The following is a 57,671-nucleotide window of genomic DNA, read 5'->3' as shown; positions in this document are numbered from 1 at the left end:
CAACTTTACGATTCTATTTGCCGGCATCTCGCCTCCCCTTCATTTCCCAATCAATCCCTGGTCCTCAAACGCCTCGCTGGCTATGTTTGTTATCAATTGTCTTACTCTTTTCTAATTTGCCCCGAAAAATACAGGACTATCATTGATCGTATAACCAAGCTGTCGAAGCGCTTCCTGCAGCTTCGTTACAACCTCACCTCGTGAATTGATCTTCAACTTTACGACTCTATTTACCGGCATCACGCCCCCCGTTCATTCCCCAATCAATCCATGATCGTCAAGCGCCTCTCTGGCTATGTTCTATTTATCTCTTCAAATAATACTCTCACCTGTCATTTATTGAAAAAGGGTAGCGTCCCCTTTTTACAATTTATCAATTACACAAATTTTCTAGATAATTCCGAGTCAATGGGATCTCTGACTCCTTTCACTCTCTTCTGCACAATTCAAGACCTGACCCCTTGTGATATTAAAGCATCAACGTAAAACCCGAACTTGCCAATTTTAGTAATGACATTCCTCACAAGGGAGTGGGTGACTAGATAAGTCCCTATACTTCGTTAATAAATCACTACTCTCTACTTGCTCCCATGAAAATCGCAACGCACTTTTTTCAAGGTTCGTGTAGTGACTGTAATAACCCATAATGTCGCCCTTATACCAATCATGTAGCGAACCAAATATTAGGCGAGGGGTTTCAAAAAAACGAATGGGGAGATACGGCATCTCACCAAGGATTGCACCATCTAGACGATTATATAGCGCCCAGGGGTGATACAACCCAAGAAGGTGTCCTAGTTCATGAGCCGGCACATTTGATATTCCATGAGCATCTAATACATACCCATCATTATATTCAACTAAATTGAATAATCCGATATGACCTAAAGCCGCCACATTATTTGATCCGTGTCCTCCACTATCATCGGTGATGGTAAACACATACTCACCAGATATCTCCTTAGCAAAATTAATATCATCCACTCCCTCCTCTCTTGTTTCGAGCCTTAAATCCACAAAAGTGTTCCAAGTAATAGTATGACCATCATTCATTGTTTCATGTGATGACATAGACTGTTCAAGTACACGTTGGACTGCGTCTCTTACAGCATTTCCATCTATTGTTTGTCTAGCCTCGAAGTATGCGTGCTTTTTATCTTGGTCACTTCCCTCCGAAACTTTCAAATAACCGGGAATCATATCATTCTTAATCATTTGGACATCATCATCACTCACAAAAATCACTGCTCTAATATAAAAAATAATCTGTCGATTTCCTGCCTCATCTGTATAATCATAAATCACTTCTCCACTAAGACCAGATGGATCAACCTTGATAACAGGATTACAGTCCACGTAGGAAAAGAGATTAACTCCGTCAATTACTCCTTTTGGATCTGATCGTATCCAGCGACCGATCCACCTGCACAAATACCTGGCCGTATGGTAAGAAAATCCAGTCTCTTCATCTTTTTCCATTCCTGTGTATCGATACCGCTTCTGACCAACTTCAATTTCGCTTCTCCCCGATCGATAGGCAGAAGTACCATAGGGGTGATATTCCTCATAGGTTATGATTTGTGATGATTCATCCAGTTCAAGCGATGCGGAACCGAGATGATTGCCAAACTGATAGCGTATAGCAGGTTCCTGTATCTGGCCTTCTCCTGCAGTTTGCGTTTCGATCAATGCAATGCGCTGCTTGTCATCCATCACATGCAGAGTTTCGCGCTCATGCGTCAGCGCACCATTCTTACGTTCACGATAGACCTCCCAGCCACCGAGATAAATACGCTCCTTGATTAGTATCCCCTCGGTTTGCACAACCTTGCGCACCCGCTGGCCTGATGTGTCATAAACATAGTGGGCAGTGCCGCCGCCACCTAAGTCGACTTCACAGAGTTGCTCCTGGAAATCCCACTGCATCTGAGGCAGATGCGGCATGGAGGTCATGCTGCCGTGGATATTGTAGGTGTAGATATCCCCATAGATTGGTTCATCAGCATATGCCTGCTGTTCAGTCTCTCCAGGCCTACTGGTACTGAGCAGGCGATTACTGTCATTGGCATATTGGTACTGCCGAACCCACTTATTTTCACCTGCACTATGATTCATCGTTAGGATATTGCCTACCCCATCATACTTATAGATCTGCGTATATTCGACCAGAGCATGATCACCCGGCAGTGAAAGATCTTTGAAAAATGCATCATCGTTAGGGCCTGACATAGCAAGTCCCTTCAGTTCTCTGCCTTTGGCTGAAGTCAGACGATATAAGGCATCGTATTCGTATTTCGTGTGAGGCTCGATCTTGCAGTTATTGAAGAAGATAACCTGCTGAGCTTCGTCTCTGATTTCGGTGATGTTGCCGGTCGGATCGTAGGTGTAGTTCAAGTCCTGCAACCGCTTCGAATCGGAGTGGCGTGTGGTCAACAGTTGTGTCAGACGGAAGGTTTCAGGGTCGTAGCTGTATTTGGTGGTTGCACCGTTGCCATACCAGATATTCTGGCGTTGCCCCTTGGCATCGTAACAAATATCCTTTACATAGAGGTCACCACTTAACTGCACGTTATCGATCTCAGCTTCACTCAACGACAATGCACCAGCTTTTAGCGACACACGCACACGCTTGAGTGCACCACGCTCGCTGTAGTCGTGCGCGGTGATACTACCATCGGGTGATACAGCCCAGCGAGGGCGGTTCAGGGCATCGAAAGCAGAACGACTCTCAAACACCTCATCTTCAAGCAGCAGCTCAAAATCTGCAGCACTCCAGTCAACTGTTCCCTTATACTCTCTCGCTAGCCTTCGGCTGCCATGCAACAGATTTCCTTTGAAGTCGATGAGGTGACTTTCAACCATGCCAGCCTGATCAAATACCTGTTTCACTTGCCCGTTCAGATTCCTGACCAGATCTTCATCTGTATTCTCGCCATAGATCGTTTTACCGATCAGCAGCTCTGGATTAGTGTCTTCCTGCATCCATCTCTCGACAGGACGATGCAGCTCGTCGAAGACGCTGCGGAAGGTATGATTTCGGCTATCCCAGCTGCGAACCGGATTACCGAGGATATTGATCAGCCCCCACTTTTCGCCTGCATCCATGCTGAGTTCATACAGCGCTGGTGTACCCTCATCTTTGCCGCCCGGAAGCATCGAGTAACGATACTGCATCACGGCATTGCCGCGATCATCAATAATGGAGAGCGGATTGCCCTCGATATCCTGAATGGTGCGGGTGACGTACTTGCCTGCATCACCATTATCAGCAATGGCATAAAAAGCTCGACCCAAAGAATCGATATGGGTGATAGCAGGTGTGTTGGCATGTTTCGCAGCCAAGCTTGCTGCCCTCTTCTCTGCTGCAGAAGCAGTCGAGGAGGCATTTCGCTCTCCATACCACCGGCTCTCGAGCACCGTATCGTTCACATCCCAACTCACCTGCTTCCACGGGTCGAATTCCACCTTCGTAAACGTACCGTTGGGCAGATCGGTGCGAATCTGACGATCCAGTGAGTCGTAGCGGATGATCGGGGTAACCCCGGTTTCAACTACTTCTGCCTCATCCTCATAGAGGTGCGTATCACTGAAGAAGGGTTCGTACTGCTTGATCGGTTTGCCTTTGTTATTGAGCACAGTGCGCCCGTTGCCGATCCAACGCGGAACTCTTTCAGACTCAGGTTTGGTGTGATCGGGTTCGGCCTGCATCTTGGCCATAACGACATTGCCGAAGCCATCTGAATATTCATATTTATGCTGCCACGGCGTATCAGCATCACCATGCCGCTCGCGGGCCATGCTGTGAACATAGTTCGGCTTGCCGGTTTTGATCCAGTTATCCAGATCATAATCCATGCGCGCACTCGGATCTTCGAGCGTATCGCCCTCGCCCGCTTTACCCATAACGGCAGACTTGGTGACAAAACCCAACGCATCAGTTTCTACTGCTGTTTGATTCAGATTGGCATCGGTCATCAGCACAGGCTGCAGGGTGCGATAATCGTTTTCGGCACTTACCTGATTGTCGATGGCATCGATCACTGTCTCGGTCAGGAAGTCGTAATCATCCAATGAAACTATGGTTTCGCTGCCAAAAGGATCGCGCACCCCGATGGGGATATAGAAATGTGACCTGGCATCCGGAGGGTAGATCGCCCTGCCTGATGGCACCCACCAACCTTCATAGCCATCCAGCTGTAAATAGCCGCCCTCGGTCAGCATCACTGCATCCACTTTTGTATCGTAGATATGACCCAGCAGCGCATCGGTAAAAGCCAGCTGATACGCCTCGAATGAGAGTCCCAGTCTGCCCTGCTCACCAGCAGGCAGTGGCCCGGAGAAATCATCCTGCATCAACAGTGACAGCGACTGCTTTAACAGCCTTTTTTGCAGGCTGCCATCGGCAACTTCTTCGTAGGCAATGTCATCTGCCTCGTTTACTGCAAGTAGAAGTTCGTCCCGGGAAAAGAAATCACCATCTGCAGGTTGTGAACCGGTCAGCTCATAGCTGCGTTGCTGCCATCCCACCCGCAGGCGATAGCAATCGCTTTCATCGATATCATGCGTGTAGTCGGCTTCGGCAATGACGATATGCAGTTTTCCCTGTTCAGCCTGCACTTCTGCGGGCAGCGAAACATCCACTTCCCGACGGGGATAAACTATCTCAGCACTCTTGAGCGGGTTGCCATACTCATCGCTCTCCAGCACCAGTGAATGGGAGATGCGTGGGTCGGCAGGGTTGCGTTCGTAGTGATACGAAATTGATTCCGATCCGGTGACCATGAACGAGCCGTAACGGTTTTCACCTTTCGCTTGTACCTGCGTAATCAGACTGGTGCTCTGCGAAGTGACATAGGGTAGCTGCTCTTTCTCCGAACCATCCAGCGCATAGGTCTCGGAGCGCAGTGTCTGCCCCTTGAACGCCCTGAGTGCCTCGCGCCACTCGGCAGTCGTTAAATCATCCGGCAATGCCGGCTCGGACAATGCATGCTCTGTTAACAGCTCGTTCTGGTAATACTCATGGGCAAACTGGTTGAGAATACGATCACGACCAAGATAAGCACCGGTATGGAACCATGTTTTCGTTATAACCGGAGGCTGATGCAGATCCTCTTCGACGATATTGGCTGCTTCGGAACGAACAAAGTGTTCGAAGCTTTCGCAATCCTTCTGATCCACCCGTCCAAAGCCACGGAACTCGCGTTCGGCATGATCATAATAGCCGTGGTGATAGCTGTATTCAGATGCGAAGCGCAGGCCGGTGATATGGTCCCGCTTCTCCACACTGGCAACCACCTGTACAGGGAAAGGCAGTTTCGTGACCCATGGGGTGCCGTTCCTCTTGTCTTCCAGATAGAAATGGGTGGAACTCTTGTAGTGCCAGAGCGTTTCAGCCCCCATCCCGTTTTCATAACGTTTGAGCACATGCGGTTTTTTGCCCTGCATCAGATCGATATAGCGCAGTGCCTTGCCCTGATGTGCAGGCAATGGCGATGACCAGACTATACAGGCTGTACCTGTACCAAGCAGATCAACCAGATCGACCCGGCTCTGACTATCCACCGTCGGAAACGGATCAATGATAAAAGGATCTGCTGCAAATTGATTGCCACTATCATTGAGCCAGCAGCGGTAAGAGTCCTTGCCCAGATAAACGATGTCGGTGGTACCGGAACCATCGATATCACCCAGCCTCAGATATTGCGGATTGAACATGTCGGGGGCATCGAACAGCGGTGCCTTCCCCATCGTTACCTTCGCCCCGAATCGGCCATAACCGAGATTGGGCCAGTAGCAGACCTCGGCATTACGGATACGCACAATATCCTGCATGCCGCTACCCGACATACTGGCCAGATAGATCGACTGCGTCGCATCAGCAAATAGAATGGCAGGGCCCTGCTCTTCATCCATCTCTTTTAATACCGTACGCGATGCGGCAAAACCCTCTTTACCCTTCGATGGATACCAGCGAAAGACATTCTCTTCGGAAATCAGCAGATCAGCCTTGCCGTCACCATCCACATCCAGCCATTTCAGATTGGGATTGGAGAAGTTGATATTGGGCAGCGTTTTGAATGCCTTGAACGGTTGCCACTGTTCATCATCGGATAGACCAAAGAAGCCCCTGACATCCCCCTGAAAGACTGCCAGCTGTTTCTCACCACGCGATTCCAAATCAACCAACTGCAGAGCCCCTGACGCAATACCTGTAAAGGATGGTTTGGGTGAAATCAGTTTGGCCTGAGCAAATGAACCTGAACCCAGATTATGTTTGTAATAAAGACTTCCTGCCTGCTCGGTGAGAATGCCTGAAACACCTTCACTGAAAAGATCAGTCCACTGATAACCACCGGACAGTCCTACCGGGGCATGCTGCATGGCAGATGTTTCAAGCTCTTGTATATCGCTATTCCATGCATGCGACTGGTATTCAAACGAGACAGGTGGCATGGATTTGCTGTTGTAGAAGCCATCATCCTTGCGGATATGGCCGGATACCTCTACAGCGTCCAGAAAGCTGAAGCCCGGCTGACTCGTATATTGAAAGCAAACTGATTTCACCAGACAAGGTGTTTCGCCTAACTCTTGAAAGGCATGGAACATCAGCACACGCTGGCAACGGCGATAAGTGCGAACCTCGAATCCGGAACGGTATTGAGAGAACGGATCATGACGCACCGCCCATGCCTGTGACACAGCAAGCTCAGGCTTGTCCTGATCATGCTCACCATAATCCATCAACAGATGGAAATGGTACTGATCATCAGAGGGGCGTTGATCGCCACTATAAAATGGCATATGACTGCAATAACTCACCCGTTTCAAATAACGGTTGGTGACTGGAGCCAGTCTATTCAGCCGATTCTTTTCCCAGACATCGTCAGGCTTTACACCTTCAAGATTTTCAGCCTTGTACTCAAAGCCAGCACAACTGCCTTTATCATTGTATGTAAACTCAATAAGCCATTGGAAGATACGGGATGGATCGGCCGGATCGGCAATGCGGGATTGTTCATCTTTACCGTAAATTGAAGTTACATTATCACCGCTAATTGAGCGCCAATGGATATCACCATCCGATATCCGACTCCACTGCTCGATACGGGCAAATAGTCCCTCTATTCGAGGCCTGTATCGCTTAACTCGATAATCAATACCATCTTCACTTCGAAACTCTTCATACACCTTGGTTGTGTCTTTGCGAAAGGATGGGACCATATCTTCGGCACCAGCGAGCAGAAACTCATCACTTTCATCATCATCCTGATAGGTAGGTAACCCCTTTTCAGTCTTTCTTACGATGGATGGTATTGAGATGCTCCAGCCAAGACCAAAAGGGCCATTACCTGAACCAGAGTTGTAGCTAAGTGAAAGAGAAGGTGCGAAGCCATTGCGTGCAGGAGAGATTGGTAAAGGAATCTGAAATGAGGCGCTGCCGTTGACAGCATTGACTTCAAACTTTTCGGCAACGCCTTTAATCGCACCTCCACCTTTCGGTAAAGTGATTTCTGGTGCTTCAAGCAGATGTTGGTTTTCTTGCTCCATCCCCATTGATACGATCCCTCGTCCCTACAGGTCTTAGTAAAGACGAAAAATTTAAAAGTGCCAACCACAATTTATTCCCTTCCTCCAAGCGACCTTTCACCTCAAGAAAATAACTTCACCTATTTATCAACAACTCCATATTTATGGGACAAAAGTGGGACGCTTTGCCTGTCATGAGCTGCTCTGACTTGCCCAGAATTGGGCTAATAACCCGAAGGTCGTCAGCTATTCGCAGCAAGCTGCTCACCCTTCGGGCCATCTTGCTACCGCAAGCACGTTCATGCTGACGCTTGTCAAACCTGGCTCCGCAACCAAACATAAGCCCGTAAGCAGATCCTCTGATCGCTTGCGGGCTTTTTCATTTACAATACGTAAGAATATCTCCCCCTCTATATCTCAATTGCCAATGTTCAGGCAGACCTCCCATACCCACCTCGTTATAGATAATAAACATCAAAACATCTCATCATCGCTATATGCTGATATTGGCTTTGGAAAAAAGGGGCGTTCGGTGTACCTTTCGCGAGCTAAAATTTGACTACAGCCCAACATTCGGAGTTCTCCATGCAGGTTTCACCTCTTACCGCCCTATCGCCACTGGATGGTCGCTATGCCAGCAAAACCGCTGAGCTGCGTCCCATTTTCAGTGAATATGGCCTGATCAAAGCACGTGTTACGGTTGAAGTGCGCTGGTTACAGATGTTGGCAGCCAACAAAGATATCACAGAAGTTGCGAACTTCTCTGCTGATGCCAATGCATTTCTCGATAGCATTGTCTCCGATTTCTGTGAAGCCGATGCGCTACGTGTAAAAGCGATTGAAGCCACCACCAACCACGATGTGAAAGCCGTGGAATACCTGCTCAAAGAAAAGGTTGCCGACCACAACGAATTGGCTGCTGTATCCGAGTTTTTCCATTTCGCCTGCACTTCAGAGGATATCAATAATCTCTCTTATGCACTGATGTTAAAAGAAGCACGCGACACAGTATTGCTACCATCACTCAATGGCATTGTAGAAAGCCTCGCGGATGGCGCTAAAGAGTATGCGGCACAGCCGCTCCTGGCACGCACCCACGGGCAGACAGCCAGCCCGACTACCATGGGTAAAGAGTGGGCCAATGTCGCTTACCGCATGCAGCGCACCGTAAATCAAATTGCGGCAACACCGATTTTAGGCAAAATCAATGGTGCAGTCGGCAACTACAATGCACATCTGGCGGCCTACCCTGAACTTGATTGGGCTGCCATTGCACAGGGCTTCGTCGAATCACTTGGCATCACCTGGAACCCGTACACCATTCAAATTGAACCGCATGATTATATTGCCGAGCTCAACGATGCATTAGCACGATTCAACACCATCCTGATTGATTTCTGCCGTGATATCTGGAGCTATGTATCACTTGGCTACTTCAAACAGAGAGTGATCGCCGGTGAAGTCGGTTCATCCACCATGCCGCATAAAGTGAACCCTATCGATTTTGAAAATGCTGAAGGCAACCTCGGTTTAGCCAATGCAGTATTGTCTCATCTGGCTCAGAAACTGCCCATTTCCCGCTGGCAGCGTGACCTGACCGACTCCACTGTGTTGCGTAATCTAGGTGTCGGTTTTGGTTATTCGATACTGGCTTATAGCTCTGCTCAAAAAGGCATCAGCAAACTGGAAATCAATGCTGATCGCATCAATGCCGATCTTGATGCCAGTTGGGAAGTGCTTGGTGAAGCCGTACAAACCGTGATGCGTCGTTATGGTTTGGAAAATCCTTATGAGCAAATGAAAGCACTAACGCGTGGCACCGGCATCACCCCTGAACGCCTGCGCGATTTTATTGGCACACTCGATATTCCCGCAGATGCCAAACAGGGCTTGTTAGAGATGACACCCGCCAGTTATATCGGCAATGCCGCAGAGCAAGCGACAAATATTGATCGCTTCCTAAAATCATAAAGAGAGAGCGATAATATGGGCAGAGCATATCAAAACAAAAAAGAATCTATGGCCAAAACCGCCGGTGCTAAAACCAAGGTTTATTCCAAATATGGCAGAGAAATTTATGTAATCGCCAAAAGTGGCGGCACGGACCCCAATGGCAATCTATCGCTGCGCCGCATCATTGATAATGCCAAGAAAGATCAGGTGCCCGCTCATGTGATTAAAAATGCCCTGGATAAGGCTGAAGGTGGTGCTGGTGAAGATTTTGCCAGCGCTCGCTATGAAGGTTTCGGCCCTGCCGGCATCATGATGATCGTGGATTGTCTGACCGATAATAACAACCGTACCTACAATGATGTACGTCAATGTTTCAACAAAAACGGCGGTAAACTGGGTGGCCCCGGGGCTGTTGCACACATGTTTGATCATCAGGCCGTTTTCGTGTTCAAAGGTGATGATGAAGAGGCTGTGCTGGAAACACTGATGATGGCCGATATTGATGTCAGCGATATTGAATTGGAAGAGGGTATGATCACAGTATTAGCACCGCATACTGAGTTCTTTAAAGTCAAAACAGCATTAACAGAAAGCACACCCGACATTACATTTGAGGTTGAAGATATTTCTCAGGAACCGCAAACCATCACCAATATCAGCGGTGAAGATGCAGAGGTCTTTGAAGCATTGCTTGATGCTCTCAATGACTGTGATGATGTGCAAAAAGTGTATCACAATGCCGAAACTGACGACTAGCTAACCGCTATAATGAGCGGGAATACAACTTCTCCCGCTTTTCATGTCGCTCAAATAACTTCCAGTTCAAAATAGGAATATGCTTAATGATATCAATCGGAATCCGGTAAATTTCTGATCGTTCTGCCGTGCGAATTTCAGGGTAGCGAATGTCATTAAAAAAGATGGATGCTTCACCAAAGAAGCCCCATTCTTCTATCGTTTCGAGTACTGGCTCTGCTCCTACATGAACCTTGCCACTTTTCACCAGGTAGAGCTGCTTATCTTGTAGATCAAAGCAATGATCGGCCGGATAAACATCCAGTTTAATCTGATCGACGATTTGATTTAAGGTAATATAAGAGATTGCTTCATCAAACAAAGGTAAATTTTCCAAAAAGTGCCAACTCTCACCCAAGCGCTCAATATCATCATAGAGGGCATTTAATCGCACAAAGTCAGCATAGAGTTGACTTGAAATCTTAAGCGCCTGTACAAAACTCTCACTACGATAGGTATGCGAAGCAGGGCAGCGCTGCAAGGCTGACAATTCAGCCAATAACGAACCTGCATATAACTTCACCTTTGTATGATGTTTGGAGTCAATCATTTCAACTGAACCTGATAACACCAGGTAGAGATAATCATTCACGACACCATCTTTTATCATGATCGTACCTGGTAAAATAGTAACCATTTCACTATTTAACAGGCTGCGCAATTGATGTTTGGGTGCAGATGGGAAATCATCAGATAAGAATGTATATGCCCGTTGCATGGCAAAATTCTGATGCGTAGGAATCAACACATCGACAGAGGCAAAAGGCAAATCCGAACCGATCTCTTTTTGTTCATCGGTCAGCGCCAATGCCGTATGGGCAAGAATAATTTTATTCGACTCATCATCCTTAAAATCACAAGCATTGCCGTGAATCAAACCACCACCAATATCAATTTTCTTAATATCAACCGGCGTTAAATAATCCTCTCTCACTTTATCATAAAAGGATTGAGATATGCCATCCTCGGCCCCTTCTTTTGATAGCATCGACTGCATCACGCAAAAGGACGATATATCAGCAAAATGGCCGTAACTACGGTATCCATTTTCCCACAGTGCGCGGAATATAAATATATTTGTTTCAACCGGATGCGGAGAGAAAATGGGTTTTACTTCCAGGCCATCCACATCATTCCAGCGATCAAAGTCCAGATCATGTATCTCAAAATAATCTGCGAAACGACTTTCATCCATACTGAGCAACGCACTCATTTTCTTCGTTACGGAGGTACGCACCAATTTAGTGGCGAAATATTTCAAACGTCGATCCGTACGAATCAAGGCCGGCAGTCCTGCAAAATGGTCATCATGTGAGTGAGTATGAAAGACCCCCTCAATTTCGTTCATTCCAATACCAAGTGCTGTCAGCGTCTCGGGCAGATTGGGGCCGGCATCAATCAAATAAATCTTTCCATGGAACATAATAATGGAAGACATCGAAGGGCGGTGCACATCCCAACCATCACCCTCACCAGAATGGATCACTGAAAAATATTCTCTTTTAATGTTATGAAAACCGAGCGAAAACGTTGATGTGTATTGTTCATCGGGTGTTAAATTAAGGTCAATGGTGACCGCTTCATCCTCATAATAAAATTCAAACCGGTTGAAACCAATGCGCTTGACCGCCAGGCCATTGCGTATTTCCACGCGTTCACTTTCGATGATGCAGGTATCCAGAATCTCTTCCGATTCACGAATAGCGCCAAAGGCAAAGGCCTTCTTCATGTGAATCATCTCTTCCGCATCATGCTCGCTTACACCGGCATCCATCAGCTCTTCGATTGAAACTAAGCCATAGTTGCCTCTATAAATATATTTCATTTGAGCATGAATCTGCTCTTTTTCCCCCATCAGAATTGGTTTAATACCAGTATTGTTCGGATGGTTCGGCAATAACATGCCCTGGTTATATAACATTTGCAGGACAGGGAATTCGGACATGTTTGCAAAGTTACCTTTTTGCAACATGCTATCAGATAGGAGTATGGCATTCGGGCCGGTTTCATAGGTGATACCATGATCCTCTTCCGAAATAATCAGCCCCGAATGGATGAGATGTTTGACACTATCAGCCGGGCATCCGCATAAAACACGAAGATCAGCACCGGGCACATCAATCCAGAATATGCCAGCGGATACGCAGATTTTATTGATCTTTTTTATCACATCATGTCCTCTCACCAATGAAGCCACCTGCTCTCCAGATAGAGTTCTACCACTTCAGCGGCAGATATTCACGTTTCAATACCATAAAGTGCAGTATAGATGATTTTAATCAACATGGTGTGCGGTAGATCATAGTTCATACGAATAACGATCATCGTCAAAGATCATGCTTAGCATCACAGCTAAATATGTTGGAATCACTTCCTATTAATATTACCCGCTTCAGAGATTCATCGCGTTTTAAAAGCAAAAAAAAGCCTGCGACATCTTGCGCAGGCTTTTTCAATCATTAATTTACAGAGATCAGTCTAAGCGTGTACGCTCTTCCTGTTCTTGTGCTGTTTTGCACTCGATACATAAGGTTGTAACTGGGCGCGCCTGCAAACGCTTCACACTGATGTTACCACCGCATGAATCACATTCACCAAAATCACCATCCTGCAAACGTTCGATGGTCTGATTAATTTTCTTGATTAATTTACGCTCGCGATCTTTGATACGTAGATCAAAGTTGCGATCAGTTTCCATGCTTGCCTGATCAGTTGGGTCAGGGAATGATGTCTGATCCTGCTCTGTCATTGCATGCACGTTTTCACTTTGACCGAGTTCCAACTCATTTTTCCAGTCAGTCAACTGCTTCTCAAAAGCTTCTAATTGTGTCTTGGTTAAGGCCATTGCCATCCTCCTGAAAACAGGGATATCCAATCAACGAATCGCCAAAAGGGCGCGAACCATAGCGATTCTTATGAATAGTGTAAATAAAGCCTGTTCATGCATAAGATACTGCCATGCGTAAAACAATTCATTGTACCAACACTTTGATCATAGGCCAAGGTTTAGCTGGCTCACTGCTTGCCTGGCAACTCATGCAGCAAGGTCAACAGATCAGTATTGTGTGTGATGAGGCTGCTCCTTGCGCATCTCGTGTGGCCGCAGGCCTGTTCAACCCCGTCACTGGTCAGCGCCTGGTATTGCAAGAACAAGCTGCACATATCATTCCAAGCGCACGCCGCTGTTACCAGACATTAGAGACACAATTTGATGAAGCATTCTTTCACGACATCCCCATGTTGCGCATCCTCAACAATGACAATGAACGTCAATCGCTCTACAAACGCTGTCAGGACAAGGCTTACACGCCTTATATGGGTCAACACATCGACACTGTAGATTCAATACGTGCGCCTCACGGCGTGTGCGAACAGCAACAAACCGGATATCTGGATACGAATGCACTACTGGATCGCTTACGCACCTTTTTCATACAACAGGAGAGCTACTTCGCAGATCATTTTGATTTCGCTGACTTAGAAATAACTTCCAACGGTGTGATATGGAAACACATTCATGCCAAGCGCATCATTTTTTGCCAGGGATTCATGGATCAAACAAACCCGTGGTTCAAATGGTTACCCTTTCAACCGGCTAAAGGTGAGATCCTGACACTCACCTCGGATAGCGCATTACCAACACAGATTATCAATGGAGGTAAATGGCTATTACCTTTACACAATGGTCAATACAAAACAGGCGCAACCTACAGTCATAACCTATCCACGATCGAAGCCACGCCAGCAGCAAAAACAGAATTACTCAACGGACTGCAAAAACTATTTCTTACACCCGTAAATATTGATGTTATCCGGCAACAGGCTGGGGTACGCCCCAACACACGGGACAAACACCCCTTCATTGGCCTGCATCCAGAAAAACCACAGATCGGTATTTTCAATGGTTTTGGCTCCAAAGGCTCCATGCTTATCCCGCATTATGCGCAAGCGTTTACGGATCATCTCACCCATGGCACGCCGATACCCCATGAAGCTGACATTATAAGAATATCGGACAGCAACAAAAAATCCCGCACCAAAGCACAGGCACGACTTTCATTAACAGAACGTGTGCATCAAAATCTGCTTCCCCACATTCAAGCCGCATGCAGCACACCACAAAAGCCTGACAACGACAGACAGCATAATTATATCGCTATTGATGCCACCGCAGGCAACGGCCATGACACTCTCTTCCTTGCACGTCATATTCAGAATCATGGGCAGGTATTCGCATTCGATATCCAAAAACAAGCCATCGACAACACATTCAAACGATTAAAAGAAGCCGAACTCAGTGATTACACAACACTATGCTGTTGCGGCCATGAAGAGATGCTCGAACACATTCCGCATGCTTTTGTTGGCAATGTGAATCTGATCATGTTCAATTTAGGGTATCTGCCACAGGCCGACAAAACAGTGATCACGCAAACAAACTCCACCATTCAAGCGCTCAATGCATCGATACAACTCATCGCACCCAATGGACACATCTCTATTCTGGCCTACCCCGGCCATGCCGGCGGCGCGCGTGAAACTGATGCTGTAATCTCATGGTTAGAAACACTTCCAGCATCATTTTCCATGATCAAACACAAGTCTCTGCACGACAATCCACACTCACCACGTTGGTTTGAAGTTATTCGCCATAACGCGCCAACAGAGACTCATCCTAAAAAATTCATCGCCGATAAGTAACAAATCCAAATTTCAAAGCGTTCACCGCAATCCCCCAGGGGAGTCTCTCTTGCACAAGCGTTGTCACCTTCAGGCCGCTCTTGCGCATCCATGCGCTCGCGGCATTTGGGCATCCTGCCCGGCAACGCTGAGGACCCAGAAAAAGGCATTACTGGTAGAAAATTTGCGATGCTCCACGGCTGTCAGTGATTCCAGAAAAGTAGAGTCCCAATGAACTTCACATGTAAAGATTTGCTTCTACTTTGCGTTACTTTGCGCCCTGCGGTGAATGCTTTTAAGTAGTTTAATTCGATTGCGCTGCTAACAAATCACTAAAACTTTGCATCCATATTGCTGCCAATTCAGGCAGCGGTAATGGATCAACGAAACGAGACATGCTGACAATACCCGACTGCAAACCGCAGGGATTAATGGCTGCAAACCATGCCGGATCAACATCCACATTCAGCGCCATGCCGTGATAAGCCACACCATGCGTAACGCGCACGCCCAAGGCCGCAACCTTGCCCTGTGCTGTCCATACACCGGGGAAACCACAACGACGCGCGGCCTCGATCCCCTGTGATTGCAATACATTGATACAGGATTGCTCCAGCAGATGCACATAAGCCTTCACACCGATATGACGTTGCCGTAAATGAATAATGGGATAGAGCATAAGCTGGCCCGGGCCATGAAACGTCATCTCTCCACCACGATCTGAATGCACAACAGGAGCAGGCAACAGCTCTCCCAGGCGATTATCCACGCCACGCCGACCAGTGGTATATACCGGTTCATGTTCACAGCTGAAGATGATCTCTGAAGCATCCCCCTCGGCCACCGTATCAGCACGTGCCTGTAGTAACAGCCAGGCAGATTCATATGGTTGCCGTGCTAACCACTGGTTCTCGATCAAAGGTGTTTCATTCATAGGGTCTAAGCAGAACCGCCCGACCAGGTTTTGTCCACCGCTTAATCCAGAGCGCCCAAGGTAATCGCATTAAAACAGTTAAAAACGTTCACCGCAATCCCCCAGGGGAGCCTCTCATGTGTAAACACACTCACCTTCAGGACGCAGAGTTTCGCAGAGAAAGTCAAAAGCATTGTATTTCAGAACTCAATAAAAATGTAATGGAGCAAAAGAACAGTCATTGAAACATGAGAGAGCACCAAAATCACACATATTGTTTGTTTTTACTTTGCGTAACTTTGCGGTAAAAAAATGCTGAGTAATAATAAAATCAAGATATTTTAATGCTATTACCCTGCCAAAGATCCCCTCTTTAGATCAATATCCTATGCATCCGGAAAATGACCATCCAACGATTCTTGATCCTCGGGTTTGGCATACATAGCCTCAATGATATCGGCATAACGCTCATGAATATTACGGCGTTTCAGTTTTAAGGTTGGTGTTAACAAACCATTCGCTTGCGTCCACTCTTCATCAAGCATACGGAATTGTTTCACCTGCATATAACTGGAAAGATCATGCTCATCATTATGAATACGCTGCATGAACCACGTTGAGGCAAGCGCACCATCTCGCCAGTCTTCGGGCAATGGCTGAGGGTGATCCAGCATCCATGCGACCTTGATAGCCTCCTCATCAGGCACAATAAGTGCTGTTACATAAGCTCTTTTATCAGCAATGATCATGCTTTGCAGAAAACATGGGTCCTGATTAAGATGTTGTTCAATCACTGCCGGAGCTACATTTTCACCATTGGATAAGACCATGATCTCCTTTTTGCGATCTACTATCGTAATATACCCATCATCATCCATCTCAACCTTGTCACCGGTATAAAGCCAGCCATCGGCATCCATGGCTTTGGCCGTTGCTTCAGGTTGCTTCCAGTAGCCCTGCATCACCATCGGCCCTTTGACCAATAACTCTCCATCATCGGCAAGTTTCAACATTACCCCCGGCAAAGCAGGGCCAACCGTTGCCGGTTTGATAAGCGACTGCACATTTACACTCAGTACAGGCGATGTTTCAGTCAGACCATATCCGGGCAGTACGGTGATATCTGCAGCCAGCAAAAAACGGGCAATATCAGGATGCAGCGCTGCACCACCGGAAATAAATGCACGAATATGCCCCCCCATTTTTTCTCGCAACTTGGCATTCACGACTTTATCAAGCACGCCCCACAACAACGCCTTGGGCCCGGACAGCTCCTTGCCCTGCATGCTTAATTCAAAACGTTCCAAACCGAGCTTTTGCGCCAAAGAGAATAGCCTCCGTTTAATCGCTGGCCCCGCCGCCAGTTTGGATTGCACACCCGCATAAATTTTTTCATACAAACGCGGCACCGATACCATCACCGTTGGTTGCACTTCCGGCATATCCCGCAGCAAGGTGGTTACATCCTCCGCATACGCGATCTCAGCCCCACTGGCCGTTGGTAAAAAATGGCCAACCGTTCGTTCAAATGCATGTGAGGTTGGCAAAAAGGAGAGAAACAGATCATCAGGAAAGACTTCTACACCGCCAAGTCCAGCAGCCACATCCGACAACAGGTTATGATGTGTCAACATCACCCCTTTAGGGTGACCTGTGGTACCCGAGGTGTAAATCAATGTAGCCAGATCATCGCGTTTTGGACATGGCGCTTGTAAACGATGATCCCAGCTTTCATCATCAATAATCGTACGGATACTATCGATACCGTGAAAGGCTCTATGCTTCACCATCATACCATCGAGCTTGTCTAACTGATCACCCTCTTCAACCAGTACCAATGATACTTCGGCATCATCAAATACATATTGCACCGCTTCAGAGGGATCCGTGAAATAGGCAGGCACAGTCACTGCCCCCAATCGTAAAATAGCAAAATCGGCAATAAACCATTCGGCACAGTTATGACCCAACAGCCCTACCCGATCTCCCGGTTGAATACCTTCAGACTCCAACCACGCCGCTAATCGTAATACCGATTGCTGCACGCGAATACGTGAGCATGATACCCATTTACCATTCTTATGGCGGCTTCGCAGTAGCGGTTTATCCAGCCATTCCGGTGGTGATGATAATAAGAGGTCAGGCAAACAGTTCGCTCGCTCAGCCTGCATCAGACCCGGGCAATCAGACTTATGCGCGGAAGGCATCCAACACATCCATATTATCAGGCAAATTCAAACCAGCAGCTGATATTTTATCGGACAATTGTAAGCGTTCAAACGTGGCAAAATAATGTAACAGACCGCCTCTAAAGGGTGGAAAACCAATGCCATACACAAAGGCAGCATCCAAGTGTTGCGGATCATCCACTACGTTTTCATGTAAACAGTGTAGTGCTTCCACCAACATCGGAATCAGACAGGCATCGGATATAGCAGTTACCGACATAACATCTGCCTCCATTTTCATATCTGCATCAAACGCATGCTCCAGTTTCTTCGCTGATGGCAAATATTTAACCAAAGACGGATTCAAGCTGCCTTGCTTACCTTTATCATATACAAAGAAACCCTTGCCTGACTTTTCGCCCAGCAGACCATCGGCAAGCATTTTTTCAAAGAAGTCAGGCATGGCTGGGACCGAATCAAAGGCTTCAGAGAGATGCTCGCCAACGTGATGACAAATATCCAAGCCCACCCGATCTGCCAATTCAAAGGCCCCCATCGGCATACCAAAATGTTTGAGAGCCCCATCAATATGTTCCGGGTGCTGCCCTGCCTCTGCCAGCCTCAGAGCTGCAATCATAAACGGCATCAAACAACGATTAATCAAAAAGCCGGGGCGATCCGCCACGATGATCGGGAACTTGCCCCATGACGTTGCCAGGGCACAGGTTTTATCCAGCGTTTCCTCTGTTGTTTTCTCTCCTGCGATGACTTCAACCAACGGCATCTTTGGAGCAGGGTTAAAAAAGTGCAGGCCCGCAATGCGACCAGCATTTGCACGCCTAAGCTGCATCTCTGTAATAGACAGCGATGAGGTATTGGAGAGTAGCAGTGTCTCTTTTGAGACCGATTTCCCCACTTCAAGCCATAGTTTCCGCTTCACGTTTATATCTTCCAGCACCGCCTCAATGACCACATCGGCACCATTCAGGCCACTGGCATCCAATACCGGGCGAATGCGATTCAAACGCTGTTTACTATTGCTACCACCATGACTGGCTAAATCGCTAAGCCCCTTCATGCCACGGCTCAAGAACTCTGCTGAAAGTTCATGCAAATCAACATTCATGGTCTTCGTTGCCACCCAGGCAATTCCACCACCCATAACGCCAGCACCATACACCGCTGTTTTACTAAACCCTGCCACAGACTCGCGCCCGCGCCTGACAGCATCCTGTTTCTTCAATGTTTCACCCAGATGAAATACGCGAATCAGATTCTTGCATGTAGGCGTCACAGCCAACTGCCCCAGTGAGTGCGCTTCGCGCTGCAGTGCCTGCCTGTCTGGCAAACCAATAGTTTCTTTCAACAAATGAATCACGGCCGGAATAGCCGGATATGCTGTAGGCATATGTAAAGCCTTAAAGCGTGCATAGGCTTTTTTTTCCACCTGCTGAAAAAACAACGCCCGCACCGGCCAGATCTTCAACCACCATGGTTGAAATGTGCGTAACCTCACCTTTCCTCTGGCCGCTAGCAATCCAATCGCAGCTTCAAACTGCTCCGGCTGAACACATAAGGCTGCCAAGCCGATACGTTCGGCCCGTTTGGCATCGACTGACTGCCCTGTTAAAATCATTTCAACAGCCTTCACCCAGCCCACCCGCTTGGGCAAGCGCACACAGCCACCAAATCCAGGGTGAATACCTATTTTAATTTCAGGCAGAGCCAACTGTGTTTTTTTATCTTCAATCGCCACGATATAATCACAAGCCAGCGCCAGCTCTAAACCGCCACCCATACAAGCACCTTGCACCATGGCAATGGTAATCGATGGCAATACCTCAACACGTCGGCACAAGGCCTGCCCGCGTTCAGCCAGTTTTGTTGCTTCACTGGCATCCTGCACAGCAGCAATTAAATCCAGATCTGCACCGGCCACAAAACAGCCCCGCATGCCACTTTCCAAAATCAACACCTTGGGTGGATCAAGCTCCAGCGCATCCAGGCAAGCCTCTAATTGTTCCATCGATGTTTTATCCAGCACATTGACCGATTTATCTGTACGCTCAAATTTTAATCGTGCCTGAGATGCCACACCCGCAACAGCCGGCTCATTGATGAGAAGTACGGTCTTCATGATGCTAACCCAGCGGCTTCACTGGAGAGCAGCACTGCCCCCCCCTGACCACCACCAATACATAAACTCGCCAGTCCCAAGCCACCATCGCATTCTCCTCTCAACTGCCTTAACAGGGTAAGGATCAACCGTGCCCCTGTCATACCGACCGGATGCCCCATCGCAATAGCACCACCATGCACATTCAGTTTATCCATATCCGGGGCTCCCATCGATGTTAACCAGCCTTGTTGTTCAGCAAAGGCAGTTGACTCCATCGCTTTCAAGTTGGCCAGCACCTGCACAGCAAAAGCTTCATTGATCTCCACCCGATCCACATCCGACATACGCAAATCCGCTGCTTGTAACACCGCATGCATAGCAAATACCGGCCCTAAACCCATACGTTTCGGATCGCAACCCGAATAGGCCCAATCATGCAGGCAGCCCAAGACAGGCCAACCTTCTGCTTCAGCCTTTTCTCGACGGGCTAAAACAAGCATTGCCGCTCCATCGGTAATTTGCGAGCTATTACCTGCTGTTACCGTACCCAGTGGCCTATCAAATGCCGGTTTTAATTTTTTTAATGCTTGCATGGATTGACTGGCGCGAATGCCTTCGTCGCGATGCACATCTTTAAACGATGGTGCTGCAAACACATGCATCACCTCATCATCATAAAAGCCAGCATCCCAGGCCGCAGCCGCACGTTGGTGGCTTTGCAGAGCAAACGTATCCTGCTCTTCACGCGTAATGTTAAACTCGCGTGCCAACACTTCAGCAGTTTGCCCCATGCCCATTCCAATCGTGGGATCTGTTAATCCTTCCAAGAGGGAAATACGCGGTTTCCATGGTGCTTTGGCAATCTCTGTCAGAACCGGAATCTTTTGTTGCAGGGTTCGTGCTCTCGGCAGCTTGGCCATCGCCGCACGAAAACGATCATGAAAAAGCAGTGGGGCATGGGTCATCGATTCCACGCCACCAGCAATAATCACATCACTGCGACCAAGCTGAATTTTTTCCGCCGCATCAGTAATCGCTTGCATACCCGAAGCACAATTACGATGCACTGTATGCGCGGGAATAGCATGTGAAAGGCCCGCCGTTAAACTAATAACCCTCGCAATATTGGTTGCTTCAGCAGGCTGAATCACATTACCAATAATAACCTGATCTATGTCATCGCTATGAACAGGCGAACGAGCTAGCAGTTCACGTATGGCCAGCACACCTAAATCAACCGCACTCAATGCATCAAAAGCACCTGAACTTTTAGTCAGCGGTGTTCGCATTCCAGCCACGATCACGACATCGGTTGGTCTCTTCTTTATTACTTTTCGTTTCGCCATACGAACTCCTTCGCCCGGTCAAAAACAGATTACGCTTGTTGAATCTACTACAGCGGATCCTGAAAGTCAGTTATTTGCTCTCATTGTCGTTAGCTTTGTCGTTACTTCTTCATCATTCTTAATATGCGATGAGAACAGGATAATGAAAGCGCAGGCCTTTCGGTTGTTCTTTTATCCTGCATGTCGAAGCCAGTGATAGCGTTCGATTGCCATACTTTTGGTTAATCTCATTTACGGCCAACATCAATGTTGTCTGACGCCTGTCTTCAACCATAAATCCAAACAGATCATCCGTTGCAGTCTGCTCTAGGGTGATATGTGTAGCCGTTAGTCCGCAGGCACGATAAGTTTCGCCCTGTCGAAAAACCTGTAAAAAACCCTGTTTTATAGCATCCATCATGCGCTTTAGGCTGTTGGTTGGGAAATCCAAACGCAATTGAACCTCACGCTTATCAAAATTGGCCATGGTCAGAAATAGATGCATACGCTGTGTCAGCAGTTGTTTGGCCACCAACTCAGAAACCAGGCGCATACAATGATAACTCAGATGCGCAGCTACCAGATGACGGTCTGCGATTAACTTACCCATCGAAGCTGTTCGAGACAGACTTTTTGGCAGCACCGGCTTCAATTCCAACGGCATGACAGAACGCCCCGACAACTCCTGTTTTAATAACATGCCATGCCTACCCAACAAACGATGCATCAAGCCATCTTCAAGACGAGAAAACTGCAAAGCGGTTCGGATATCAAATTTATATAACAGTGCGGCACGATTACGGCCAATACCGGGAATATCTCCAACCGGCAGATCAGATAAAAAGGCTTCAATATGTTTACCGGGTAAAACCATTGAACCATTCGGCTTGTTCGACTCGGAAGCAAGTTTCGCCAAAGTACGCGTATTGGCGATGCCTACCGACACTGTAATACCCACCTCACGCTGAATCACCGCTCTGATCTCATCAGCCAATTGTTGAAATGATTTTCCCCATAAGAGGCGAATACCGTTCATATCCATAAACCCCTCATCAATCGAATAGATCTCAATATCAGGACTATAGCGCCGCAGAACAGAAAAAAACTTGCCCGATAACTGCCCGTAATAACGAAAATCAGCCGCAAAAAACACAGCCTCAGGCGCTATCTTTTTCGCCTCCCAAACAGGCATACCTGTGCTAATCCCCATCGCTTTTGCATCGTAGCTTTTGGCCACCACAATCGCATTTTGACTCGACAACACACACACCGGCCGCCCCTTCAACTCCGGATGGCGCACCATCTCACAAGAGACATAAAACGCATCACAATCAACATGTGCAATGGCATTAGACCAATTGCTCACCACCATCATAAAACCTCAAAGACACAAGCGTTGTTCATACACGAGAAAGTAGCGTCTTCAGATTGAAGCTGCTTGTTTCGAGGACAAGGCAAACACGCGCAGCCTACTTGTGTAGGCGAGCATGTTTAACGCAGTGCCCCAGGGCAGCTTCTCTTGCTCCGCAATTCACCTTCTCATCGGGACAAGCAGAGGTGAACTGAAGGCGCTACTTAGAATTTACGGAACTGGCCGACAACTTCACCATAGATATCTAAAGAACTTTCCGGATAAATATTGGGATATTCCGCATTGGCAGGCTCCAAAAACAGCCCTTTCTGGTCAGAACGTAAATATTTAATGGTAAAATCACCATCCACAATCGCCACTACAATTTTGCCGATATTCGGATTGGTGTTGCGCTCCACAATGAGAAAATCGCTATGATGAATACCTGCATCAATCATCGAGTCGCCGCGCACCTCAACCAGCACAGTGCTGGATGGGTTCTCGACCAGATAATCATCAATCGTAATCGCATCACCCAGCGCTTCGGTCGCGGGGCTGGCAAAACCAGCGGGTGCCACACCGACATGCGGACGCGCAAAAAACATATTGGCCGGCGACAGGCGGCCGCCCGGCCCTTTACTGATGTAACCCGCAAAAATCATGCGATCGATAAACTTCACCGCACCTTGCTTGCTCACACCAACAAGTGCGGCAATCTCCGCATAGGAGGGAATCAGCCGATGCAGGGCATAATAGTCTTGTAGTCGTCCGAGATAGAAGGGGTCTTTATTCACCATGTACGCAGTATGGTGTACGTTCGTACACCACGCAAGTTATTTTAAATATGCACATACATTGCCCCTTAAAAATAATAATAGTGTTAATATTAGACTTGAATTCATCACCTGAAAGTGATTCAATGTCAACCATGTCAGAATCACCACAACAAGCCTTAGAAGAGCGCATGCAAGTGCTTACAGAACATTTGTCTGTTATTCGCCGCAATATGGAAAAAACCATTGCCGATAATCACCGCATGCGTGAGGTGGTGCGTATTGCTGAAAGTGAACTGCGTAAGCGTAGAGATCAGGTGCAGCATTTGGAAAGCGAACTTGAAGGTGTTCAGAATGCTCGTCTGGAAGCGAAAGCCCGCGTAGAGCATGCGATGGAACAACTTGATGGACTGATGACTGAGCAGGGAGAAGCATCGTGAGTAATCCTGTTGAAATTACCCTGATGGGCCGCAACTTCTCTATTTTAACAGATGAAGACCCGAATCAAGTCATTGCGGCTTCCAACCTCGTTCAAAAGCATATTGATGAGCTAAGAGATATGGGAGCATCTGTCGGATCAGATCGTCTGCTAACACTTGTGGCCTTGAATTTGGCTGGTGAATTGTTAAAGGCGAAAGACTCAGGTATTGACGGTCTGGAAGGCTTGATCTCAGAATTTGATAGTATAGTATCACAAGCAGAAGGTTTAGCGAAAGCGCCTCTGCGTTGAGCGAATGGCATAAATGTTGCCTGAGCCGATACTTGTCGAATGGGAGCTTACCTATCTTGGCTGTTGTGCGTCCCTTTTTGGGATACCTGATGCCCGGTTGCGGCACCCACCTCTTGTTAGAGGGTTCGTCGACTGTTTGCCACCACGCCAACGCGGAGGTTCCTTCTACCCCTCTGCCTCGCATAACGCCCTCGATGTTTTAAATCGGATTGCCCATGAATAAAGCCCTTTTACGTACATCTGCGCTGAAACAGCGTAAGGCGTTAACTTCCGCCCTTCGGAAAACATATTCCGAATCCATTATGGCATCCCTGTTTGCTTATCTTGCCACTGAAAAAAAACCATCCCAGAATTTACTGATCTATCGCTCGCTACCTTCTGAAGTGGCTACCGACACCCTGCTTGAACACAATGAATATCGACTATTCTCTTCGGTAACGCATCACCATGAACACATGGAGTGGCATGCGCTCTCTGACGCAACGCAGTGGCAAGTTGGCCTGTTCGGCATACAGGAACCGACTGGAGGCTTATTGTGGGATGGTAGTCAGGGAACAACTACACTGTTATGTCCTTTGACCGCTTTTGATCGACAGGGAAACCGCCTGGGTATGGGTAAGGGCTGTTTTGATTTCTGGCTTGCGCAACATCGCATGCATATCAAGCAGATCATCGGCTTGGCCTTTTCATGCCAGGAGATCGCACAAGTACCATTTGAAAGCCATGATGTGCCGATGCATTATGTTATTACTGAAAAAGAGGTTATTGCATGTACGAAACCAGCTTAGAGAGAATGAAGGTATTAGTGATTGGTGATGTACTCGGTCAAGCCGGTCGACGTGCGCTGAAAAGCCACTTGCCATCACTCATTGATATGCACCAAGTCGACTTTGTGGTCGCTAACGGTGAAAACCTGGCACATGGTTTTGGCACTACGGAAAAAGTCGCAGATGAATTGTTCAACCTTGGTGTTAATGTGCTAACCAACGGTAATCATTGCTGGGATCAACGCAGCTTTCTTGAACATATTGATGAAGACGACCGCTATGTGCGCCCGATGAATTTCACCCGGTTTGCACCAGGTCGTGGCTGGACAGTGCAAGAGACCACCACAGGCCATAAAATTGCTGTCATCAATCTTATCGGCCAGGTGTTCATGGGTTCATGGGATTGCCCGTTTGAAGCCGTTGATCAGGCCATGTCTGAGATTCCTGATGATGTCAGTGCCATATTGGTTGATATGCATGCTGAAGCGACCAGTGAGAAGATGGGCATGGGTTGGTATATGGATGGGCGCGCCTCTTTTGTCTATGGCACACATACCCATGTACCTACCTGTGATGAGGTTATTCATGCATCTGGTACGGCCTATCAATCTGACATCGGCATGACGGGCTCATATCAATCCATTATCGGCATGAAAGTTGAAGGCGCGTTAAGGCGCATGGTGCAGCGTTTGCCGGAGCGTTTTGAGGCAGCGGAGGGTGGAGCCTCTATCTTTGCCACCTTAGTCACAATTGATCCATCAACGCGCATGGCTGTTGAGATTGAGCGCATTCATATACCACCCACTTAAGCACCTTACAGATCAGAGATAAAAAAAAGGGGCCCGTCAGGGTCCCTTTTTAGTTCGATATAAACAAGCTTTTAGCGGATGCTACCTTCCAGTTGCACTGCTGCATCAGGTGCGTCAGCGAATGTTTTCAACTTTTGAGCACGTGATGGATGACGTAGCTTACGCAATGCTTTGGCTTCGATCTGACGAATACGTTCACGCGTAACACCGAACTGCTTGCCCACCTCTTCCAGTGTATGGTCGGTATTCATGCCAATACCAAAACGCATGCGCAGTACTTTTTGCTCACGATCAGTGAGATTTTTAAGCACATCAAGCGTTGCTTCGGCAAGGGCTGCACCAACCGCTGCATCAAGAGGATTCTCAGCATTATCATCTTCAACAAAATCGCCTAACTGAGAGTCTTCATCATCACCAATAGGTGTTTCCAGAGAAACAGGCTCTTTGGCGACTTCAAGAATCTGTTCTACTTTCTCAACTGTCATCTCAAGATGCTCTGCCAGTTCTTCCGGCGTTGGTTCACGTCCAATATTTTGTGCAATCTGACGCGATACACGCATCATTTTGTTAATGGTTTCAATCATATGCACTGGAATACGGATCGTACGGGCCTGATCAGCAATGGAGCGGGTGATGGCCTGACGAATCCACCATGTAGCATAGGTGGAAAATTTATAACCACGACGCCATTCAAATTTCTCTACCGCTTTCATCAGGCCGATGTTGCCTTCCTGAATCAGGTCAAGGAAACCAAGTCCACGGTTGGTGTATTTCTTGGCAATCGAGATCACCAAACGCAAGTTAGCTTCGATCATTTCACGTTTGGCCTGACGCATCTTAGCTTCACCCATGGTTAGTTTGCGGGCTACATCTTTCAGCTCGCCAACCTCCATTTCGGTTTCCTGCTCAACACGTTTCAGGCGGCGCTGATTTTCTTTTATTTTACCAACTACCGGCTCAATATTGACTGTCCAGGGAGCATCCTTATGTTGCTTGATACAATCATCAATCCAGCGCTCATTGGTTTCGCTTGGCGGAAATGTTTCCAAAAACAATTTGCGTGGCATTTTAGCCTTCAGACAGAAATCGCGGATGGTACGTTCAAAACGACGCACACGATCTACAGCATTTTTAAAGCGCTGTACAAGCTGATCCAGCTGACGCGGTGAGAACGGAATACTAACCAACTCCAGCAGCATACCATCGAGTGCCGCACGGCTTTTGATGAGCAGCTTGGGGTCATTAGGGCGCTTGGCGAGTTTCTTCTTCACATCAATGAAATCATCATGGAATGACTTGGCATTGGCAAAGTGTTCAAGCGCCTCTTCCAGCTGCTCTTCTTTGGTGATGACTGTTTCCATCATCGGAGTACCATCTGGAGTAGCGGTACGTGCTTTAATGGCTGCTGTTAGCTGTTCACCATCAAGCTTCACTTCATTTTCAGCCGGCTCGTCATCTTCATCTTCACTGCGGTTCATACGGTTTTCATATTCTTTGATGGCAGCTGCATTCACCACTTTTTCATCAACATCAATGATATCGCGGAAATTTGGTTCTTCGCCAAGTTCAGCGGCTTCATCACGGATTTCAGCAATGCGTTCGCCTAAAAGCATGATCTCACGGAATGTGGACGGGCATAAACAGATGGACTCATGCACCTGCATGCGACCTTCTTCAATACGGCGGGCAATTTCAATTTCGCCTTCGCGGGTAAGCAGCTCAACGGTTCCCATTTCGCGAAGATACATACGTACAGGATCATCAATACGAACAACCGTACCCAACTGGGAGGTGTCTGCACGAAGCGCTGAATCTTCTTTGCGCAGGCGATCCTTGCGCATGGCATAGGAGCCCGTAGGAGCACGTTCCGGGTCAACAACTTCGACACCCATTTCTGTGAAGACATTGATGATTTCTTCAACGCGATCAGCCGTCACAAGGCCGGTAGGCAAATGTTTGTTAAGATCTTCGTAGGTAATAAAGCCAGCCTGTTTACCTTTGGCCATCAATGTACCGAGTTCGCGAACCGTGATCTGGTCTTTTTTCGACATGCGAATTACTCCTGTATCTTCTGTTTATCTCAGTTGAACCTATTCCCGTTCAGACTGAATCTGTTCAGAAAGTTGTTTCTGTAGCTGTTTAATTTCATTGAATCGTCGTTGAGTAGGAATAAGTTCCTCAAAACTGAGCCCCTTTTTAATACGGCGCTCTATATCATTGGACTCCATATCCAATGACAAGCTTTCAAACTCAAGTTGTAGGACGGTTGCCTGATTCACCCAGCGAGAAATCAATGTTTGGCAGGCAGGAAAATCCTGAGCCAATTGTCTCGCGATGTCGGTATTATTGTCTTCGGCATCCGTTTGTATCGAAAAAGCGTGCGAATATAACGAATTAAGCGCATCGTTGTCAATGAAATAATAACGTGCTATATCAGGCAGTGATCGAAATCGCTCCGGTTTTTGCATCAAGCCGGTCATAAATCGTTCTTGTCGATGTGTGAGTTCGGGCAATGGCATTGCTCTCTGCTCATCCTGTTGAGACTCAGGCTTGTTCATCGCTTGTTGCCTGGCATATTGTAATTTAATACCTGTGGCTTGCTCAATTTCCTGCTTCCACTCCTGCCGCAAATAGCGATCTGTCATGGTTTCCAGCATGTTATCTGCCTTCTTGGCCATACGAGCCTTACCACCCGGGCCGCTACCAGCCAGTAGTTTAAGACCCATAAGCCATGTCTCCAGCACGTGTTTGCTGTCGTTATCCAAGCGCTTTTGGAATGCATCAGCACCTTCAGCTTTGAGGATAGAATCAGGGTCTTCGCCATCGGGCAGATAGAGAAAGCGGGGGGTTAGCTCTGCTTTCAACAATGGCATCATGCGTTCAAGAGCCCGCCAGGCCGCCTGCCTGCCTGCCCGATCACCATCAAAACTAAAGACGGGCGAATCGCACAAGCGAAAAATCTCACGGATTTGGCGCTCACCAATGGCGGTACCCAGTGGAGCCAAACCAATTTTCAGGCCATGTGCCGCCATCGCCAGCACATCCATGTAGCCCTCCACCACAACCAATTGCTTGTTTTTGCGAATGAAGTCACGGTGCTCAGAGAATCCATATAGCAGATCAGATTTGTGAAAGTAATCCGTCTCAGCTGAATTAAGGTATTTGGGTTCACCATCCCCCAATACGCGACCACCAAAACCAACTACGCGGCCACGGCGGTCCCGGATGGTGAACATCAGTCGATCCCGGAAGCGATCACCATAACCGTGATCACCTTTGAAGAGCAGTCCAACCGATTCCAACCCAGCATTGCTGCGGCCATCATTACCAAATATTTTTTGCATGAAGCCATATCCTGCAGGGGTATATCCCAATCCATAATCACGGATGATGGCAGCAGGCAGACCGCGTTGTTTCAAATATTCACTGGCTTTATGACCCGCAGGACTATGCAGGGCACGCCCCATGGCATCGGACGCGCGGCTCAGAAGTGTATAGGCCTTTTTCTGCCGGGCCTCTTCGCCGGGGTCGCGTTCATTACCCTGAGGTATTTCCATACCCGCTTTTTCAGCCAGATATTCAACAGCTTCGGGAAAGCTATAACCGTCATGTTCTATTAAAAACTGGAATGCCCCGCCACCTTTACCACAACCAAAACAGTAATATAGCTGCTTATCTGCTGAGACTGAGAATGAGCCTGATTTTTCATGGTGAAATGGACACAGCCCCATCATATTGGAGCCAGATTTTTTCAATTCAACGTGACGCCCGATAATCTCGATGATATCTGTGCGCGAAAGCACTTCATCAAGAAAAGAGGGAGAAAAATTAGCCATGATCTTTTGTAGAGTGCAATGGGCTGAAATGCAAGTGCTTTACGTCATTTACCCTAAACGCGATTTAATAATGCCGGAGACTTTGCCCATATCGGCACGGCCTTCAGCCTTGCTTTTAACGATCCCCATCACTTTACCCATATCGCGCATGCTGGATGCGTCCGCATCAGAGATGGCCTGATCGATAATGACAGCCAATTCATCATCAGATAATGGTTCGGGTAGATAGGTTTGAAAAACAGCGGCTTCTGTCAGCTCCTGCTCTTGCAGGTCAGAGCGATCAGCATCGGCATATTGTTTGGCTGCATCATTACGCTGCTTGACTAATTTCGAAACCACAGCCATTGCCTCTGCATCATCGAGTGCATGACCCAATTCAATCTCTTTGTCTTTCATCGCAGCACGCAGCATACGAATACAGGATAGACGTGATTTTTCACCAGCTTTCATAGCTGCTTTCATATCATTAATAAGTTGTTTTTGCATAAGGACTCCAAGGGCCTGAAATATAGCCACAGTGTATGCAGACAAAGGCTGGCAAAACATCATCGTCGTTTTGTTGCCCCAATGCACGCAGCAGTGCTATGTTGAAACAAAAATGCCGGACACAAAGGCCCGGCATTTCTCAAGATTGACGCAAGGACGACTTAAAAGTCGCGATTCTCGCGCATACGTACACGGCGCAAGCGTTTCATTAAACGTTTGCGAGCAGCAGCTTCTTTACGTTTCTTCGCGATTGAAGGCTTTTCATAAGCTTCGCGACGACGGCATTCGGAAACGACACCACCTTTTTCGACCTGTTTGCGAAAACGCTTAAGCGCAATCTCAAATGGTTCGTCAGAATTAACTCTAATTCCTGGCATATTAAATATCACCCGCCTTAGCCCGTGTGGCCATAAATTCGCCCTTCAACTCATGCGCCGCTAGGTTAGCATGCAAGCCAAGATGGCTTGAAAGGGCGGCGGATTATGGCAACAGAACAGGGCAAGTCAAATCAAGCGACAGGAAGCAGTGCTTCCGGCCTGCTTCGTGCCGCCTCCAAAGTGGGCAGCTGGACGATGCTTTCTCGTATTTTGGGCTTTGTGCGCGACATTCTGATTGCCCGCGTACTCGGTGCAGGGCCGTTAGCCGATGCCTTTTTTGTAGCCTTTAAGCTACCCAATTTTTTCCGTCGCATGTTTGCCGAAGGCACCTTGACTGTAGCACTGGTACCGGTGCTATCAGACCAGCGTGAACAAGGCGAAGCACAAGCACATCAATTTTTGAATGCGCTGGCAACCATATTATTGATGGCGGTGGTGCTGTTTACCGTACTCGGCATGTTGCTGATGCCGTGGTTATTATATCTGTTTGCGCCCGGTTTTGCCGATGAACCGGATCGTTGGAATATGTCGCTGGATCTGGCGCGATTGATGTTTCCCTATCTGGCGATGATCTCTCTTGCTGCATTGTCCTGGGCGGTGCTGAACACCTACAAACATTTTGCTGTGCCCGCAGCAAGCCCGGCACTATTGAATGTAGCGATCATTCTTGCCGCACTTCTTTTAGCCCCATCTTTTGATAACCCGGCCGTAGCTCTCGCCATCGGTGTGTTGGCTGGTGGTTTTTTGCAACTGGTGATCCAATTCCCTGCCTTGAAACGCATTGGCTGGACACCGCGCATCAGTTTTCATTTTAATCAGCCGGCTCTGGCCGAGACAATGTACTTGTTCGGCCCGGCACTGTTAGCCATTGCCGCAGTGCAGATCAATATTCTGGTCGGCACGATTCTCGCCACCCTGCTGGATACAGGGGCTGTCTCGTATCTCTATTATGCAGATCGCATCGTGCAATTGCCGTTAGCGCTATTTGGTATTGCCATGAGCACCGCACTACTGCCCACACTCTCCAGCCATCTATCCAAAGGCAACAGGGATGCAGCCGGTGAAGATCTGCGTACAGGTCTGGCCTGGTTAACCTGGCTTACCCTGCCGGCAGTGGTCGGGGCACTTTTTCTGGCAGAACCGATTGTGGTAACACTGTTTGAGCGCGGCGCCTTCACACACATGGATAGTGTAGCGACTGCGCAAACACTGCAGGCCTATGCGGTTGGCCTGATCGCCTTCTGCTGGGTGCGATTGTTTGCTTCAGCCTGTTATGCCCAAAAAGATGCCAAGGCACCGATGCGTTATGCAGCCATCAGCGTGGCAGTGAATATTGTACTGGCGTTCATCCTGATGCAGTTCTGGGCCTATGTGGGACTGGCGTTGGCCACCTCGCTGGCAGCCTTTGTCAATGTGGTATTGCTTTATATGCGCCTGACCAAAACATACGGCCCCATGTTTGATGCGAGCACCTTTAAGCGGATGGCGACAGCAGTTATTGCCAGCCTGTTGATGCTGCTCTCTTTGATCGTTTTTGAATCGCAATGGAGCTTTCCTATGGATGCACTGATGCAGATAATCTGGCTGACATCGGCTATCATTGGAGCAATAATCGTCTTCTTATTGTCGGCTGTAGGATTAGGTGAGCGAGCATTGTTATTGACGTTTTTAAAACGACGGGCGTAAGGGGAAAGTCTATTGGGGATACGGTGTAGCTATGCGGCGTGATGTGATTGTATTTGATATTGAAACGGTCGTGGATGCAGATGCGGCCAGACGATTATTGCATCAGCCTGATCTGAGTGATGCGGAAGCGCGCGATGCCTTATCAATATATTTTCTCGATAAGACCGATGGCAGAAATGATTTTCCTCGCCAGCCCTACCATCAAGTGGTCGCCATCTCTTACGGGCATTTAATCCGTGAACCCGGTGAAGAAGGCAATGAGCTGGTGATTCGGCAATTGGCAACCGGAGGGGATAACAACAGCTCTGAAAAAACATTGCTGGAAGGATTCTTCCATTTGATCGAAACACGCGCCCCGCAGCTGGTCAGCTTTAACGGCCGTGGATTTGATGTGCCGGTGCTGAAATATCGGGCGATGATGCACTCCATGGCTTGCCCACGCTGGTTCAGTGAGGGTGACAAGTGGAACAACTATGATACCCGTTATTCCTCTGAGTACCATGTAGATCTGTTAGAAGTGCTATCCGATTTCGGTGCCTCGGCACGCTGTTCAATGGATGAGGTGGCATCGGTACTCAATGTACCGGGTAAACTGGACACCTCCGGAGATCATGTGCGCGAAATGTTTGAAACAGGGCAGATCGAAGCCATTCGGAATTATTGTGAAACCGATGTTTTATCAACCATATTGATCTATTTGCGTCACCAGCTCTTCAGCGGAGCGCTCAATGAAGGTGCGTATGTGCGCGCGGTATTAGGGGTGCGTAACTATCTGGAATCCGAATCTGAAATGCGCCCGCATCTGGCTGAATATCTCCAGGCATGGGATCAGTTGGCAGAATAATGCTGGGGTACACCCTGATCTGAGGTAGCTTAAGAAACGGTGAATTATTCATCGGTTTTGCGCAAGCCATAGGCGAACGAATGGATTTTTGCCAGGACGGGAATAAATTAGCATCTCATTAAATATCCTTGATGTGACTATTCCAGATTTTAACAACATAATAGATCGGTGCATGATCATTCAGGTTATCTGCAGGTATGGCTGTGAAATCACCATTTTTCCAACTGTGTAATACATCCTCAAGATGTCCCAGATGACCGGCAATTCGACTCTTTAATTGTACCCAGCATTTGGGGTTATCATAAATATGTCCCTGATCATCAATGTATTTAACCAGGCCGATATGCCGGTAACCCACGGCTGGAGGAACCATGGTCACCATGTCATTATTATTCACAAAGCGGTAAACAGTAGGCTGATAAGCCTGACAAAAACGGCGATTGCCGACACGCGGAGAGCCAAAAGTATACACCCCCTGTGCGGCCGGATATCGATCAGCAGCCAGTGTAGCAAGGGCCGCGCCCAAGCTATGGCCGGTAAACCAAACGTTCATTCCCCCATCTGATGCAGCAGTGATTTCCTGAAGATATTGCTCGATTTCACTCCATACACGGTTCAATGCTTTTTTGAAGCCTTTGTGAACTTTCCCCCTGTCGCCATTCTTTGCCAGAGGCAAATCAAGGTCATCCAGAATATCCTGAACTTCATCCACTTCTGTGCCGCGAAAACAGACAATAGCAAAATTATCATTATGGCTCACAAAGCTCTGCGTTCCCTTCTTTTCAAAAAACCGGGTGTTGGGCAGGCCTGCTTTTTTCAGCTTTTGGCTGACAAAAACCTGATCGCGCACATAAACCAATAACGACGCCTCTGCCAGCCACCAGGCATTTACCGATTGAAATGTAACCGCATCAAAACGAAAAGGCTGACCCTCTGCATCCAAAAAATATTCATAGTCTGTATTTGCTGCAAACAGGCCCTTAAATGATAGCTCAGTAGGAAGCGGTTTAGGTTTTAACTCAGGCATGTCGGGCTCCTTTATAAGGCTGTTGCTTAACATGATTATAGAACACATAGCCCTCATATGATAGCCGAGAACACTTACCCGGTTGATAAAGCATTGGGTGGTTCGCAGACTATTTCAATGCAGTATTTGTTCAGAGCATCCGGAGTGCATAAAAAAGGCCCCGGCATTACCGGGGCCTGATATGGGCCATACATGCATAAAAGCTGAAAGCGTTTAGATCACGCGAACGCCGTCTGGCGTGGCCATAAGTACAACATTCGCACCCTGATGTGAGAACACACCATTGGTGACAACGCCAGGAACCTTATTCAAATGATCTTCTACACCGAGAGCATCGGTAATTTTCAGATCGTGCACATCAATAATGATATTACCGTTATCAGTGATAAAACCTTCACGCACAACGGGACGACCACCCAGTTCAATAGCTACGCCTGCAACCAGCTCCTGAGCCATAGGGATAACTTCGATGGGTAGCGGGTATGCCCCCAGGTAATCCACCTGCTTGCTCTCATCGACAATACAGATGAACTGATCGGATGCTGCAGCAACAATCTTTTCGCGTGTCAGTGCGCCACCGCCACCCTTAGTCAGGTTGCGGCCCGGGTCGAACTCATCAGCGCCATCGATGTAAACGGATAATGAATCAACGATATTCAGTGCATCATTAAGTTCCATGACCTTAATACCATGACCGGCTAAACGATCAGCCGTTGCATTCGAGCTGGCTACAGCACCAATGATTTCATCTTTTTTGGAAGCCAGTGCATCAATAAACATATTGGCAGTGGAGCCTGTGCCAACACCGACAATAGTGCCTGCTTCAACATACTTCAGCGCCGCTTCGGCAACCTGCTGTTTCATTTCATCTTGTGTCATCTCTATCCCCTCGCCGTTTAGTGATCGACAGACTACCGACCTCTCTGCCTTTCGGCAAAGTTGAAGAGCAGGTAGGTTGGCGCTTATGTTAACAAATATTGTCATATCTGATGTTGTTTTAAGTGGGATTGTAGTCGTTGGAATCCTGCAAATGGCATGGTTTTCGGTCATGCTTATGCGACGCGGAGCACCTGCTGCGATGATTCAACAAGCGATCCCGCCTTTTCTGGCCATTTGGGTATTGATGTGGCCGGTATATATTGATGCGCGCTGGCTTGGAGTGGGATTACTGGCACTGCTGGCGCTCACTGTTCTGGCCTCACTATTGAAATCGCCCTTCTGGTCGCACTTGAATATGGCCTGGGATGCACAACTTCCAAACACAAAAGATGATATGCATCCGCGCATCTCACTACTGCCTCAACTGCATCTGCTGATTGCTATCTTTATTGCAGGGGCATGGTTTCAGGCCATTCCGGAATTCGGTTTTGGTTTGGCCTTGTGTTTATGTGTGGCATTTCCTGCTGCCTTCTGGGCAGATTATTTCAGTCAACGCTATGGTTTTTTGATTCTGAAATTTCCTTCTCACCCTGAACAAACGTTGGCAGGTCATCTGGTGTTAATGATTGTATGTACTATCCTGTTATGCTGGAGCCTGCACGTGTACCACGGAACCGATTGGAAGCTGTTATTCATCGCAGCCCTGATTGCGAGCGCTGCCGCGTCTGTATCTCGAGCACTCGTGCCGGGCCGATGGAATGGGCCCGCAGCAATGGTCAGCGTTGGTTTTGTGATGTGGGCATTATAAGCGCAATCCTAGGCGACAGTAAGTCAGGTTGCTGATTGTTATGATTGCCTGATTATCGGGTCAACGCTTTCAATACGGCTCATCATTGTTTAAATCTTTGGGAATAAACCCATCAATACGTTTGACCAACGATTGAATATTGCCATCGGGCATCAACGTAATCGTACGATATCCCGGTGACCTGTTATCCATAGTAAAACTGTCCTGGAGAGGTTTAAACTGCACACAGGTCGATGGCGTACCCAGAATACGGATGCCTTTATGCATCATATCCAAAGCTTGATGAATATGGCCGCATAATAATCCGCGCACATTGTGATGCTGGTGGATGATCTGCCACAGAGCCTGACTGTTATGCAAACCAATGCGATCCAGCCATGCACATTCGATTGGGGCAGGATGATGATGCAGGGCAATCAAGGTGTGTTTGTGCGGTTCAGCCGCGAGCAGGCTATCGAGTCGTTTCAATTCATCCTCTACAAGCAAGCCACTAACGTTGCCGCTGTTATGAGAATTCAGCGTAACCACCTGCCACGCGTCAAATTGTAAACAACGACTATACGAGGAGATGCTCTCCAGCGCAGGAATGAGCGTACGCTCAAGTGCAGTGACATTGGCATGGTTGCCAGGAGATATCATCCATGGTGCAGACCAGCCCTTGAGCATATCAGCTAACAGTTGATACGTTTCGGATGCTTCATCCTGAGCCATGTCACCGCCGAGAATGATCGCATCGGGATTCGGCGTGCTGGCAAACGCATCCTTGATCACCGTAGAGAAACTGTCGTATGTGTTCACCCCTTTGAGCTGACGGCTAATATCACTAAACAGATGGCTGTCTGTGAGATGCAACAGATGACTTACAGGCATGGGTTTTGTTTGAGAACTGTTGTAAACATAAGCTCTGCCTCCGGGGGTAAAGATGTGACATGGGCCTGATAACTGCCCGCCTTACAGCTTTGCTGCGCCAGCACTTTGACATACAGGCTCGAGGATATAACAGTCTGATCATCATTTAATAGCACCACTCTGAGATCGGAAAGTGGTGGACAGATATGATCTGAGTCAATCTCAATACTGCTTAAGCTAAGTTTGCTAATACATCCAGAAAATGACGCACTGCTGTGTTTACCTACTAGTGGCGCAATTTGAATCGATATGGGAACACTCAGTTCAACCAATGGTTCTGCCGCAATCTCAGGTAAGGAGAGACCATTCTCATCAAGTATGCCACCCACATCATAAATGGTCATAGCTTCCGTTATACCTTTGGGCATCACCTGCATATCACCATTTATTTTAAGGCTACCCCCACAGGCATCTTTGGTACTTTGTGCAATCAGGACTTGACCGCCGACAGTATAAGATTCAATGCGTGAGGTGGTATTGACCACTCGCCCCACCACACCATATTTACTACGCTTTTGTGAACCGATATTACCTACAATGACCGGCCCTGTATTGATGCCAATACCCATAGTCACTGGCGGATAGCCGGCCAGCTTGAAGTCTCGATTTACATCCTGCATCGCCAATTGCATATCAATCGCACATCGCACTGCCCGCAAGGCGTTATCATGGCGTTCAACAGGTGCTCCGAAAATAGCCAGAATAGCATCGCCAATAAACTCATCAATGGTACCCTGATGGGCTTGAATGACATCGGTCATGCGACCTAGAAATATATTAATCATTTTGACAACCGTTTCAGCCGGCAGACGTTCGCCAATCGATGTAAAACCACGCAAGTCTGCCATCATAATGCTCAGCTCACGTTTTTCTCCTCCAAGCTCTAAGCCTTGTGGGGAATCAATCAAATTATCAACGATCTCTTCAGATAAATAACGGCCAAACGTCTGGCGAATAAATGTATATGCAGCGCGCAGCTTTAAATGTGTTTGTACCCGCGATAACACGATAGCCGGTGTCACCGGCTTATTGATAAAATCAACACCGCCCACGTCAAATCCACGCAGCTCGTCACAGGTTTCATGCAGTGCCGTAACAAAAATAACCGGAATCCCTTCTGTTTTCGGGTCTGCCTTAAGTCTGGCGCAGACTTCGAAACCATCCATATCCGGCATCATCACATCCAATAACAACAACGATGGAGGGGAATTTGAAAAACATAATTTTAATGCCTGCTCCCCATTAATGGCTACTTTCACTTTGTAATCGCCTTTCAGCACGCCCCTCAGCACATCAATATTTTCAGGGGTGTCATCGACCACCAGCACGGTCGCTTTTTCATGGCTTGCAGCAGGGTTGAAGTTCATCTGAGTATTATTCTGGTTTTAAACAGAATGCGCAATGCTTGAGCGATGTTGATGAGATGTATTGCGCGATAAACATACGGGGCATGATCATTGCACCTGTAGATTCCGATCGCATATTTATTATGGGGCTGACAAACGGCGATGGCAGGCATATATTTGCATGAGCCATCGAAGGAGACTTATATGCAATTTCCAATGTTCACGACCATCCGCTCTACAACCTTATCCATGCTTGCTCTACTGGCATTGTTATTGAATTTAACAGCTACACCTGTCGCCAATGCTGCCTCTGCAGTGGAAATTAATGCGAAGGTAGCATCCACATTGAAGACCTTTTATTCCAAGGTGAAATACGGCAAAACGCTGGCCAATAAAGCACAAGCCATACTCGTTTTTCCAGAGGTGTTTAAAGCCGGTATTGGTATTGGCGGTGAATATGGTGAAGGCGCGATGTTGCGAAAGGGAAAAACGGTCGGTTATTACAATACAGCGGCTGCATCCATCGGTTTTCAATTAGGCGCTCAGGTAAAATCACAGATCATTATGTTTATGACCAAGGACGCATTGAAAGGCTTTAAATCCAATGACGGCTGGAAGGCCGGCGTTGATGGTAGTGTGGCTGTTATTACGGTTGGTGCGGCGGCCGATCTTGATACCAACACAATCAGAGATCCCATCATTGGCTTTATTTTCTCAAATAAAGGTTTGATGTATAATCTTACCTTTGAAGGCTCTAAAATCACCCGAATGGAAAAATAGACCGCTATTCTCATTCCTTGAACAAGAACTTAGAAAATGATCTGGATACTACTCTCTTGACCTCTGAGGGAGGGGGGATCCTTCCAAACATTGCCTTGTTTCTGCTACACTGCCCACTATGAAGCTAGTATCTGATAACATCATTGAAACGCTTACTGATATTGCACAGCAATTGCCGGATGAAAAGAAACAGCAATTGCTTGATTTGCTGGCTACCTGGACACCGGATGTGAGAAATGCGACACGTGAGTCATATACCGAATTACTGAACTTTGAATCGAAAAGCGGCAGCCACTTTGGTCACGCCAGAGACATAAGCAGTACGGGTCTGTTTATTGAAACACCAGCTGATTTCGACGTTGGTGAATCCGTGAACCTGCTTCTGACATTCATTTCCGCACCAAACCCGCTCAAATTGACCGGCACAGTAGTGCGAAAAACAGATGTCGGCATAGGTATTCAATTTGATGAGACCAGCCAATCTCAGGTGAACAATTTGGATTCTATTATTTCTAACCATATCTTGATTCTTCGACAAATCAGATAATCAACGACCAGAGCTTATAAAATGTTCAACCCCGGTCTTTTCTTAATCTTATATCTGTGAATACAGTGAGCGCATCAGATACAGACAGTTTGTATCTAGCGGCATAAGTCTGACAAAAACTTTCATCCAAAGATCTCAGGAAAGGATTGGTGACTAGCTCGACAGCAATAGATGAAGGGATGGTCGGCTTGTTCTGTTGGCGCAAACTGCCATCGCGATGCATGCGCTCAGTAAGCGCTAAATTATCCAGATCGATGCTGCGCGAAAATTCGAGATTAGCCATGGTGTATTCATGCGCACAATATACTTTTGTGATCGGATCCAGTGCGGCAAGCTTGCATAAGCTATTCCACATTTGAGCGGGGGTCCCTTCAAAAAGCCTGCCACAGCCGGCACCAAACATGGTGTCGCCACAAAACAACGCATCATCAATAACAAAGGCGATATGACCGCTGGTATGGCCGGGAACTTCAATCGTTTGAATGCTGAGGCCTGCAATTTCAGGTGCATCATGCTGTGTTACTTGAATATCAATGCCTGGAATACGCTCGGCATCACACTTGGCGCCAATGATTTGACAATCGAAATGTGCTTTAAGTTGCAGGTTACCATCGGTGTGATCCCAATGGTGATGCGTGTTGAAGATATGCGTCAGTTTTTTCTCCAGTGCTTTACAGGCACGTTGAACGGCAACAGCTTCCGCCGGATCGATAACAATCAGCGCATCAGATGTGTGCGCTTCGATCAGATAAATATAGTTGTCCCTTAATACGGGCAACTGATGAACGGTAAAATGCTGGTGTTGGTATGACCACATGCGAGCAGCTTAGCGCAACAGGAGGTTTCATTCCATGTCACATGGATCAACGAAGACGGTATTGACTGCGGTTACTGCCAATGGCTTGGTAACGACTGCAAAGTTTTTTGGTTTTGCTGTTTCAGGCTCTAGCGCACTGCTGGCAGAAGCGATTCATTCATTGGCGGACACAGCCAATCAGGCGCTGCTATATTTGGGGCTGCGTCGCTCATTGCGCCAGGCTGATACCGATCATCATTTTGGCTATGGACAGGAACAGTATTTTTGGAATTTAATCTCGGCTGTAACAATTTTCTTTCTCGGTTGTGTATATACGGTAATGCATTCCGTTGAGCAGCTTAAACATGAACATGTTCCTGAGTTTTCATGGATCCCATTTCTGATTCTCGGCTTTGCATTTATAGTTGAAGGCTACTCACTACTCGTCGCATTGTCGGAATTCAAACAGCAAGCCCGAGAGGCCGGCAAAGGGTTTAGAACCTATCTAATTGAAACACGTGACCCGACCACGTTAGCCGTCTTGATTGAAGACTCTGTGGCTATTTTAGGCTTAGCAGTGGCCGGTCTTGGAATGGGGCTGGCGGCCTGGACCGGATCAGCCATCTTTGATGGCGTTGCAGCGATCTGTATTGGCTTGATGATGGGCGGCCTGGCTGTTTATCTTGCTGCCATGAATCGCAAATACCTGCTCAATCATTCCAACAATGAAGTCGATGCAATAGCCCTGAACGTTTGGCAGTCGGATGACCAGGTGCAGCATGTTGCCCGCGTCAACAGCATTGTATTGTCGCCTAAAGCAACACTATTGATGGCTGAAATCGAATTGCGCGAAGAGGCAATTTTTGCGGATATGACTGAAGAAGAAGTCACGCATGCCATTCGTTTTATGCAAAAGCTGGATGATATTCGGCGTTCCCTGGAAGGCCATGTGAGCCGTATCGCACCGGACACCAAAGATATCTTTATCGAGTTTACCACCCCGAACAATGCGGTGGACAAGAGCGAACCCAAATAGCAGACCTATTGATGCAGGCGGTGAATCGCTTGCATCAATAGTTATCGCTGTCTTACTTTTCGTCAGTCCAGTCCTGCAAGGTTGCAATAATCATCTTGGCCTGTTTGGCATTGGTGATATTGAACTTGGAGCGAGGCGTGTATTCACCATTACGTTTCTGATAGCGCCGAATGGTATATTTATCTTCACTATAAGATTCACTAGCACTTACCCAGCTCTGGTAACGAAAGAGGATGGTAGTCCACGCGCCTTTACTTAAGATCACTTTATCCAACTGTTTCGTAGTCAGAATGCCGTTCTCTTCATAATCGATAGTTAAGTCATCAGGTGTGCTCATAAGTCTCTCTTTTGTGGTTCATAATGGTATTCAATGGACGCGAAAGGTACATGCGAATCCAAATAGTTAAAGAGCTGTCCCATTTGACGGCATAATTCTCTTGCCTGAGACATGAAAAAAAGAGCCGAAAGCACCTTAAAAATTAAACTTAAAAGTTCGCCTTTAGCACCACACAATATAAAAAGTGACATTTCAGACAAACCAGCCGTCAAATATCTACCAAGCACTTCTCAAGGAGAACAATTATAATGAATATACGCATTTCCACATTTATTTTTACATGCATCATGTTATTGGCAGCGCCACACATGATATGGGCCCAAGAAAATACCGGGCTGTTATCTGAGGCCGAGGCTGTTCGTGCTCCCGACCTTTCTCCGGTTGAATATTCAGCCGCCAAGCAAGCCTTCGCCCAGAATTTACCCGTTGAGGCAGAAAGCCATGCAAAACAGGCTATTACCAATAGCCTCATGATGAACAATCAATTTCCCGCTTTAATTGAATCGCTTGACCGCATGCGTTCAGCAGATGCAAAAAACGTACGCAAGGAACTCGCAGAACGGGCTGAAACAGCATTCGCTAAGGTTGTTGCAGCCATTGAGGAAGGAGACCTGAACAAAGCAAAAAAAGAGTCCGAAATGGCTAAATTACTTACCTATCAAGCCGAAGTTGTTGCTGCTAGAGAGCAGCTGACTCGTCCGGTTGCCAGAGCCATAGCCATAGCCAAAAGCAGAAAAGAGAAGGGTAATCTGTATGCGCCTGTAAGCTTTGCTAAAGCCAGTGCCGGATTGCAAAGCATTGAACAGCTGGTTAAAGCTAACCCCGCTGCAAGGGGACAATTGGTTAACATGAGTAAACAGAGCATTCTATCGGCACAGAAAGCAGACAATGTAGGGAGTCTTGGTCTATCTATGAAACAGCAACCCTATATTATTGAAGAATGGCTTGATGCCTCCAACAATGATTTGGCATCTATTGCTGCCCTGCTTAATCTAAAATTAGATGCTACCCAATCGCACCAGGATCAGGCGAACCAGATCAAAGAGGCTATCAAGCAGGCGCAAACCAGCTCTCAGAATGATCTACTCGCTGCTCAACAGAAAATTAAAGAGCTGATTGGTGACAATTCAGGCTACGATCAAGCCCGTGCACAACTTCAACAAACACAGTACAAACTAAAATTGAAACGTGATGCTGAAGGCAAAATATCTCAGCTGGCAAAGCTGTTCAATCCAAACCAGGTAGAGCTCTTTCTAACTACCGATGCGGATGTGATCATTCGCATGAAAGCGATGAATTTCCCAAGTGGTAGTGCGATTGTACCATCAGAATCATATGACCTGCTTGAGCTTGCTAGCAAAGCGATTGATCTGTTTAATGATCGGGAAGTACGTGTTGAAGGACACACGGATTCGCTTGGCAATGATGAGTACAACCAAACATTGTCAGAGCACCGCGCTATCACTGTAAAAGAGTTCCTTGATGCCCGGTTTGCTGAAAGTAACAGGGTCATCGCATCTCTTGGTTTTGGTGAAGATCGTCCTATTGCCAACAACGAAAAAGAAGAGGGGCGCAAAATGAATCGCCGTATCGATATTGTGCTGGTTGCTCCGACCATGAACAATCCACCCGTAGAATAAAGCAACGTAGCTAGCCCAACCTCTATTGTTGATGCATTGAAAGACCGTCCTTGTGGCGGTCTTTTTTTGCATGATGCAAATCCAATGCTTATCGGCTTGCACAATAAGGGTTAATATTGATACATACAGGCCAGATTAAGTGCCTGCTATGCATCATAACCTGCTGGTATATATATATGGAGCCGATGTCCGGAATCGAACCGGAGACCTTCTCATTACGAGTGAGATGCTCTACCAACTGAGCTACATCGGCCTGCTATGAAGTGGAACCAATCACCGTATCAGCCCTGTTGTGCAGATAACGGGTCATACCTGCGGCGGTAATAATACACCAGACTGCAAACAAAGCGCCAGGCAAGGCTGTTTCGGGCTGGAAATGTTTGAGTGCCAGCGCCACACCGAGACCTGCATTCTGCATACCGATTTCAATGGCCAGTGTGATTTTATAGGTATAATCAAATCGAAACAGAATGCCAGCCAGCCAACCCAGAACATAACCCAAACCATTGAGCAGGATAACAAGGCCGATCACCAAAGTAGGGGTATCGGCAATGCGATCATGGTTGGCGGCTACCGCGTAACTACAAATAACAATAATGGCAATCGCAGCAATACCGGGTGCGATCTGCTCAGCTTGCTCAATACGCTCCCCCAGCTGTGTACGCAGCAACATGCCAAGCGCCAAGGGTAAAACAACAGTAAGCAGAATCGTCTGCATCATCGGCCAAAATGGAATATCCATATAGGCACTGCCAAACAATTCGACCAATGTAGGTGTGAGTAGCGGAGATAACGTGGTGGCAACCATGGTCATGGCAATCGAGAAGGCGACGGCGCCGCCTGCCAGGTAGCTAATGACATTTGAGGCCATGGCTCCCGGTGCACAGCCCACAATAATAAAACCAAGCGCAATTTCCGGCGCTACACCTTGCCATACCGAGATAGAAGCGGCGGCAAAACCCAATAGTGGCATGATCGAAAACTGACACAGCACACCCAAAGCGATAGTGGATGGCTTAGATAGTGCCGCACGTGCTTCAGCAGGATGCAAGACCACACCTAGCGCAAACATGGTGGCCGCAAAGAACCAGAGAAAATAGCTTTTAAATATCAGAAATGCTGGCGGATATACAAATGCAATCACCGCACAGACCAGTGTTAGCAGCGCCATATTGCGGGATAACCACTGCCATAACTTCATAACGATCAGTTACAGAAGATCGGTTAACTGGTTGCGGATAGCGATGGTCGCAGCTGATTTATTCAAAGTGTAAAAATGCAGACCGGGGGTATCTGCTTCCAGCAACCCACGACACTGTTTAGCGGCTAGTTCAATACCCAGTTTCTGCACTGCCTGCAGGTCGCCCTTGATCGGCTCCATCTGTTCGCGCATCCAGTCAGGCACGGAAGCACCGCACATGCCGGAAAAACGCACAATCTGATCAAAATTACCCACCGGCATAATGCCCGGAATAATTGGAATGGTTACACCCGCTTTTTCAGTTGCATCACGGAATCTGAAAAAGGTTTCATTATCGAAAAAATATTGGGTCACGGCGCAATCAGCACCATTATCCTGCTTCATTTTCAAATAACGAATATCATCAGCAACCCCACCTTTCGATTCCGGATGCCCTTCAGGATAGGTAGCGCAAGCAATGGAGAAATCACCCTGAGCGCGCAAAAATGCGATCAGATCAGTGGCGTAGGAGAAACCTCCAACGGCCGCTTCAAAACGATCCATGCCTTCCGGCGCATCACCTCTAAGAGCCAGAATGTTTTCAATGCCTGCTGCACGGTACTCTGACAACAGTTCAGCCAATTGTTCTTTGCTCGCTCCAACACAGGTCAAATGTGCCACAGGCGAGAGACCGGTCTCATCTTTAATGCGGGTAACAATGCCTTTGGTGCGCCCTTGCGTGGTACCTCCTGCACCATAAGTGACAGAGATATAGGCTGGATCTATGCCTCTTAATTCATCCAGACAGTTCCACAGGTTTTCTTCACCCTTATCTGTTTTCGGCGGGAAAAATTCACAGGAGATCAGAGGTTTATCAGCATTGGATAGAATTTCAGATAATTTCATGATTTATAATCTCGGTACGGTTACGCCAGTCTGACCCTGATATTTACCGGCTTTGTCTTTATATGATGTTTCACATACGTCATCGGATTCAAGGAAGAGGAACTGAGCAACGCCTTCATTGGCATAAATTTTTGCCGGTAGTGGTGTAGTATTGGAAAACTCCAGCGTCACATGCCCTTCCCATTCTGGTTCAAGCGGCGTGACATTCACAATAATACCACAGCGCGCATAGGTGGATTTACCCAAGCAGATGGTCAGCACCGAACGCGGAATACGCATATATTCAACCGTTCGTGCCAGCGCAAAGGAGTTAGGCGGGATAATGCAAACATCGGATTGAACATCGACAAAAGATGTAGGACAAAAATCTTTTGGATCTACGATGGCAGAATTGATATTGGTAAAAATTTTGAACTCATCGGAACAACGCACATCATAACCGTAAGAAGAGAGGCCGTAAGAAACAATGCCACTACCATCTTCATTCTTTTTAACCTGGCCATTCACAAAGGGCTCGATCATTCCCTCCTCCTGCGCCATTTTGCGAATCCATGTATCCGATTTGATGGACATCTTTGCCTCCATGTAACTCTGAATGCGCAGGATAACTGCGGCGTATCCAAAAGCAATTGACGTGCATACCACGGGTAGCGCCTACACGGGTTCAATCTCCACCAAACAGAGTCTCAGAACACCCTATTGCAATAAATTCGCGTCATCAGCGCAAAATCGCTACAATCCCCGCCTTTGATGGATATCAGCGGGAGTTTATGATGGCAAAAACGTTATTTGAAAAAGTATGGGACCAGCATGTCGTGTCTAAAAACGATGATGGCTCCGTGCTGCTTTATATCGACCGCCAACTGGTGCATGAAGTCACCAGCCCACAAGCTTTCGAAGGTCTACGCATAGCCAAACGCAAACCATGGCGTGTGAATGCATCTGTCGCTACACCTGATCATAATGTGCCTACCACCAACCGTGAGCAGGGCATTACTGATCCTGTATCACGCACACAGGTAGAAGCACTGGATGCTAACTGTGAAGAGTTTGGCATCACTGAATTTGGTCTGGGTGATATCCGTCAGGGCGTTGTGCATGTTATGGGTCCCGAACAGGGATTAATTTTACCCGGCATGACGGTGGTATGTGGAGATTCACACACCTCCACCCATGGCGCTTTTGCCGCTATCGCCATGGGTATCGGCACCTCCGAAGTGGAACACGTATTGGCCACGCAGTGCTTGATTCAGAAACAGCCAAAGACCATGCGTATTCGAGTCGAGGGTGATCTACCCGCAGGTATCACAGGTAAAGATGTTGCACTCTATATCATTGGTGAAATCGGTACCGCTGGCGGTACGGGTTACGCCGTAGAATTTGCCGGCAGTGCTATTCGCATGCTCTCCATGGAAGCACGCATGACCCTGTGCAACATGACCATCGAAGCCGGTGCGCGTTGCGGCATGGTCGCCGTCGATGATATGACTATCGATTATGTCAAAGGCCGCCCTTTCGCACCTAAGGCGGATGCATGGGATCGCGCCGTAACAGCGTGGTCTGAATTGCACTCCGACGCTGACGCTGTGTTTGATAAAGAACTCCTGTTCAAGGCTGAAAATATTGCACCGCAGCTAAGCTGGGGTACTAGCCCTGAAATGGTATTACCGATCACAGCGTCTGTACCCAATCCTGAAGATGCACGCGATGATGTGCAGAAAGAGGGCTGGATCCGTGCGCTGACCTATATGGGGCTTGAAGCAGGCACCGCTCTGCAGGACATATCCATTGATAAAGCATTCATCGGCTCTTGCACCAATGGCCGTATCGAAGATTTCCGCGAAGCAGCAGAAATGGTGAAAGGTAAAACAGTCGCTGCAAACGTGAAACTGGCCATGGCAGTGCCCGGTTCCGGCCTGGTTAAACAACAGGCTGAAGCGGAAGGGATTGATGAAATTTTTCGCCAGGCAGGTTTTGAATGGCGTGACCCCGGCTGTTCAATGTGTCTGGCTATGAATGCTGATCGATTGGAGCCTGAGGAACGCTGTGCTTCCACCTCGAATCGTAATTTTGAAGGCCGTCAGGGGCTCGGTGGGCGCACCCATCTGGTCAGCCCTGCCATGGCTGCTGCGGCCGCAATTGCAGGCCACTTTGTCGACATTAGAGACTGGGTTTAGGAGTATATCATGCAAGCATTCACAACATTAAACGGCTTAGTTGCTCCCATGGATCGCGCCAATGTCGATACCGATGCAATTATTCCAAAACAGTTCCTAAAATCTATTAAACGCACGGGTTATGGCCCGTTTTTGTTTGATGAATGGCGTTATGAAGATCATGGCGAACCGGAGATGGATTGCACCAATCGTCCCAAACGCGGTGATTTCATTCTCAATCAGGCGCGCTATCAGGGAGCTCAAATATTGCTCGCACGAGAAAACTTCGGCTGTGGTTCTTCGCGCGAACATGCCCCATGGGCCATTGTTGATTATGGTTTCAGTTGCGTGATTGCACCGAGCTTTGCCGACATCTTTTACAACAACTGCTTTAAAAACGGCATTCTCCCAATTGTCCTGGATGATGCACAAATGGACACCCTGTTTGATGCATGTGCTGCAACAGAAGGCTTCTCTCTTAGCATCGACCTACCAGCGCAAACCGTAAGCTTGCCATCGGGTCAAGTCCTATCGTTCGAAGTCGATGATTTTCGTAAACACTGTCTGTTGAATGGACTCGATGATATTGGTTTGACACTGCAAAACGCTGATATCATTCGCAACTATGAAGCGACACGCATTCAGACTGCGCCCTGGTTGTTTTAGGGGTCATCGCACATTAGTAGGAAACATCAACACATAGCAATCTACCCAAAGTAGCATTCCCAGAATTCGAAGATGAACCTAAAAAGATCACTCCGCCACCCTCATGGGTGGCGCAATGCTATAAAATGCTGCGCTTTATGAGACTCGGTACACTCCTGTCCCAGACACCAAATCCTGCAAGGCCGCTCTCTCTTTGCTCAATATCATCACCACCAGGCTTACCAACGGTATCGTTGCCGCGATAAAAAACAGGAAGTGGCCGGTATCTTTGGTGGCGATATACCAGAGTGTCATACCCAAGGTTAACCAGGTCAGCATCAACACCGCAAAACGTACCGATGCAGCCAGCCAGCTCAACGGCATGCCGGTCTCATTGGTCGCCACCATGAGCTTCCACGGACGCATGCCTGTAGTGGCTCCACCTTTGACCCAAAAGCCTACAAAATAGGCATAAGAAACACTCAAAAATAACAGATACTGCAACCATTTTGGTGGTGTTGCCCCCAGCACTTCGATACTGACTGTAATCGGAATACCAACCAGCAGCATGGAGATACCGAGCAAAATAAGCCCATCATAACAGCTGGCCAAGAGACGAATGCCGATTCCTGCGTTGGTGCCTTGAAGACGTTGATTTGACTGATCAGACATAATTCATTCCTTACAATATCACTTTTTTTATTGGTAAAACTGTTATTGACCGAATTTGGATTTAAGCCAGCTGCTACACCAGCTGATGACAAAAAAGAGACACAGTGCCAACACAACGGTTGCGCCAGACGGCCATTCATAAGCATATGACCAAATCAACCCCACCATTGTGCCTGTTAGCGAAAACATCACCGACAAGCCCCACAAACCAAGCAAGGAGCGCCCCCAAATCCAGGCACAAGCCGCTGGCAAAATCATTAAACCTGCGGTCAGCACAATACCGGCCAACTTCACACATAAAATAACCGTTAAACCCACCATGCCATAGAGCAGTAACTTCAGGCTTGAAACCGGCAGGCCGGAGGCATCGGCAGTGACCGCATCAAAGGCAATGCTCCACCAGGCCCGCGCAGCCAATAACAAGGAGAGTAAAATCAAACCACTCAACAGATATAACCAATTTAGCTCCGCCGCTGAAATCGTTAAAATATTACCAAACAACAGACCAAACAGATCCACTTGCGGGCTTGCTGCATTTGAAATCAAGACAATGCCCAACGCCATGCTACCGGCAAACAGCATACCCGTGCTCGCATCTTCCGAGATACCCTTCTTCTTCGGCATCAGCGCCAACAGCAAGGCAATAAGTACAGCAAAAACGGTGGCTGTTGGTAACAGAGGCAAAGCCAGTGTCACAGCAAAGCCCAAGCCAGCCAGTGAAGCGTGTGACACGCCGACGGTAAGGAAAGAGAGCCTGTGCGCCATCACCATGACCGACATTGAAGCCGTCACAACAGCAATCAACAGTGCAGGTGTTAAGGCTTCGCGCATCACAGGGCTAGCCCAAAAATCAGTCAATAGCTCCATCATGATACATGTCCATGCTGATCTGCTTTACCTGTTTCACCCGGCCCACATCCGATACAGCCAGCATCATGCGCCATGATATGAATATGATCTCCATACATCGCACGCCAAATATTTTCAGGGATATCTTCTCCCTTCATAGCATGATGGTGAATTTGGCGATTTAAACAGGCGACAGAATCGACATGTGAACTGATCGCAGCAATATCATGCTCAACCATAATCACACTCATACCAGTCTCGTCACACAATCTGCGTAACAATTGAAACAACTTCTCCTGTCGCACGCTGTCGAGTGCAGCAGATGGTTCATCAAGCAGCAACAGACGAGGTTTACGCACCAAAGCACGTGCCAGACGGGTACGCTGGCGCTGACCGCCAGACAACAAGCGAAAGTCGGCATCTGCCAGCTCCTGCATATCAAACAGTTCCAGTGCGTGCATGATTTCATCATGATGATCACCGTAATGCCAGGGCATGGCATAATTAGGCAAGCCCATTGCGACAACATCAGACACACGCATGGGCAGGCGAGGTTCATGATCATGCAATTGATTCAGAAAACCGATCTGCTTGAGTAAGGTATGGCGACTGAAGCGTGTTAAACATTTTCCAAACAGGTCGATATGGCCACTGTTTGGTGTGGTCAGACCTGCAACAATATTCAACAGGGTACTTTTACCCGCGCCGTTAGGACCAACAATGCCGAGAAAATGCCCAGCCTCAAGTTCTAGGTCAATGCCATCTAAAACAGGTTTCTTGGCCGGCCCGAAATTCAAATGATTGATTTGAACGACTGGCGCATTCATAAAGAATCATGCCCATGTTGAGAGTTCGATTGATGTTCAATGTGAGCCTCTGATGGATGATCATGATGGTGATCGGTCTGCAGGTCATTCTGCTGGTCGGGCCGCTGCCCGGATTCACTTGTAGGTGAAAGCAATGACTTGGTTCTGAACTGTGCAATATTCTGCCGCATCAGCTCCGGCCATGATTGTGAACATGTTCCCACAGCATTTAAACGAACACGATGAAGTGTTACCGATGTGTGATTCTGCAGCCAATCCAGAGAACGATTACTATGACCATCATCAGCGATCAGCCATGCTCCCGGATGGGTATTCAGGCTCTGCAAAGCATGTTCAAGCTGACGCGGACCATGCTCATGACCGTGATGTCCTGATTCAAGCACATTCAACACAGGCACTTCCATCAACTGCATCAATCGTCGCCATGAGGGATGCTGCATAAGTACACCGGACGTCGATGCCTCTTTAAGTGCATCCTTCCATTCAACTTCTATTGTCTGTGTCGTTTTCAAAGCATGCTCTAATGCCACTGCAATATCAGCCTGACGTTCGGGGTGCAGATCAGACAAGGTTTTGGCGATGGCAGGCAGAGCATTTCGCACCGCTACCGGGCTAAGCCAACCGTGGTCAATCTCCGGCCACAGATCGAGTGTGCGGGCATGCTTTGGTGGTAAAGGCCAACCACCATCATCTTTCGATGCACGCATCAACAACGCGGTCTGCTCTGCCGCTTCGATTTTACGTGGCGTGAGTTGAAAATGATGTGGATCAGAACCATTTGCCAGCAAACACAAGACATCGGCCTTATTGTCCAACATAGCAATCAAGCCAGCCAACGGCGGCAAAGTCACTGCAATTTCAGCTGCTTTTGCAGCACAAGAAACACTTGAATTCAACAAAAACGCGAAACCCAACGCCCTGCAAAACGTATAAAATGAATGGTGAACAATTCTCATATGCCGTATGCTAGCATCTAATTAGAAAAGTCCATCCCTTGATTAATGACACGCTTATATGGAAACTGCTTGTCTATGATCTCTCCTGACTATTTTTCGTTCCGCTGGAGCTGGTACAGGCCAATCCTGAATCGTCATGAACAACCGGCGCAGCGCTGTGCCGTTGATGTGCATCGATTGCCCATTCGTATGTCCGGCGAAGATGCCCGTGAATACATTCCCTATGTCATTCACCCGCAAGTGGCGCGAACCATTTCGACCGCTCTGCACCGACTACAGGATTACGCCGTGCGTTATGAAGTGCGTGGCGAAAAAATATCGGCCCACAAACTGCCCAACATGGACGATAAAGTGCGCCGTATGGTGGCCTATCTGCGCAAGCAGAATCCACATATTTCACGGGATCTGCTACATCACTGGTGTGCAGATCCGGAAGGTGCAAACGCACTGCTACAAGTATGTGAGGTGATGTGGGAGCAGGGCTGGAAACAGGATCAAGCAGATGCGGCCCCCTGGGTTCCTGCCATCAATGTGCTACTACTAAAACTTATTCGTGAAGGCATTGGTAAACTGTCCGATGAACATATTGAGAAAACCAACCATGTGCTCTTGTCTGTTATTGGAGGATTGTATGTTTGGGCGCTGCAACGCTTTTTGCAACGATATCTGGAAGGTGTCGTTGAAGTAACACGCATCGCCACTTATGAGTCGATGATGTTACCGGCCACACCAATGGCCTTTTTACAGTATCAACCGGATGCATCCTTACTGGCTGATGATAGTCGGGTGATTCGAGCCTATGGATTAGAGCCAGAGATCGTACCTCGCATGCGACTGTTGCGAAGCAAGGTTGGTATGCATAATGAAGGTGGCATGCTGCAGTTACTTGCCAAAGATCAACTCGGGGCACATTTACAGCGCCGTTGCTGGGCCCGCTTATCACTGTGGAAGCTCGGTATGGACAGCAACTTTAGTGGCTGGATGCGTTATGTACTGGATGCCAAAAAGCTGGATCAACTGCTAGCCAGACAGGTTCTACCGGATACAGCGGCAATAGATAATCTTAAAGCCAATCAAGAGTCACCGGTAGCGAAATGGCTCTTGGCCTGGATGCAAGGCGACCGCACCGCCAAGAAAACTGATGAGCCTTGGTTGGAAGACAACATCACACTGATGGCTTTCAGAGTATTTGATGAAGATGTGAAAATTGAAGTAGCGCGACGCATATCTGAAAAATCATGGCTCGATAGAAAAGATAGCCTTGCCGCTAAAGAAAAGAGTACCCCTACAGGTCGCTCTACAAACAGCATGCGCAGTGCGGGTGGCTTACGCAGTGGTGGCAATGTAAACAGTGGAAAAGGCAGCGGTGGCGAAACCGATGCGCTGCTGGAAAAAGCCTGGCGCGATGGTGATTTGGTTCTCATTCAGCCGGATGTCACTAAAGCACTACACAGCGGTAAAGCCTTATCCCAACGTCAGGGCTGCCTGCGCATCGAATGGTCGGAATATCTAGCCGGGTTAAAGGCCTGGCATGGCTTGGATGCAGGCCCCTATATCACCAACACCTTTTTACCGGGCATATTATCCTTGATCGATGCCAGAGATGGTGTGTTTCTTGACGCCTGCTCTGCTTCAGGATGTAACTTGCGCGGCTCAGTACTGCATCTCACAGAAACAGGCATTGCTTTGCGCCAACAATTAAAACAGTGGTTTGCATCATCATCACAGCAGAAGATCGATGACAAGCTCGCAGTTCCAGCCATTTCGATGTGTATGGACATGACCGGAGAGTGGAGCTTTTCTGAATTCAAAGATCCAAATATAGGGCAATATCGCATTGCCTTTTCGCTTGCTGTAACGCAAGCCGAGGCAGGACTCAGGCGTGACAGTCGCATTGGCCAACTCATCCATGAGCGCAATAGCGCGAACAACACCAGCCCCTTAGGGTCTGTAAACATTGAACCTGTCAAAACAGCGGAAGGGCATATCATACAGGTATTGCACAATGCCGGTTTCGCCTTTACCGCTGCCGCCATGACCGAATTGACCACACTGCTTGCAAAAAAAGCCAGCATCAAAAGCTTTCGCTTGAACAAAAGCCAGGTGCAAGGCGTTCTGGATGAATTCCGTTTGCCGCATGGCGGTCTGGAACTGCTGGTCATCCAGCAGACAGCATCCGAGAATGACGCTCCCTGGATGTTATTAAAGGCCGGCAAAACAAATTTGGGCGGTGTGGATATAGATGTGTTTGAGCTACTGGATGCTGATAGCATGGTAAGCAAACGTATTATTGAACGCGGATTGATGCACTGGAAATGATGATGCCCAATCAGGCGAACTCGGCTACATTACGGTTCCCTTACAAACACTGGCTGATGCATGCCAATATACCACCCTTACCGCAACAACTGGCTGTAGGATGGTCAGGAGGTGCCGATTCAACTGCACTGCTGCTGGCCTTGAAGGATGCCGGACATGACGTTCAAGCCTGGCATGTAGATCATAGCTGGCGTGACTCATCTCAACGGGAAGCGGAGCTATTGCGGAACAAAGCTGCATCCTGGGGCATTACATTTATCAACGGCCGCCTACCCTCTCCATCCGGCAAAAACCGCGAAGCAGAGGCACGCCATGGCCGTCTGGCACAATTTCAAAAATGGGGCCATACAACGGGTATTTCTACCCTCTGCCTGGCTCAACACCTTGATGATCAGGCTGAAACCGTCTGCATGCGCCTCTTGCAAGGTGCCGGAGCAGGTGGTTGCCAGGGCATGCGTCACGAACGCCTGTTTGGTGAACTACGCATTGTACGGCCGCTATTGCATGTGCCGGCACAGGATTTAAGGCAGGCACTGATTGATACGAATATCAGCTGGTTTGAAGACCCAAGCAACCGCGACATGAGTATCTGGCGCAATCGCATCAGGCATCAGCTGTTTCCCCGCATGGAAAAGGCCGGCATTTCTCCACAGAGCCTGTTTCTGCGCTGGCAGCAACAGGCCGATATCCTCATTCGGCACATTGATCTACAAGCAGACGCATTGTGGCAGCCTACAGCCCAAAATGCGCAAAATATAATTACTATTCCATGGCTGACGTGGAAGTCTTGTTCCAGCGTTATTCGCGCCCGATTATTACAAAAAATGATGGCGCATCTGCTTGGCGACGGCATCACCCCCGGTCGCCGTCACATCGAACTGGTTGAAACATGGACAACAAAAAGTGGCCGGGGGGGGGTTGATTTATCACGCTGCCGTCTCTACAGAAAGCGAGGCTGCTTGCATCTACAGCCAACTAGAGCAGATTTTGCACACAATAATTAGATGTTTAATGCTGTTTTCACAATAAAATAAGATGCTTACGCTCAACAAGCATGTATACCACGCAACAAAAAATGACGAGGAACTGTTTTTATGGGTAAAAATTTACTGCTCTGGTTAGTGATTGGTCTAACCATGATGAGCCTTTTCAATATGTTTTCAGCACCAATGCAGAAGGCCGAAAAAATGGCCTACTCAACGTATATTGAAAAAGTGGACAACGGCATGGTTGAGACTGCCACCATCAAAGATAATCTGGTTAATGGTCAGTACCGCGACAACTCCGGTGAATTAAAAAACTACAACGTCACCGTACCGGGCAATGATACAGCGCTTTCACAACGTCTGCTTGATCAGCATGTTGTCATCAATGTTAAAGCTCCGGATGAAGTGCCATTCCTGTTATCAATACTGATTTCATGGTTCCCTATGTTGCTACTGATTGGTGTTTGGGTATTTTTCATGCGTCAAATGCAGGGCGGCGGTAAAGGCGGAGCAATGGGCTTTGGTAAGAGTAAAGCCAAGTTGCTGAATGAAAATACAGCCAAGGTCACATTTGAAGATGTTGCAGGTTGTGATGAAGCAAAACAGGAAGTTACCGAAGTCATCGAATTCCTGCGTGATCCATCAAAATTCACACGCCTTGGCGGCAAGCTCCCTAAAGGCGTGTTATTGGTTGGCCCTCCCGGCACCGGTAAAACATTGCTCGCCCGTGCCATTGCCGGAGAAGCAGAAGTACCATTCTTCTCCATTTCCGGATCTGACTTTGTTGAAATGTTTGTGGGTGTGGGTGCTTCACGTGTACGTGATATGTTTGAACAGGCCAAAAAACATGCACCATGCATTATCTTTGTTGATGAAATTGATGCTATGGGCCGTCATCGTGGTGCCGGTGTCGGCGGCGGTAACGATGAGCGCGAACAGACACTGAACCAGATGCTGGTAGAGATGGATGGGTTTGAGTCCAATGAAGGCGTAATTCTGGTAGCTGCCACCAACCGTCCGGATGTACTGGATCCTGCACTCTTGCGTCCAGGTCGATTTGACCGTCAGGTTGTGGTTCCTCGCCCGGATTTATTGGGTCGCGAACAGATCCTGAAAGTACATATGCGCAAAGTGCCACTTTCATCCGATGTAAACGGCAAAGAACTGGCGCGTGGTACACCGGGCTTTTCCGGCGCAGATCTGGCCAACCTGGTCAATGAAGCAGCCCTCAATGCTGCACGCTTTGATCGTGACAAAGTAATGCGCGCAGATTTTGAAACCGCTAAAGACAAAGTAATGATGGGCACCGAACGCCGATCTATGTTGATCTCTGATGATCAAAAAGAGACAACAGCCTACCATGAAGCAGGTCATACACTGGTTGCTAAACACCTGAAAAATGCTGATCCGGTGCATAAGGTAAGCATCATTCCACGCGGTCAGGCTCTCGGCATCACCATGCAAATGCCTGAAGAAGACCGTTTCAATCACGATAAAGAATATCTGCTGGATCAGATTTCCATCATGATGGGTGGCCGTCTGGGCGAAGAGTTGGTACTGGGCCAGATGACTACCGGCGCATCCAATGACTTTGAACGCGCAACACAATTAGCACGCAATATGGTAACGCAGTGGGGCATGTCTGAACTTGGTCCTATGGTGTATGGCGAACGCGAACACGAACCATTTCTGGGTCGTGATATAACCCGTCAAACCAATATATCAGAAGAAACAGCACGTAAAATTGATGGTGTAGTACGTAAGATTATTGAAGAAAATTACGACAGAGCCAAGCTCCTTCTCGAAGAGCATATGGATCAACTGCATCTGCTAGCCAAGGGGCTAATCAAATATGAAACGCTGGATACCACTGATATTGACCGCGTTATGGAGGGCAAAGAGCCCTTGCTGATCAAAGATGCCGAGCAAAAAAGCTCCGCAACACCGCCCCCTTCAGAAGAACCTGAAGCCAAGGTTGATGTCGGAGATGATGAGAAAAAATCATCCGGTGATGAAGCTGGTCAGGCCAGCAAAACCAGCTAGGTAACATCAATGCAATCCCGCTGGCACCGACCGCAATCTGACAGCGGTGTAAGCAGTGATGCATGGATCATGGGGGTGCTAAATTGCACCCCCGATTCATTCTCGGATGGCGGTAATTTTTTTAACATTGAAAGTGCCATTGAGCACGGTCTGCATATGTTTGAACAGGGTGCCGCGATCATTGATGTCGGTGGAGAATCCACCCGCCCGGGTTCAGAAACAGTTCCACTAGAAGAAGAGTTGGCCCGTGTTATTCCGGTTATTCAGGCCTTAACTGATCAAGGCTGCTTCGTCTCGGCGGACACCATGAAAGCTGAGGTTATGCATCAGGGAATTAAAGCCGGAGCCAGCATGATCAATGATGTAAGTGCGCTGACCTTTGATCCTGACAGCCTGGCTGTTATCGCTGATAGCCATGTAGATGTGTGCCTCATGCATATGCAGGGCTTACCAAAAACCATGCAGCAACAGCCCAAATATAGCGATGCAGTTGCAGATGTAAGTCTGTTTTTTAACCAACGTATTGATGCATGCCTGCAGGCTGGCATTCAGGCATCTGCCATCACACTTGATCCGGGCATAGGTTTTGGCAAACGCTTGCAGGATAATATCGCCTTGATTCAAGGTCTTGGTCATTTCAAACAACACTTTAATATGCCCCTGTTATTGGGGGTATCCCGCAAATCATTTCTGGGCCAGTTAACAGATAGCCCCATCCATGATCGTGAAATTGAAACTGCCGTAGCCGGTGCTATAGGCATAGCTAACGGAGCCGACATATTGCGCGTGCATGATGTGCCATTGCAACGCCGTGCCATGCAGGTCGCATCAGCACTCTCACTCCACCCCAGCTTTTAGCTTGCAAGCTAAAGCAATCACACTAGCTTA

The 57,671-nt window shown here is 47.8% G+C and carries 47 protein-coding genes, 1 tRNA gene and 1 other RNA gene (1 of these 49 only partly in view); 21 read left to right on the top strand and 28 right to left on the bottom strand.

Annotation, left to right across the window (positions count from 1 at the left end; all coding sequences use genetic code 11):
* Both D8Y20_RS02335 and D8Y20_RS02330 read right to left on the bottom strand, forming a co-directional pair.
* Positions 1 to 27 carry the 5' portion of a neuraminidase-like domain-containing protein gene (locus D8Y20_RS02335; RefSeq protein ID WP_121541423.1) on the bottom strand. 8,445 nt of this gene lie to the left of the window's left edge, so 27 of the gene's 8,472 nt are visible here — the first part of the coding sequence; it begins with the start codon at positions 25 to 27; its stop codon lies beyond the left edge, outside the window.
* A gap of 477 nt (positions 28 to 504) precedes the next feature.
* Positions 505 to 7,554, bottom strand: coding sequence for a SpvB/TcaC N-terminal domain-containing protein (locus tag D8Y20_RS02330; RefSeq protein WP_121541422.1), 7,050 nt, complete (start codon positions 7,552 to 7,554; stop codon positions 505 to 507).
* A 558-nt stretch (positions 7,555 to 8,112) separates the two neighbouring features.
* Here D8Y20_RS02330 and purB point away from each other — a divergent pair.
* Positions 8,113 to 9,498, top strand: coding sequence for an adenylosuccinate lyase (gene purB / locus D8Y20_RS02325; protein WP_121541421.1), 1,386 nt, complete (start codon positions 8,113 to 8,115; stop codon positions 9,496 to 9,498).
* A 15-nt stretch (positions 9,499 to 9,513) separates the two neighbouring features.
* Positions 9,514 to 10,236, top strand: a complete 723-nt coding sequence (locus D8Y20_RS02320) for a YebC/PmpR family DNA-binding transcriptional regulator (protein ID WP_121541420.1) — start codon at positions 9,514 to 9,516, stop codon at positions 10,234 to 10,236.
* 7 nt (positions 10,237 to 10,243) lie between these two features.
* On the opposite strand, the gene D8Y20_RS02315 is transcribed toward D8Y20_RS02320, so the two are convergent.
* Both D8Y20_RS02315 and dksA read right to left on the bottom strand, forming a co-directional pair.
* A complete protein-coding gene (locus D8Y20_RS02315; protein WP_201265500.1) occupies positions 10,244 to 12,472 on the bottom strand; it encodes a cyclic nucleotide-binding domain-containing protein in 2,229 nt (742 codons plus the stop codon).
* A gap of 276 nt (positions 12,473 to 12,748) precedes the next feature.
* A complete protein-coding gene (gene dksA / locus D8Y20_RS02310) occupies positions 12,749 to 13,120 on the bottom strand; it encodes an RNA polymerase-binding protein DksA (RefSeq protein WP_121541419.1) in 372 nt (123 codons plus the stop codon).
* A gap of 113 nt (positions 13,121 to 13,233) precedes the next feature.
* Here dksA and D8Y20_RS02305 point away from each other — a divergent pair, with 113 nt between their 5' ends.
* Positions 13,234 to 14,976, top strand: coding sequence for an FAD-dependent oxidoreductase (locus tag D8Y20_RS02305; RefSeq protein ID WP_121541418.1), 1,743 nt, complete (start codon positions 13,234 to 13,236; stop codon positions 14,974 to 14,976).
* A gap of 283 nt (positions 14,977 to 15,259) precedes the next feature.
* On the opposite strand, the gene lipB is transcribed toward D8Y20_RS02305, so the two are convergent.
* The 6 genes from lipB to D8Y20_RS02275 form a co-directional block, all read right to left on the bottom strand.
* On the bottom strand, positions 15,260 to 15,889 hold the full coding sequence (gene lipB, locus D8Y20_RS02300; RefSeq protein WP_121541417.1) for a lipoyl(octanoyl) transferase LipB: 630 nt from the start codon (positions 15,887 to 15,889) through the stop codon (positions 15,260 to 15,262).
* 365 nt (positions 15,890 to 16,254) lie between these two features.
* Positions 16,255 to 18,075 (bottom strand): long-chain fatty acid--CoA ligase, encoded by a 1,821-nt coding sequence (locus tag D8Y20_RS02295; RefSeq protein WP_121541416.1) that lies wholly within the window; start codon positions 18,073 to 18,075, stop codon positions 16,255 to 16,257.
* On the bottom strand, positions 18,059 to 20,173 hold the full coding sequence (locus tag D8Y20_RS02290) for a 3-hydroxyacyl-CoA dehydrogenase NAD-binding domain-containing protein (RefSeq protein ID WP_121541415.1): 2,115 nt from the start codon (positions 20,171 to 20,173) through the stop codon (positions 18,059 to 18,061). Before D8Y20_RS02290 ends, D8Y20_RS02295 begins: the two co-directional genes overlap by 17 nt.
* Positions 20,170 to 21,501 carry a thiolase family protein gene (locus D8Y20_RS02285; protein ID WP_121541414.1) on the bottom strand — a complete coding sequence of 444 codons (1,332 nt, stop codon included), beginning with the start codon at positions 21,499 to 21,501 and terminating at the stop codon, positions 20,170 to 20,172. Before D8Y20_RS02285 ends, D8Y20_RS02290 begins: the two co-directional genes overlap by 4 nt.
* Before the next feature lie 118 nt (positions 21,502 to 21,619).
* Positions 21,620 to 22,852 carry a DNA polymerase IV gene (locus D8Y20_RS02280; protein WP_121541472.1) on the bottom strand — a complete coding sequence of 411 codons (1,233 nt, stop codon included), beginning with the start codon at positions 22,850 to 22,852 and terminating at the stop codon, positions 21,620 to 21,622.
* Positions 22,853 to 23,055: 203 nt separating this feature from the next.
* Positions 23,056 to 23,628: a LexA family transcriptional regulator gene (locus tag D8Y20_RS02275; protein WP_121541413.1), complete on the bottom strand. Its 573-nt coding sequence runs from the start codon at positions 23,626 to 23,628 to the stop codon at positions 23,056 to 23,058.
* A gap of 131 nt (positions 23,629 to 23,759) precedes the next feature.
* Here D8Y20_RS02275 and D8Y20_RS02270 point away from each other — a divergent pair, with 131 nt between their 5' ends.
* The 5 genes from D8Y20_RS02270 (at position 23,760) to D8Y20_RS02250 (ending at position 25,910) form a co-directional block, all read left to right on the top strand.
* On the top strand, positions 23,760 to 24,044 hold the full coding sequence (locus tag D8Y20_RS02270) for a hypothetical protein (protein WP_121541471.1): 285 nt from the start codon (positions 23,760 to 23,762) through the stop codon (positions 24,042 to 24,044).
* Positions 24,041 to 24,334, top strand: coding sequence for a cell division protein ZapA (locus D8Y20_RS02265; RefSeq protein ID WP_121541412.1), 294 nt, complete (start codon positions 24,041 to 24,043; stop codon positions 24,332 to 24,334). Before D8Y20_RS02270 ends, D8Y20_RS02265 begins: the two co-directional genes overlap by 4 nt.
* Positions 24,320 to 24,497, top strand: a non-coding RNA gene (gene ssrS / locus D8Y20_RS02260) — 6S RNA. The genes D8Y20_RS02265 and ssrS overlap by 15 nt, the downstream gene beginning before the upstream one ends.
* Before the next feature lie 52 nt (positions 24,498 to 24,549).
* The gene (locus tag D8Y20_RS02255) at positions 24,550 to 25,122 is read left to right on the top strand and encodes a 5-formyltetrahydrofolate cyclo-ligase (protein ID WP_121541411.1); all 573 of its coding nucleotides are present in this window, start codon (positions 24,550 to 24,552) and stop codon (positions 25,120 to 25,122) included.
* Between the two features lie 5 nt (positions 25,123 to 25,127).
* Positions 25,128 to 25,910: a TIGR00282 family metallophosphoesterase gene (locus D8Y20_RS02250; RefSeq protein WP_121541470.1), complete on the top strand. Its 783-nt coding sequence runs from the start codon at positions 25,128 to 25,130 to the stop codon at positions 25,908 to 25,910.
* Between the two features lie 71 nt (positions 25,911 to 25,981).
* Here the strand turns inward: D8Y20_RS02250 and rpoD are convergent, their stop codons facing one another.
* From rpoD to rpsU, 4 genes are all read right to left on the bottom strand, one after another.
* A complete protein-coding gene (gene rpoD, locus D8Y20_RS02245) occupies positions 25,982 to 27,961 on the bottom strand; it encodes an RNA polymerase sigma factor RpoD (protein ID WP_121541410.1) in 1,980 nt (659 codons plus the stop codon).
* Between the two features lie 39 nt (positions 27,962 to 28,000).
* Complete coding sequence (gene dnaG / locus D8Y20_RS02240) at positions 28,001 to 29,746, bottom strand: DNA primase (protein ID WP_121541409.1); 1,746 nt, start codon at positions 29,744 to 29,746, stop codon at positions 28,001 to 28,003.
* A gap of 48 nt (positions 29,747 to 29,794) precedes the next feature.
* Positions 29,795 to 30,232, bottom strand: coding sequence for a GatB/YqeY domain-containing protein (locus D8Y20_RS02235; RefSeq protein ID WP_121541408.1), 438 nt, complete (start codon positions 30,230 to 30,232; stop codon positions 29,795 to 29,797).
* 161 nt (positions 30,233 to 30,393) lie between these two features.
* Entirely contained in the window at positions 30,394 to 30,609 is a 216-nt protein-coding gene (gene rpsU / locus D8Y20_RS02230) for a 30S ribosomal protein S21 (protein ID WP_121541407.1), read from the bottom strand.
* A gap of 105 nt (positions 30,610 to 30,714) precedes the next feature.
* Here rpsU and murJ point away from each other — a divergent pair, with 105 nt between their 5' ends.
* Both murJ and D8Y20_RS02220 read left to right on the top strand, forming a co-directional pair.
* Positions 30,715 to 32,295 (top strand): murein biosynthesis integral membrane protein MurJ, encoded by a 1,581-nt coding sequence (murJ, locus tag D8Y20_RS02225; protein ID WP_121541406.1) that lies wholly within the window; start codon positions 30,715 to 30,717, stop codon positions 32,293 to 32,295.
* Between the two features lie 31 nt (positions 32,296 to 32,326).
* Positions 32,327 to 33,139 carry a 3'-5' exonuclease gene (locus tag D8Y20_RS02220; RefSeq protein WP_121541405.1) on the top strand — a complete coding sequence of 271 codons (813 nt, stop codon included), beginning with the start codon at positions 32,327 to 32,329 and terminating at the stop codon, positions 33,137 to 33,139.
* A gap of 118 nt (positions 33,140 to 33,257) precedes the next feature.
* On the opposite strand, the gene D8Y20_RS02215 is transcribed toward D8Y20_RS02220, so the two are convergent.
* The gene (locus D8Y20_RS02215; RefSeq protein ID WP_161957557.1) at positions 33,258 to 34,166 is read right to left on the bottom strand and encodes a lipase family protein; all 909 of its coding nucleotides are present in this window, start codon (positions 34,164 to 34,166) and stop codon (positions 33,258 to 33,260) included.
* A 213-nt stretch (positions 34,167 to 34,379) separates the two neighbouring features.
* Positions 34,380 to 35,045 carry a ribose-5-phosphate isomerase RpiA gene (gene rpiA, locus D8Y20_RS02210; RefSeq protein WP_121541403.1) on the bottom strand — a complete coding sequence of 222 codons (666 nt, stop codon included), beginning with the start codon at positions 35,043 to 35,045 and terminating at the stop codon, positions 34,380 to 34,382.
* Between the two features lie 85 nt (positions 35,046 to 35,130).
* Here rpiA and D8Y20_RS02205 point away from each other — a divergent pair, with 85 nt between their 5' ends.
* A complete protein-coding gene (locus tag D8Y20_RS02205; protein ID WP_121541402.1) occupies positions 35,131 to 35,853 on the top strand; it encodes a hypothetical protein in 723 nt (240 codons plus the stop codon).
* Positions 35,854 to 35,922: 69 nt separating this feature from the next.
* Here D8Y20_RS02205 and cpdA read toward each other — a convergent pair whose 3' ends face one another.
* Positions 35,923 to 36,723, bottom strand: a complete 801-nt coding sequence (cpdA, locus tag D8Y20_RS02200; RefSeq protein ID WP_121541401.1) for a 3',5'-cyclic-AMP phosphodiesterase — start codon at positions 36,721 to 36,723, stop codon at positions 35,923 to 35,925.
* The gene (locus D8Y20_RS02195; protein ID WP_121541400.1) at positions 36,714 to 38,129 is read right to left on the bottom strand and encodes an adenylate/guanylate cyclase domain-containing protein; all 1,416 of its coding nucleotides are present in this window, start codon (positions 38,127 to 38,129) and stop codon (positions 36,714 to 36,716) included. Before D8Y20_RS02195 ends, cpdA begins: the two co-directional genes overlap by 10 nt.
* Before the next feature lie 183 nt (positions 38,130 to 38,312).
* On the opposite strand from D8Y20_RS02195, the gene D8Y20_RS02190 reads away from it, so the two are divergent.
* Both D8Y20_RS02190 and D8Y20_RS02185 read left to right on the top strand, forming a co-directional pair.
* A complete protein-coding gene (locus tag D8Y20_RS02190) occupies positions 38,313 to 38,888 on the top strand; it encodes a YSC84-related protein (protein ID WP_236075192.1) in 576 nt (191 codons plus the stop codon).
* Positions 38,889 to 39,006: 118 nt separating this feature from the next.
* Complete coding sequence (locus tag D8Y20_RS02185) at positions 39,007 to 39,435, top strand: PilZ domain-containing protein (RefSeq protein ID WP_121541399.1); 429 nt, start codon at positions 39,007 to 39,009, stop codon at positions 39,433 to 39,435.
* A gap of 25 nt (positions 39,436 to 39,460) precedes the next feature.
* On the opposite strand, the gene gloB is transcribed toward D8Y20_RS02185, so the two are convergent.
* Positions 39,461 to 40,252, bottom strand: a complete 792-nt coding sequence (gloB, locus tag D8Y20_RS02180) for a hydroxyacylglutathione hydrolase (protein WP_121541398.1) — start codon at positions 40,250 to 40,252, stop codon at positions 39,461 to 39,463.
* Between the two features lie 34 nt (positions 40,253 to 40,286).
* Here gloB and D8Y20_RS02175 point away from each other — a divergent pair, with 34 nt between their 5' ends.
* Positions 40,287 to 41,267 carry a cation diffusion facilitator family transporter gene (locus D8Y20_RS02175; protein ID WP_121541397.1) on the top strand — a complete coding sequence of 327 codons (981 nt, stop codon included), beginning with the start codon at positions 40,287 to 40,289 and terminating at the stop codon, positions 41,265 to 41,267.
* A 52-nt stretch (positions 41,268 to 41,319) separates the two neighbouring features.
* Here the strand turns inward: D8Y20_RS02175 and D8Y20_RS02170 are convergent, their stop codons facing one another.
* Positions 41,320 to 41,604 carry a hypothetical protein gene (locus tag D8Y20_RS02170; RefSeq protein ID WP_121541396.1) on the bottom strand — a complete coding sequence of 95 codons (285 nt, stop codon included), beginning with the start codon at positions 41,602 to 41,604 and terminating at the stop codon, positions 41,320 to 41,322.
* Between the two features lie 248 nt (positions 41,605 to 41,852).
* On the opposite strand from D8Y20_RS02170, the gene D8Y20_RS02165 reads away from it, so the two are divergent.
* The gene (locus D8Y20_RS02165) at positions 41,853 to 43,244 is read left to right on the top strand and encodes an OmpA family protein (protein ID WP_121541395.1); all 1,392 of its coding nucleotides are present in this window, start codon (positions 41,853 to 41,855) and stop codon (positions 43,242 to 43,244) included.
* Between the two features lie 177 nt (positions 43,245 to 43,421).
* Here D8Y20_RS02165 and D8Y20_RS02160 read toward each other — a convergent pair.
* The 4 genes from D8Y20_RS02160 to dcd all read right to left on the bottom strand — a co-directional run bounded on the left by D8Y20_RS02160 (position 43,422) and on the right by dcd (position 45,903).
* Positions 43,422 to 43,497: transfer RNA gene (locus tag D8Y20_RS02160), tRNA-Thr, on the bottom strand.
* A gap of 3 nt (positions 43,498 to 43,500) precedes the next feature.
* A complete protein-coding gene (locus tag D8Y20_RS02155; RefSeq protein ID WP_121541394.1) occupies positions 43,501 to 44,445 on the bottom strand; it encodes a bile acid:sodium symporter family protein in 945 nt (314 codons plus the stop codon).
* 9 nt (positions 44,446 to 44,454) lie between these two features.
* Positions 44,455 to 45,330 (bottom strand): methylenetetrahydrofolate reductase [NAD(P)H], encoded by an 876-nt coding sequence (gene metF / locus D8Y20_RS02150; protein WP_121541393.1) that lies wholly within the window; start codon positions 45,328 to 45,330, stop codon positions 44,455 to 44,457.
* Between the two features lie 3 nt (positions 45,331 to 45,333).
* Entirely contained in the window at positions 45,334 to 45,903 is a 570-nt protein-coding gene (gene dcd, locus D8Y20_RS02145; protein WP_121541392.1) for a dCTP deaminase, read from the bottom strand.
* Positions 45,904 to 46,100: 197 nt separating this feature from the next.
* On the opposite strand from dcd, the gene leuC reads away from it, so the two are divergent.
* Positions 46,101 to 47,507, top strand: a complete 1,407-nt coding sequence (gene leuC, locus D8Y20_RS02140) for a 3-isopropylmalate dehydratase large subunit (RefSeq protein ID WP_370050447.1) — start codon at positions 46,101 to 46,103, stop codon at positions 47,505 to 47,507.
* Positions 47,508 to 47,516: 9 nt separating this feature from the next.
* Positions 47,517 to 48,152, top strand: a complete 636-nt coding sequence (leuD, locus tag D8Y20_RS02135) for a 3-isopropylmalate dehydratase small subunit (RefSeq protein WP_121541390.1) — start codon at positions 47,517 to 47,519, stop codon at positions 48,150 to 48,152.
* A 135-nt stretch (positions 48,153 to 48,287) separates the two neighbouring features.
* Here the strand turns inward: leuD and D8Y20_RS02130 are convergent, their stop codons facing one another.
* The 4 genes from D8Y20_RS02130 to D8Y20_RS02115 are packed head-to-tail and all read right to left on the bottom strand — an operon-like array spanning position 48,288 to position 51,435.
* A complete protein-coding gene (locus D8Y20_RS02130; RefSeq protein ID WP_121541389.1) occupies positions 48,288 to 48,803 on the bottom strand; it encodes an RDD family protein in 516 nt (171 codons plus the stop codon).
* Between the two features lie 42 nt (positions 48,804 to 48,845).
* Positions 48,846 to 49,673: a metal ABC transporter permease gene (locus tag D8Y20_RS02125; RefSeq protein WP_121541388.1), complete on the bottom strand. Its 828-nt coding sequence runs from the start codon at positions 49,671 to 49,673 to the stop codon at positions 48,846 to 48,848.
* A complete protein-coding gene (locus tag D8Y20_RS02120) occupies positions 49,670 to 50,479 on the bottom strand; it encodes a metal ABC transporter ATP-binding protein (protein ID WP_121541387.1) in 810 nt (269 codons plus the stop codon). Before D8Y20_RS02120 ends, D8Y20_RS02125 begins: the two co-directional genes overlap by 4 nt.
* A complete protein-coding gene (locus D8Y20_RS02115) occupies positions 50,476 to 51,435 on the bottom strand; it encodes a metal ABC transporter solute-binding protein, Zn/Mn family (RefSeq protein WP_121541386.1) in 960 nt (319 codons plus the stop codon). The genes D8Y20_RS02120 and D8Y20_RS02115 overlap by 4 nt, the downstream gene beginning before the upstream one ends.
* Positions 51,436 to 51,510: 75 nt before the next feature.
* Here D8Y20_RS02115 and D8Y20_RS02110 point away from each other — a divergent pair, with 75 nt between their 5' ends.
* The 4 genes from D8Y20_RS02110 (at position 51,511) to folP (ending at position 57,641) form a co-directional block, all read left to right on the top strand.
* Positions 51,511 to 53,754 (top strand): hypothetical protein, encoded by a 2,244-nt coding sequence (locus D8Y20_RS02110; RefSeq protein WP_121541385.1) that lies wholly within the window; start codon positions 51,511 to 51,513, stop codon positions 53,752 to 53,754.
* Positions 53,755 to 53,756: 2 nt separating this feature from the next.
* Complete coding sequence (gene tilS / locus D8Y20_RS02105; protein WP_236075191.1) at positions 53,757 to 54,758, top strand: tRNA lysidine(34) synthetase TilS; 1,002 nt, start codon at positions 53,757 to 53,759, stop codon at positions 54,756 to 54,758.
* 90 nt (positions 54,759 to 54,848) lie between these two features.
* The gene (ftsH, locus tag D8Y20_RS02100; protein WP_121541384.1) at positions 54,849 to 56,783 is read left to right on the top strand and encodes an ATP-dependent zinc metalloprotease FtsH; all 1,935 of its coding nucleotides are present in this window, start codon (positions 54,849 to 54,851) and stop codon (positions 56,781 to 56,783) included.
* 9 nt (positions 56,784 to 56,792) lie between these two features.
* Positions 56,793 to 57,641 (top strand): dihydropteroate synthase, encoded by an 849-nt coding sequence (gene folP / locus D8Y20_RS02095; RefSeq protein ID WP_121541383.1) that lies wholly within the window; start codon positions 56,793 to 56,795, stop codon positions 57,639 to 57,641.
* Positions 57,642 to 57,671 lie beyond the last annotated feature (30 nt).

It is taken from the genome of Mariprofundus sp. EBB-1, assembly GCF_003665155.1.
Taxonomy (GTDB): Bacteria; Pseudomonadota; Zetaproteobacteria; order Mariprofundales; family Mariprofundaceae; genus Mariprofundus.
This window is presented reverse-complemented; position numbering and strand designations above follow the sequence as displayed.

Bases quoted from the DNA above. Each gene is read 5' to 3' on its own strand.
- D8Y20_RS02330 (WP_121541422.1), bottom strand. From the start codon at position 7,554: ATGGGGATGGAGCAAGAAAACCAACATCTGCTTGAAGCACCAGAAATC.
- purB (WP_121541421.1), top strand. From the start codon at position 8,113: ATGCAGGTTTCACCTCTTACCGCCCTATCGCCACTGGATGGTCGCTAT.
- D8Y20_RS02320 (WP_121541420.1), top strand. From the start codon at position 9,514: ATGGGCAGAGCATATCAAAACAAAAAAGAATCTATGGCCAAAACCGCC.
- dksA (WP_121541419.1), bottom strand. From the start codon at position 13,120: ATGGCCTTAACCAAGACACAATTAGAAGCTTTTGAGAAGCAGTTGACT.
- D8Y20_RS02305 (WP_121541418.1), top strand. From the start codon at position 13,234: ATGCGTAAAACAATTCATTGTACCAACACTTTGATCATAGGCCAAGGT.
- lipB (WP_121541417.1), bottom strand. From the start codon at position 15,889: ATGAATGAAACACCTTTGATCGAGAACCAGTGGTTAGCACGGCAACCA.
- D8Y20_RS02295 (WP_121541416.1), bottom strand. From the start codon at position 18,075: ATGCCTTCCGCGCATAAGTCTGATTGCCCGGGTCTGATGCAGGCTGAG.
- D8Y20_RS02290 (WP_121541415.1), bottom strand. From the start codon at position 20,173: ATGAAGACCGTACTTCTCATCAATGAGCCGGCTGTTGCGGGTGTGGCA.
- D8Y20_RS02285 (WP_121541414.1), bottom strand. From the start codon at position 21,501: ATGGCGAAACGAAAAGTAATAAAGAAGAGACCAACCGATGTCGTGATC.
- D8Y20_RS02280 (WP_121541472.1), bottom strand. From the start codon at position 22,852: ATGGTGGTGAGCAATTGGTCTAATGCCATTGCACATGTTGATTGTGAT.
- D8Y20_RS02275 (WP_121541413.1), bottom strand. From the start codon at position 23,628: ATGGTGAATAAAGACCCCTTCTATCTCGGACGACTACAAGACTATTAT.
- D8Y20_RS02270 (WP_121541471.1), top strand. From the start codon at position 23,760: ATGTCAGAATCACCACAACAAGCCTTAGAAGAGCGCATGCAAGTGCTT.
- D8Y20_RS02255 (WP_121541411.1), top strand. From the start codon at position 24,550: ATGAATAAAGCCCTTTTACGTACATCTGCGCTGAAACAGCGTAAGGCG.
- D8Y20_RS02250 (WP_121541470.1), top strand. From the start codon at position 25,128: ATGAAGGTATTAGTGATTGGTGATGTACTCGGTCAAGCCGGTCGACGT.
- rpoD (WP_121541410.1), bottom strand. From the start codon at position 27,961: ATGTCGAAAAAAGACCAGATCACGGTTCGCGAACTCGGTACATTGATG.
- dnaG (WP_121541409.1), bottom strand. From the start codon at position 29,746: ATGGCTAATTTTTCTCCCTCTTTTCTTGATGAAGTGCTTTCGCGCACA.
- D8Y20_RS02235 (WP_121541408.1), bottom strand. From the start codon at position 30,232: ATGCAAAAACAACTTATTAATGATATGAAAGCAGCTATGAAAGCTGGT.
- rpsU (WP_121541407.1), bottom strand. From the start codon at position 30,609: ATGCCAGGAATTAGAGTTAATTCTGACGAACCATTTGAGATTGCGCTT.
- murJ (WP_121541406.1), top strand. From the start codon at position 30,715: ATGGCAACAGAACAGGGCAAGTCAAATCAAGCGACAGGAAGCAGTGCT.
- D8Y20_RS02220 (WP_121541405.1), top strand. From the start codon at position 32,327: ATGCGGCGTGATGTGATTGTATTTGATATTGAAACGGTCGTGGATGCA.
- D8Y20_RS02215 (WP_161957557.1), bottom strand. From the start codon at position 34,166: ATGCCTGAGTTAAAACCTAAACCGCTTCCTACTGAGCTATCATTTAAG.
- rpiA (WP_121541403.1), bottom strand. From the start codon at position 35,045: ATGACACAAGATGAAATGAAACAGCAGGTTGCCGAAGCGGCGCTGAAG.
- D8Y20_RS02205 (WP_121541402.1), top strand. From the start codon at position 35,131: ATGTTAACAAATATTGTCATATCTGATGTTGTTTTAAGTGGGATTGTA.
- cpdA (WP_121541401.1), bottom strand. From the start codon at position 36,723: ATGCCTGTAAGTCATCTGTTGCATCTCACAGACAGCCATCTGTTTAGT.
- D8Y20_RS02195 (WP_121541400.1), bottom strand. From the start codon at position 38,129: ATGAACTTCAACCCTGCTGCAAGCCATGAAAAAGCGACCGTGCTGGTG.
- D8Y20_RS02190 (WP_236075192.1), top strand. From the start codon at position 38,313: ATGCAATTTCCAATGTTCACGACCATCCGCTCTACAACCTTATCCATG.
- D8Y20_RS02185 (WP_121541399.1), top strand. From the start codon at position 39,007: ATGAAGCTAGTATCTGATAACATCATTGAAACGCTTACTGATATTGCA.
- gloB (WP_121541398.1), bottom strand. From the start codon at position 40,252: ATGTGGTCATACCAACACCAGCATTTTACCGTTCATCAGTTGCCCGTA.
- D8Y20_RS02175 (WP_121541397.1), top strand. From the start codon at position 40,287: ATGTCACATGGATCAACGAAGACGGTATTGACTGCGGTTACTGCCAAT.
- D8Y20_RS02170 (WP_121541396.1), bottom strand. From the start codon at position 41,604: ATGAGCACACCTGATGACTTAACTATCGATTATGAAGAGAACGGCATT.
- D8Y20_RS02165 (WP_121541395.1), top strand. From the start codon at position 41,853: ATGAATATACGCATTTCCACATTTATTTTTACATGCATCATGTTATTG.
- D8Y20_RS02155 (WP_121541394.1), bottom strand. From the start codon at position 44,445: ATGAAGTTATGGCAGTGGTTATCCCGCAATATGGCGCTGCTAACACTG.
- metF (WP_121541393.1), bottom strand. From the start codon at position 45,330: ATGAAATTATCTGAAATTCTATCCAATGCTGATAAACCTCTGATCTCC.
- dcd (WP_121541392.1), bottom strand. From the start codon at position 45,903: ATGTCCATCAAATCGGATACATGGATTCGCAAAATGGCGCAGGAGGAG.
- leuC (WP_370050447.1), top strand. From the start codon at position 46,101: ATGATGGCAAAAACGTTATTTGAAAAAGTATGGGACCAGCATGTCGTG.
- leuD (WP_121541390.1), top strand. From the start codon at position 47,517: ATGCAAGCATTCACAACATTAAACGGCTTAGTTGCTCCCATGGATCGC.
- D8Y20_RS02130 (WP_121541389.1), bottom strand. From the start codon at position 48,803: ATGTCTGATCAGTCAAATCAACGTCTTCAAGGCACCAACGCAGGAATC.
- D8Y20_RS02125 (WP_121541388.1), bottom strand. From the start codon at position 49,673: ATGATGGAGCTATTGACTGATTTTTGGGCTAGCCCTGTGATGCGCGAA.
- D8Y20_RS02120 (WP_121541387.1), bottom strand. From the start codon at position 50,479: ATGAATGCGCCAGTCGTTCAAATCAATCATTTGAATTTCGGGCCGGCC.
- D8Y20_RS02115 (WP_121541386.1), bottom strand. From the start codon at position 51,435: ATGAGAATTGTTCACCATTCATTTTATACGTTTTGCAGGGCGTTGGGT.
- D8Y20_RS02110 (WP_121541385.1), top strand. From the start codon at position 51,511: ATGATCTCTCCTGACTATTTTTCGTTCCGCTGGAGCTGGTACAGGCCA.
- tilS (WP_236075191.1), top strand. From the start codon at position 53,757: ATGCCCAATCAGGCGAACTCGGCTACATTACGGTTCCCTTACAAACAC.
- ftsH (WP_121541384.1), top strand. From the start codon at position 54,849: ATGGGTAAAAATTTACTGCTCTGGTTAGTGATTGGTCTAACCATGATG.
- folP (WP_121541383.1), top strand. From the start codon at position 56,793: ATGCAATCCCGCTGGCACCGACCGCAATCTGACAGCGGTGTAAGCAGT.